General features: G+C 63.3%; 43 protein-coding genes and 9 pseudogenes (2 of these 52 only partly in view). 28 read left to right on the forward strand and 24 right to left on the reverse strand.

The genetic code is table 11. The annotated features are described in order from the left end of the window. On the forward strand, positions 1-31 hold the final stretch of the coding sequence (locus AC1DW9_RS24770) for a DUF2924 domain-containing protein (protein WP_441507970.1). 269 nt of this gene lie to the left of the window's left edge; only the last 31 of its 300 coding nucleotides appear in the window; the start codon falls outside the window, past its left edge; it ends in the stop codon at positions 29-31. Continuing rightward, positions 1-152: pseudogene (locus AC1DW9_RS24775) on the forward strand (recombinase family protein); its annotated part reaches 37 nt to the left of the window's first position; the annotation flags it as partial. The gene AC1DW9_RS24770 and the pseudogene AC1DW9_RS24775, both read left to right, overlap by 68 nt. 66 nt (positions 153-218) lie before the next feature. Here the strand turns inward: AC1DW9_RS24775 and AC1DW9_RS24780 are convergent. After that, complete coding sequence (locus tag AC1DW9_RS24780) at positions 219-989, reverse strand: MBL fold metallo-hydrolase (RefSeq protein WP_441507969.1); 771 nt, start codon at positions 987-989, stop codon at positions 219-221. A gap of 566 nt (positions 990-1,555) precedes the next feature. Here AC1DW9_RS24780 and AC1DW9_RS24785 point away from each other — a divergent pair. From AC1DW9_RS24785 to AC1DW9_RS24805, 5 genes are all read left to right on the forward strand, one after another. Beyond that, positions 1,556-1,768 carry a hypothetical protein gene (locus tag AC1DW9_RS24785; protein WP_441507968.1) on the forward strand — a complete coding sequence of 71 codons (213 nt, stop codon included), beginning with the start codon at positions 1,556-1,558 and terminating at the stop codon, positions 1,766-1,768. Further along, positions 1,765-2,157, forward strand: a complete 393-nt coding sequence (locus AC1DW9_RS24790; protein ID WP_441507967.1) for a hypothetical protein — start codon at positions 1,765-1,767, stop codon at positions 2,155-2,157. Before AC1DW9_RS24785 ends, AC1DW9_RS24790 begins: the two co-directional genes overlap by 4 nt. Before the next feature lie 25 nt (positions 2,158-2,182). Further along, positions 2,183-2,392, forward strand: coding sequence for a hypothetical protein (locus AC1DW9_RS24795; RefSeq protein ID WP_441507966.1), 210 nt, complete (start codon positions 2,183-2,185; stop codon positions 2,390-2,392). A gap of 32 nt (positions 2,393-2,424) precedes the next feature. Further along, positions 2,425-2,730: a hypothetical protein gene (locus tag AC1DW9_RS24800; RefSeq protein ID WP_441507965.1), complete on the forward strand. Its 306-nt coding sequence runs from the start codon at positions 2,425-2,427 to the stop codon at positions 2,728-2,730. A gap of 64 nt (positions 2,731-2,794) precedes the next feature. Then, complete coding sequence (locus tag AC1DW9_RS24805) at positions 2,795-3,094, forward strand: MmgE/PrpD family protein (protein WP_441507964.1); 300 nt, start codon at positions 2,795-2,797, stop codon at positions 3,092-3,094. A gap of 3 nt (positions 3,095-3,097) precedes the next feature. On the opposite strand, the pseudogene AC1DW9_RS24810 reads toward AC1DW9_RS24805, so the two are convergent. After that, a pseudogene (locus tag AC1DW9_RS24810) lies at positions 3,098-3,330 on the reverse strand (integrase core domain-containing protein); the annotation flags it as partial. 35 nt (positions 3,331-3,365) lie between these two features. Here AC1DW9_RS24810 and AC1DW9_RS24815 point away from each other — a divergent pair. The 3 genes and pseudogenes from AC1DW9_RS24815 to AC1DW9_RS24825 all read left to right on the forward strand — a co-directional run. Further along, complete coding sequence (locus AC1DW9_RS24815) at positions 3,366-3,695, forward strand: DUF6880 family protein (RefSeq protein ID WP_476776831.1); 330 nt, start codon at positions 3,366-3,368, stop codon at positions 3,693-3,695. 436 nt (positions 3,696-4,131) lie between these two features. Continuing rightward, entirely contained in the window at positions 4,132-6,276 is a 2,145-nt protein-coding gene (recD2, locus tag AC1DW9_RS24820) for an SF1B family DNA helicase RecD2 (RefSeq protein ID WP_441507963.1), read from the forward strand. A 381-nt stretch (positions 6,277-6,657) separates the two neighbouring features. After that, positions 6,658-6,921: pseudogene (locus AC1DW9_RS24825) on the forward strand (hypothetical protein); the annotation flags it as partial. 541 nt (positions 6,922-7,462) lie between these two features. Here the strand turns inward: AC1DW9_RS24825 and AC1DW9_RS24830 are convergent. Both AC1DW9_RS24830 and AC1DW9_RS24835 read right to left on the reverse strand, forming a co-directional pair. Continuing rightward, positions 7,463-7,679 (reverse strand): annotated as a pseudogene (locus AC1DW9_RS24830) (DDE-type integrase/transposase/recombinase); the annotation flags it as partial. 32 nt (positions 7,680-7,711) lie between these two features. Then, the gene (locus tag AC1DW9_RS24835) at positions 7,712-8,194 is read right to left on the reverse strand and encodes a hypothetical protein (RefSeq protein ID WP_441507962.1); all 483 of its coding nucleotides are present in this window, start codon (positions 8,192-8,194) and stop codon (positions 7,712-7,714) included. A 286-nt stretch (positions 8,195-8,480) separates the two neighbouring features. Between AC1DW9_RS24835 and AC1DW9_RS24840 the strand changes: the two genes are divergently transcribed. Next, positions 8,481-8,612 (forward strand): hypothetical protein, encoded by a 132-nt coding sequence (locus AC1DW9_RS24840; protein WP_441507961.1) that lies wholly within the window; start codon positions 8,481-8,483, stop codon positions 8,610-8,612. Positions 8,613-8,692: 80 nt separating this feature from the next. Here the strand turns inward: AC1DW9_RS24840 and AC1DW9_RS24845 are convergent, their stop codons facing one another. Continuing rightward, the gene (locus AC1DW9_RS24845; RefSeq protein ID WP_441507960.1) at positions 8,693-8,851 is read right to left on the reverse strand and encodes a hypothetical protein; all 159 of its coding nucleotides are present in this window, start codon (positions 8,849-8,851) and stop codon (positions 8,693-8,695) included. Between the two features lie 404 nt (positions 8,852-9,255). On the opposite strand from AC1DW9_RS24845, the gene AC1DW9_RS24850 reads away from it, so the two are divergent. Genes AC1DW9_RS24850 through AC1DW9_RS24860 form a run of 3 tightly spaced genes read left to right on the forward strand, consistent with a single transcriptional unit; the run spans position 9,256 to position 10,132 of the window. Beyond that, positions 9,256-9,675 (forward strand): hypothetical protein, encoded by a 420-nt coding sequence (locus AC1DW9_RS24850; RefSeq protein WP_441507959.1) that lies wholly within the window; start codon positions 9,256-9,258, stop codon positions 9,673-9,675. Next, positions 9,672-9,956: a hypothetical protein gene (locus AC1DW9_RS24855; RefSeq protein ID WP_441507958.1), complete on the forward strand. Its 285-nt coding sequence runs from the start codon at positions 9,672-9,674 to the stop codon at positions 9,954-9,956. Before AC1DW9_RS24850 ends, AC1DW9_RS24855 begins: the two co-directional genes overlap by 4 nt. Then, positions 9,956-10,132 (forward strand): helix-turn-helix domain-containing protein, encoded by a 177-nt coding sequence (locus AC1DW9_RS24860; protein ID WP_441507957.1) that lies wholly within the window; start codon positions 9,956-9,958, stop codon positions 10,130-10,132. The genes AC1DW9_RS24855 and AC1DW9_RS24860 overlap by 1 nt, the downstream gene beginning before the upstream one ends. A 422-nt stretch (positions 10,133-10,554) precedes the next feature. Here AC1DW9_RS24860 and AC1DW9_RS24865 read toward each other — a convergent pair. After that, positions 10,555-10,704 (reverse strand): annotated as a pseudogene (locus AC1DW9_RS24865) (IS6 family transposase); the annotation flags it as partial. A gap of 223 nt (positions 10,705-10,927) precedes the next feature. Then, a complete protein-coding gene (locus AC1DW9_RS24870) occupies positions 10,928-11,362 on the reverse strand; it encodes a MarR family winged helix-turn-helix transcriptional regulator (RefSeq protein ID WP_476777112.1) in 435 nt (144 codons plus the stop codon). An 89-nt stretch (positions 11,363-11,451) separates the two neighbouring features. Between AC1DW9_RS24870 and AC1DW9_RS24875 the strand changes: the two genes are divergently transcribed. Further along, positions 11,452-11,928, forward strand: coding sequence for a cupin domain-containing protein (locus tag AC1DW9_RS24875; protein WP_476777111.1), 477 nt, complete (start codon positions 11,452-11,454; stop codon positions 11,926-11,928). Between the two features lie 272 nt (positions 11,929-12,200). On the opposite strand, the gene AC1DW9_RS24880 is transcribed toward AC1DW9_RS24875, so the two are convergent. The 7 genes from AC1DW9_RS24880 to AC1DW9_RS24910 all read right to left on the reverse strand — a co-directional run bounded on the left by AC1DW9_RS24880 (position 12,201) and on the right by AC1DW9_RS24910 (position 19,768). Then, on the reverse strand, positions 12,201-12,500 hold the full coding sequence (locus AC1DW9_RS24880) for a DUF1236 domain-containing protein (protein WP_476777110.1): 300 nt from the start codon (positions 12,498-12,500) through the stop codon (positions 12,201-12,203). 911 nt (positions 12,501-13,411) lie between these two features. Continuing rightward, positions 13,412-14,167 (reverse strand): SDR family NAD(P)-dependent oxidoreductase, encoded by a 756-nt coding sequence (locus tag AC1DW9_RS24885; RefSeq protein WP_476777109.1) that lies wholly within the window; start codon positions 14,165-14,167, stop codon positions 13,412-13,414. Beyond that, entirely contained in the window at positions 14,167-15,444 is a 1,278-nt protein-coding gene (locus AC1DW9_RS24890; RefSeq protein ID WP_476855205.1) for an ABC transporter substrate-binding protein, read from the reverse strand. Before AC1DW9_RS24890 ends, AC1DW9_RS24885 begins: the two co-directional genes overlap by 1 nt. A 25-nt stretch (positions 15,445-15,469) precedes the next feature. Further along, a complete protein-coding gene (locus tag AC1DW9_RS24895; RefSeq protein ID WP_476777107.1) occupies positions 15,470-16,399 on the reverse strand; it encodes an NAD(P)-dependent oxidoreductase in 930 nt (309 codons plus the stop codon). Then, entirely contained in the window at positions 16,399-17,697 is a 1,299-nt protein-coding gene (locus AC1DW9_RS24900) for an extracellular solute-binding protein (protein WP_476777106.1), read from the reverse strand. The genes AC1DW9_RS24895 and AC1DW9_RS24900 overlap by 1 nt, the downstream gene beginning before the upstream one ends. Before the next feature lie 9 nt (positions 17,698-17,706). Continuing rightward, positions 17,707-19,005 (reverse strand): ABC transporter substrate-binding protein, encoded by a 1,299-nt coding sequence (locus tag AC1DW9_RS24905; RefSeq protein ID WP_476777105.1) that lies wholly within the window; start codon positions 19,003-19,005, stop codon positions 17,707-17,709. Further along, positions 18,977-19,768 carry a FadR/GntR family transcriptional regulator gene (locus AC1DW9_RS24910; protein ID WP_476777104.1) on the reverse strand — a complete coding sequence of 264 codons (792 nt, stop codon included), beginning with the start codon at positions 19,766-19,768 and terminating at the stop codon, positions 18,977-18,979. Before AC1DW9_RS24910 ends, AC1DW9_RS24905 begins: the two co-directional genes overlap by 29 nt. Before the next feature lie 95 nt (positions 19,769-19,863). Between AC1DW9_RS24910 and AC1DW9_RS24915 the strand changes: the two genes are divergently transcribed. Genes AC1DW9_RS24915 through AC1DW9_RS24935 form a run of 5 tightly spaced genes read left to right on the forward strand, consistent with a single transcriptional unit; the run spans position 19,864 to position 23,918 of the window. Continuing rightward, positions 19,864-20,988: a mandelate racemase/muconate lactonizing enzyme family protein gene (locus AC1DW9_RS24915; RefSeq protein WP_476777103.1), complete on the forward strand. Its 1,125-nt coding sequence runs from the start codon at positions 19,864-19,866 to the stop codon at positions 20,986-20,988. 3 nt (positions 20,989-20,991) lie between these two features. Then, positions 20,992-21,867: a carbohydrate ABC transporter permease gene (locus AC1DW9_RS24920; RefSeq protein ID WP_441509034.1), complete on the forward strand. Its 876-nt coding sequence runs from the start codon at positions 20,992-20,994 to the stop codon at positions 21,865-21,867. Further along, entirely contained in the window at positions 21,860-22,693 is an 834-nt protein-coding gene (locus tag AC1DW9_RS24925) for a carbohydrate ABC transporter permease (protein ID WP_441509035.1), read from the forward strand. The genes AC1DW9_RS24920 and AC1DW9_RS24925 overlap by 8 nt, the downstream gene beginning before the upstream one ends. A gap of 2 nt (positions 22,694-22,695) precedes the next feature. Next, the gene (locus AC1DW9_RS24930; protein ID WP_441509036.1) at positions 22,696-23,583 is read left to right on the forward strand and encodes a DUF6772 family protein; all 888 of its coding nucleotides are present in this window, start codon (positions 22,696-22,698) and stop codon (positions 23,581-23,583) included. Further along, complete coding sequence (locus AC1DW9_RS24935) at positions 23,583-23,918, forward strand: hypothetical protein (RefSeq protein WP_476777102.1); 336 nt, start codon at positions 23,583-23,585, stop codon at positions 23,916-23,918. The genes AC1DW9_RS24930 and AC1DW9_RS24935 overlap by 1 nt, the downstream gene beginning before the upstream one ends. 269 nt (positions 23,919-24,187) lie before the next feature. Here the strand turns inward: AC1DW9_RS24935 and AC1DW9_RS24940 are convergent. Further along, positions 24,188-24,301 (reverse strand): annotated as a pseudogene (locus tag AC1DW9_RS24940) (IS6 family transposase); the annotation flags it as partial. Between the two features lie 3 nt (positions 24,302-24,304). Here AC1DW9_RS24940 and AC1DW9_RS24945 point away from each other — a divergent pair. After that, positions 24,305-24,812, forward strand: a pseudogene (locus AC1DW9_RS24945) (IS6 family transposase); the annotation flags it as partial. Positions 24,813-25,091: 279 nt separating this feature from the next. On the opposite strand, the pseudogene AC1DW9_RS24950 reads toward AC1DW9_RS24945, so the two are convergent. The 6 genes and pseudogenes from AC1DW9_RS24950 to AC1DW9_RS24975 form a co-directional block, all read right to left on the reverse strand. Next, positions 25,092-25,786 (reverse strand): annotated as a pseudogene (locus tag AC1DW9_RS24950) (IS6 family transposase). 80 nt (positions 25,787-25,866) lie between these two features. After that, entirely contained in the window at positions 25,867-26,985 is a 1,119-nt protein-coding gene (locus AC1DW9_RS24955; RefSeq protein ID WP_476777101.1) for an amino acid ABC transporter permease, read from the reverse strand. A gap of 8 nt (positions 26,986-26,993) precedes the next feature. Further along, positions 26,994-28,100 (reverse strand): amino acid ABC transporter permease, encoded by a 1,107-nt coding sequence (locus AC1DW9_RS24960; protein WP_441509059.1) that lies wholly within the window; start codon positions 28,098-28,100, stop codon positions 26,994-26,996. Between the two features lie 58 nt (positions 28,101-28,158). Next, positions 28,159-29,172, reverse strand: a complete 1,014-nt coding sequence (locus tag AC1DW9_RS24965; protein ID WP_441509061.1) for an amino acid ABC transporter substrate-binding protein — start codon at positions 29,170-29,172, stop codon at positions 28,159-28,161. Positions 29,173-29,201: 29 nt separating this feature from the next. Further along, positions 29,202-30,170 carry an aminotransferase class IV gene (locus AC1DW9_RS24970; protein WP_441509058.1) on the reverse strand — a complete coding sequence of 323 codons (969 nt, stop codon included), beginning with the start codon at positions 30,168-30,170 and terminating at the stop codon, positions 29,202-29,204. Positions 30,171-30,295: 125 nt separating this feature from the next. Next, the gene (locus tag AC1DW9_RS24975) at positions 30,296-31,678 is read right to left on the reverse strand and encodes an aminotransferase class III-fold pyridoxal phosphate-dependent enzyme (protein ID WP_441509057.1); all 1,383 of its coding nucleotides are present in this window, start codon (positions 31,676-31,678) and stop codon (positions 30,296-30,298) included. 188 nt (positions 31,679-31,866) lie between these two features. Between AC1DW9_RS24975 and AC1DW9_RS24980 the strand changes: the two genes are divergently transcribed. From AC1DW9_RS24980 to istB, 5 genes and pseudogenes are all read left to right on the forward strand, one after another. Continuing rightward, positions 31,867-32,616, forward strand: a complete 750-nt coding sequence (locus AC1DW9_RS24980) for a GntR family transcriptional regulator (RefSeq protein ID WP_441509056.1) — start codon at positions 31,867-31,869, stop codon at positions 32,614-32,616. Between the two features lie 653 nt (positions 32,617-33,269). Further along, on the forward strand, positions 33,270-33,815 hold the full coding sequence (locus AC1DW9_RS24985) for a cupin domain-containing protein (protein ID WP_441509055.1): 546 nt from the start codon (positions 33,270-33,272) through the stop codon (positions 33,813-33,815). Between the two features lie 243 nt (positions 33,816-34,058). Beyond that, positions 34,059-34,760 (forward strand): IS6 family transposase, encoded by a 702-nt coding sequence (locus tag AC1DW9_RS24990; protein ID WP_476855206.1) that lies wholly within the window; start codon positions 34,059-34,061, stop codon positions 34,758-34,760. Between the two features lie 53 nt (positions 34,761-34,813). Next, positions 34,814-35,824 (forward strand): annotated as a pseudogene (locus tag AC1DW9_RS24995) (IS21/IS408/IS1162 family transposase); the annotation flags it as partial. Continuing rightward, a complete protein-coding gene (istB, locus tag AC1DW9_RS25000; RefSeq protein WP_054211923.1) occupies positions 35,824-36,552 on the forward strand; it encodes an IS21-like element helper ATPase IstB in 729 nt (242 codons plus the stop codon). The pseudogene AC1DW9_RS24995 and the gene istB, both read left to right, overlap by 1 nt. A 494-nt stretch (positions 36,553-37,046) precedes the next feature. Here the strand turns inward: istB and AC1DW9_RS25005 are convergent, their stop codons facing one another. Continuing rightward, the gene (locus tag AC1DW9_RS25005; RefSeq protein ID WP_476855207.1) at positions 37,047-38,090 is read right to left on the reverse strand and encodes an AraC family transcriptional regulator; all 1,044 of its coding nucleotides are present in this window, start codon (positions 38,088-38,090) and stop codon (positions 37,047-37,049) included. A gap of 468 nt (positions 38,091-38,558) precedes the next feature. On the opposite strand from AC1DW9_RS25005, the gene AC1DW9_RS25010 reads away from it, so the two are divergent. After that, positions 38,559-45,092, forward strand: a complete 6,534-nt coding sequence (locus AC1DW9_RS25010) for an autotransporter-associated beta strand repeat-containing protein (RefSeq protein ID WP_476777098.1) — start codon at positions 38,559-38,561, stop codon at positions 45,090-45,092. Between the two features lie 534 nt (positions 45,093-45,626). On the opposite strand, the gene AC1DW9_RS25015 is transcribed toward AC1DW9_RS25010, so the two are convergent. Further along, the gene (locus tag AC1DW9_RS25015) at positions 45,627-46,070 is read right to left on the reverse strand and encodes a twin-arginine translocation signal domain-containing protein (RefSeq protein ID WP_441508970.1); all 444 of its coding nucleotides are present in this window, start codon (positions 46,068-46,070) and stop codon (positions 45,627-45,629) included. A 23-nt stretch (positions 46,071-46,093) separates the two neighbouring features. Beyond that, positions 46,094-47,281 carry an MFS transporter gene (locus tag AC1DW9_RS25020; protein ID WP_441508971.1) on the reverse strand — a complete coding sequence of 396 codons (1,188 nt, stop codon included), beginning with the start codon at positions 47,279-47,281 and terminating at the stop codon, positions 46,094-46,096. A 131-nt stretch (positions 47,282-47,412) separates the two neighbouring features. On the opposite strand from AC1DW9_RS25020, the gene AC1DW9_RS25025 reads away from it, so the two are divergent. Next, a complete protein-coding gene (locus AC1DW9_RS25025) occupies positions 47,413-48,339 on the forward strand; it encodes a LysR family transcriptional regulator (RefSeq protein WP_441508972.1) in 927 nt (308 codons plus the stop codon). Positions 48,340-48,634: the final 295 nt, after the last annotated feature.

A 48,634-nucleotide genomic window follows, 5' to 3' on the forward strand; every position in this document is an offset into this window, starting at 1 on the left:
CGATCTACACGCGCAAATCGACCGAGCATAATCTCGATCTCGCCTTCAACCCGCTCGATGCCCAGTGGGAGGCCCGCGAGGCCTACATCAAGAGCCAGGCGCATGAGGGCTGGAGCCTCGTTGGCGATCGCTTTGTTGATGGCGGCTTGTCTGCGCGGCGTGAGCCGGAGACAACAGAACCGATTTGGGCCCACTCGCAAGCTCGCCAGACATCGCCACTATGGGTATTCCTCAATAGCTCGAAGCTTCGGTACATACATCAGATTTCCCAAACCGAGTTGATCGAGCTCCTTCTTGCCCTCTTTCAGAATGACTGCATCGGGCCGCATGTGGCTCGGGATGACTCGCTTGAGCTTCGGATTACCGTTCGTAAGGAGGCGAGCCACCTGAGCGAACTCCGGCGGATCGCCGGCGAGGCCGAGAATCGCAAGGTCGGGCTTGTAAAGTGCGGCATAGAGCGGCAAGTCACCCAGCAGCGTGGAGTGGCCATTGTAGAACACAGTGAAGCCGTTCTCGAACGTAATGAAGAAAGCCACCGAAGGGCCGCCGTCTGCCCCGGACGGCAGCGTGTTGTCATGGCCGCTGGGCGCGATCTTGAAGGTGATCCCCTTCAACGTGAACCGGTCACCGATGCCGGCACGGCGGAACTGCTCCTGCTTGAGGCCATTCGACACCAGCCAACGTCCGAGGGGGCCGGGAGTGATGACGGTTGCGTCGGACTGGGCAGCAATTTCGATCGGATTGCCCATGTCGTCGTTATGGGCGTTTGGCACGAGGATGAAATCAGTTGGCGTGAGGTCGGCGAGCGCGATCGGACCGTCCGGGTTGCCCAGCCAAGGGCTGGTGAGTACGACTATGCCCTTCGGCGAGGTCAGCCTGTAGAATTCATGGCCGAGCCACTCCACCTTCACCTTCCCGCCTTCCTGGGCTGACTGTGCCAGCGCGGCGGCGGACAAAACAACGCCGAAGGCCAGCGAAATGCTGGCCATGACGAATTCATGAATTTTCGTGCAAGTATGGCCTGTTGGCATTGGAGTTAGCCTCCACGAGATCTTGGACGAAGTCGTCCCACCGGGTCATGAGATACCCATTCAGCAACCCTGCCTGCAGCGTCATGTCAGTTGGACGGCTCGACGCAATGGATATTAAAGGGCTTGCGAACGCCGCAAAGCTTAAATTCCCCGCCCGCATACCGTCAACGGGCATCGTCACGGGAATGGTTCGATCTGAGCGTGGCACGATAGGGGTGTTGTCCATAATATCTATCGACCGCCAATCACCACCGATCCATAAAGTCCCAATTCACCATTCCCGAAAAATCAGCTGGGAACAGAGATGGCTAGACCAATGGCTATTGTCACGGTGAAACTAACTGCAAGGATGTAGGGGTAGTCAGCGCACGGGTAGCCAAGGAGTGCTGCCACCATGAAACCGATCACTACCTGCGCCTTGATAGGACGCGCTTTAGCCGCTCTCGGCAGCGCTCCCGCCCAGTTCCAGCCGATCAAAGACGGCAAATTCCGGCTACAGTTGCAACTTCCCGAAGGGCGGCGACGTGCTGATTCAGTACGGCACGAGCTCGCCCGACAGAAACTTCGTCGTCACGATCAACGGCAAGCAGCACGCCTACGGCTCGGGCAGCTACTTCATCGCCCCGGATGACGACAGCGCTCCGACCTTCTTCTTCCAAAGCAACATGACGCGCTGGACGGATGATAGTACGAAGGAAACGGTGACCTGCAAGGAATGGCGGGAGCCACGCTCGTGAGCAACGTCGTCGACCTGTTCAAGGTGAAGAAGACGCCTCCGACCCCGCCAAGTGAGCCGCCTCAGGGCTATCCCCGCTTCGTCTGCCAGGAGACCGAGCCGAAGAAGGGTGCCCATGTTCGCGGCACGCTCTGCGTCGGGGCGCTCTATCTCATCGCGATCCTGCCGGCGACTGAGCTGCATCCCTGGCTCGGCATCGCCTGCACGGCGGTGGCGGCGTGGACGATGGTCTCCACCTTGATCTCCGGCGTTCCCGGCTTCTACCGTGTGGCCGAGTGCCTCGATTGCGGTACGGAGATCAAGATTGCGACCCACGCTAAGGGCATGAATTGCGAAGGCTGCCAGCGCCGCGTCGTGCTGCAGAAGGATAAGAAGCTGCGCTACGTCTGAATGAACTGCACATGGGGGGAGTCCGATGTACGTGCTCGTGACGTCCGATGGCTGCTATGTCCGGAAGGACGACAGCATGATCAGCTTCGTATCCGATCCCCATGAGGCGACGCGCTTCCCGACCAGGGAGGCGGCCTCGGAAGTCCAACCCGGCGATGGCACCGGCTTCCAGGGCCGCGTCGTGATGCTCACCAGCGCCTGCCTCGTCCATGAGAGCCGCCTGGCGCGACGCTGACGACTTTTCCTGTCGCGGGTGGTTGCAAAACGATGAGGCGGTCAGAATTCAAGCACGGCCAGAAATGGCGCGTTGTCCACAACGGCTTCAGGCTCTACGGCATGAGGCTGAGCGGACCGAATTGCTATCAGAGCTGGAGCATGGTCCTTCCGGTCGGAACGGTACTGACCTGCGCCGGGATCGGGGCGAGCCTCGGCGGCGACGTACCGATGATTAAATGGCTCGGCGAGCACGGCGAGGCCCTGAATGGCTGTGGGTTCAAGACGACCGGCAGCATATGGTCGAACGTGCCCGTCGAAGACTTCCTGGAGCGGGTCGCGAAGCAGAAGGCCCACTGACTTTTCCTGTCGCGAATTGCTCTGGCCTGGAGTGATTCACGGCTTCAGCAATACGAATGGCGGCGTGATCAAACGGCTTCACACTGCCCGCGCCTCCGAAGGCGGCGTGATGGCCGCCCGCCTCGCGGCCGCCGGCTTCAGTGGGCCCGACGTTATTCTGGAAGGTAAGTTCGGCTTCTTCGAAGCCTTTACCCGCGCCCCGAAGCTGGACGAGCTGCTGCGCGGCCTGGGCGAAACTTGGGAAACCGAGCGAATCTGCACCAAGTGCTACCCCCTGCCATATCTTCGCCCATACGCCGGTCCGGACGCTCGTCGAACTCAAGCAGCAGCAGGTGATCCGCTCCCAACGAGAGGTCCGATTTGATTGTTAGTGGATGGTGGGTCTGGCGGCTAGCGCGGGCGGCGTCGCTGGTCTGGGTTGCGCAGCCGCCCGCGCGGTCATGGCTGGCGCGAAGACCTCCGGGGCCGGCGGTTTGTAGCCAAGTGAACCATGCGGGCGCAGCGTATTGAAGTGGCGTCGCCAGCTTTTGATGACGCTTCAGCCAAGGTATAGAAGATTTCGCCATCCAGAAGCTCATCCCGGAGCCTGGCATGCCGGGACGTTCGCTGATTTTCATCAGGGACTTGGTTGTCTGATCGAGTGGCCAGCGCCTGAGGTCGCAGCGAAATTGATCCTCGCTCGCCATTCCGAACTTGATGGCGATCACTACGGCTGTTTGACGGACGCGGCCGAAGCGCTTGAGGCCAAATACGCGTTAGCCGCGACATTGGCGCTAAGAGCGATGATCGATTTCGCGCTCGATAAGACCCGCGCCAAGCGTTATCCCCACGCGGCCCGGCACCCGCAAACCTGTGCTGAGCTTGCAAGACGGATCGGGGATTTCAAAGGGCATACCGATCACGATACCTACATTGCGACGCTCAAGGCGAAGCATGGCCGCAAGAGCGGTTTCTGGAACGCGTGATGATCCCTGCGCTGGGCGGCTGATGCCGAGCCGTCGCATTTCGCGCTAGATCGTGGAACGGCCCCGGCCGAGTTGGCGGGCAGCTTCTGCGGGGGAGGTTCTGGCTTCGATCAGCTTGATGACAGCATCGACCTTAGACGCGTCGGGCGGCTGCCACCTGCACGCTCTCCTTTCGCACTGTGCGATACCGGTCTTGGTCCGGCCATCAGCGCGGCGGAGATCGCACCATTCCCGTGACAATTCTGCCTACAATCTAATTCCGTCCATCGCAGCGGAGTTTGAGATTCTCGCCGCGGCGTGAAGGGCAGGAACTTTCAGATGCTATGGCGCCCAGGGATTTTCACAGAACCTTGCGTGTTTGGCTGACACAATCCGTTAATGTCAGCCGGCTCCCGGACGGAATGCATCCTTGCAAGCCCACCCCGCACCACCACCCTTGGACACGCTCGCTGGAACTGTGGAGCGGGTAACCTTCCACAACGCCGACAGCGGCTTTGCCGTGATCAGGGTGAAAGCGCGGGGCCGGCGCGATCTCGTGACCGTGGTGGGCCACGCCGCGACGATCGGAGCGGGCGAGTTCGTTACGGCCTCGGGCATCTGGATTACCGATCGAACCCACGGCCTCCAGTTCAAGGCGCAGGTCATGAAGACCACGCCGCCGACCGGGGCTGAGGGCATCGAAAGATACCTCGCATCCGGGCAGATGCGGGGGATCGGCCCCGCCATGGCCAAGCGCATCGTGGCGCTTTTCGGGGCGGCTACCTTCGACATCATCGAGGCTCATCCGGAGCGGCTGAAGGAGGTTACCGGCATCGGCCCGAAGCGCGCTGAGCGCATCGTGTCGGGATGGGCAGAGCAGAAGGCCGTCAGGGAGATCATGATATTCCTTCACGCCCACGGCGTCGGGACAGCCAGGGCTGTCCGCATCTTTAAGACGTATGGGCATGAGGCCATCGCTGTGATGACGGAAGATCCCTATCGGCTCGCCCGTGACATTCGCGGGATCGGCTTTCGCACAGCGGACTCGATCGCAGCAAAGCTCGGCATGAAGAAGACCGCGCCCCAGCGCTTGCGTGCTGGCGTTTCCTTTGCGCTTCAAGAGGCGACGGATGAAGGCCACTGCGGACTGCCTCAGGACGCCCTCGTGAAGTTGGCCGAAAAGCTCCTGGAGGTCGATGCCGCTCTGATCGCAACCGCGATCCGGACCGAATTGGAACGGGGTGACATTGTTTTGGACCGGATCGAAGACGCTCAGTGCGTTTTCCTGAAAGGTCTGCATGCTGCTGAACAGGCAATCGCGCGGCGCCTCGCTGATCTGGCTATTGGGCCGGCGCCATGGCCTGCGATCAATCACGACAAGGCTATGCCCTGGATCGAAAAGCGGACCGGCAAGGCATTGGCGTCCTCGCAGATCGAAGCAGTCCGTCTCGTGCTCGCCAGCAAGGTTGCCGTGGTCACTGGCGGCCCAGGCACAGGCAAGACGACACTTCTGGACGCCATCTTGCGGATTTTGGTCGCCAAGGGCGTGCGGGTGCTGCTGGCAGCCCCCACCGGACGCGCAGCCAAGCGGATGACGGAGCAGACCGGCATCGAGGCCAAAACCATCCACCGCCTGCTGGAGGTTGATCCGGCGAACGGCAGTTTCAAGAAGGGTCTGGAAAGTCCTCTCGACTGCCAGCTCCTGGTGGTCGATGAGACCAGCATGGTCGACGTACCACTGATGCACGCGCTACTGAAAGCCGTTCCACGCGGGGCAGGGCTTCTGCTGGTTGGCGATGTCGACCAGCTGCCATCAGTCGGGCCAGGACAGGTTTTAGGCGACATCATCTCGTCGCAGGCCCTGCCGACCGCTCGCCTGACGGAGGTGTTCCGGCAGGCCGCAACCAGCCGGATCATCGTCAATGCCCACCGCATCAACCAGGGGCAGATGCCGGAATCCGCCGCGCCGCGGCAAGACAGCGACTATTTCTTCGTCGAGATCGACACGCCCGAAAACGGTGTCGCGAAGATTCGAGAAATTGTGCGTGAACGGATTGCAAGACGCTTCGGGCTCGATCCGATCGCTGATATCCAGGTCCTATGCCCAATGAACCGGGGACTGCTGGGGGCGCGCAATCTCAATGTTGAACTCCAGCGGGTCCTCAACCCGAACCCCACGGCTTCGGTCGAGCGCTTCGGCTGGACCTTTGCGGTTGGCGATCGCGTTATGCAGACCGTAAATGACTACGACCGTGAGGTGTTCAACGGCGATCTCGGCATGGTCATAGGTATCGACGATGAGGAAGGCGAACTGACCGCCGAGTTCGACGGCCGGATCGTCAGCTATCCATTCGGTGAGCTCGATACGGTCGTGCTGGCCTACGCGACGACGATCCACAAATCACAGGGCTCGGAATACCCCGCCGTCGTCATTCCAGTGACGACCCAGCACTACATGATGTTGGCTCGCAATCTTCTCTACACGGGCGTCACGCGGGGAAAACGGCTGGTCGTCATCGTGGGGCAGAAGCGCGCGCTGGCCATGGCGATCAGGGCTGGCGGAAAACGTCGATGGACGAAATTGCGGGAGTGGATGGAGTAGCTAGCCCTGCACAGAGTAGTTTTGATCCCGCAGTGACAGCGCGCCGTGTGGGCGCTGCTGCGCTATGAGCGCGTTTACGACACGGCGGCTTGCGCCTGAATAGAATTGGTCGACCAGATGCAGGTTAGCTCATAATGTCTGCGAGTGGTGAGAGGAAGATGGCCTGCCAGTCGATCGCCGGCGCTTCAGCGCCGCCACGGTGTCGGGCTCATCTCCTTGCCAAAAGACCTTGCCGAGCTTGCTGCGGGTGATCGGCTGCAAGTAGGCGTTGCTGGACAGAAACGGCATCTCGGTCGGTAACAAGCCGGCGGCCGGTCGCGGCGCTCGGCGCCGTCGTCTTCCCCCAGGCGCCATGACGAGGCGCGGATCCACTGATCGCAATTCCTGTCGGTGTCCGGTTTCGCCAGCCTGCGCGACCTGCCCGATCTCGAAAAGCTCGAGGATGCCGGCCTGCTGAGCAAGGACACGCTCCTGGCTGAGGAGATCCCGATCGGCGGCGACGCGGGGAGGGCGCCTCAGAGCGCGACGACTTCTCGTTTGAGGACTCGGATCCGACCGGTGGAACTGAGCCTTGAGACGGCGCGCGCTAACAAGGCTATAGTTGGGACCACTAAGCGCGCGCCGTGGCACGCTGGTCTCAATTAGACAGACCCCTAGCCAACCACAATGGAGTTTGGGAAAGTCTTGACCGTGAAGTACCGCTTCCTCGCTGCTGTGTCGTTCATGCTGTCTCTTCTGGTCGCAGCGCCTTCGAGTGCGCAGTTTGCCGGGACGCCAGGGAATGGTCCGCGTGCGCCCGGTGGCGCCAGGCAGGGTCTCGGACCGCCCTCGCTCAGCGACAGCACCCCGGATATCCGGCTGCGTTCAGATGGAGGGCGTATTCCAGGTGCAGGGGCACCTATCAATTCCAGCGGAGGGAAACGGCGCGGACATACTGGCGTACATTCGCGGGGAAGTGCAGGCGCTGGGGTCGGGCATGCGAACCGAGCAGACGGTCGTCACCGATTGCCAAATGGCCATCACTCCCCAGGGCACGTCGTACGGTGACCCACCTTCTCAGGAGCATTCATTCGACGACGAGCACCAAGTTCGGTAGGCGGTCGGACGGTCGCTGCCATTGAAGGCGTTGTTCGGCATTGTCACGTTGTCGAACGATCGACGCGACAACACTGGTTGACGATCTCGATCAGGTGGCCGCGGCGGCCGCCCACCACGCCGCCATCGCCGAAGAGCGAAAAGCTCGGTGGGTCTTCGCGGAAATGTGAGATGGCGCTGGACATTGAAGGCGTTGGAGTGGCTGCGTGAGTGGAGAGAAATCTCTGGGCTGAACCCGGGCTCTTGAAACCCTGCATCTTGCGCTCTCGTCGTCGTATAGGCTGATGCGAATTCTCCACGCGATTGTTGCACCAGGCGGAAGCAGGAGCCCTGCCAGACCTCAACGCTTCGTCTTGCACATGTAATAGCCCGGGGTTTCCCGGCACATCTTTCCGTAGTGCTCAGTGAAGGCCGTCTCGTCCAACCACTTGTAGTAGCCCTTCAGCATCGGCAACTTCTGAGCCTTGCGGCAGAGGGCATCGATAGCTAGGCCGTTTTCGGCATCAAGGGCCGCCATGCCCTGGGCCTTGGCATCGTCTTGGCCCTTCTTCCAATGCGGCTCCAGTATAGGGTCATCGATGAAGGTGCCGTCCATGGCGTTTCTCAGGTCCTCGTCGAGGACCTTCAGAAATTGCTTGTTGAGGTGGTGATTGCAGACGTCGGTGGCCATGGCCGAGGCGTAGCCCTGGTTGTAAGCCGCCACCTTTTTGTTGGTGGTGACGTTCTTGTTGGAAATCCTCTTGCCGGGGAGTTCTTCGGCCTGTGCGGAAGCGCGCGCCAGAAGAGCGACGCAGATCATCAAGGTCCTGATCACGGTCTTCATTGTTCAGTGTTCCCAGCCGCGGCAGTCACAGGATGGGATCGATACCAGGAACATCGAAACTCAAGCGCGTGGCGGATTCAAGCCGACGCGGTTATCACGCCAGATCACGAGCTGGCTTCCAGAACGGCAGGGTGCAAAGCCCGAAGAGGGTCAGCAGGATGGCGATATACATTGATATTGCTCCGGTTGATGTGTTGATACCGGAAGATGTGACCCAGGCATGGCCGCAGAGTATACTTGGAGTCCCCGTACTTCGATGAGACATCGTGTGGTTGGAGGGGATGACATGGGCAACATCATCGATCTGGAAAAACACCTCGAAGCCAAGTTCCTCGCCGAAGAGCAGGCAGCGGTGGGCGCTCTGCTTGACCAGTTCGAGGGACGAATTTGTCGAGATCGGCCTGTCCAACCGGGATGACGACGATGTCCCGTGAGATGTACTCGATGTTCTCGGACGAGGGGGATCACGCCGTGTCCGTACTTGTTCAAAAGGTGCGGCTACTGCCGAAGGAACAGCAGGAAGAGTTCCTCGCCAAAGGGAACGAACAGATGCTCCGCCAGCTCCACGGAGACACGGCGCCGCGCAGGCACGGTCAGTTCATAGGCCTGGTCGACATAACGCAAATCGGCTGCATAGCGGAATTCGGCGCGTGACACCTCACGCCGCCCGGCGCAGCCGGTGGCAGCGATGTTCGGTTAATACGCGCCCCTCCATCCCGACGATGACGGCTCGCAATACATACGATTGCTTAAGCACTCCCGGCGCATGATTTGCGCCGCCGATTTGATACTGAGGATTCCAGCCGCCGCGCAAAGGACCAAAAGCAAAGAGGCCCGAGACTGCCGCTGGGACCGTCTCATCTACACGTTTTGTGGTCACTTGCGCTGCACAACTGATCTGGTTCGGGGCGCAAGCCTTGGACGAGGCGATCCAGGCACGGCGGGTCCGCCCACTCGCCGTGTCTGGAAACGCCCATCGCCCGCCTTGTGATACGAAAGATTGTCGTTATGCCTGGTGCGTCAGCAGACGGGTCGTTGACGAACGGAAAGAAGGAACGGGAATGACGCGCGAAGAATTCATCGCCACCCGCACCGAGTGCTCCGATATAGGTGCGGCCATCGCCGATGATCGGGCCGATGGCGCACCGGGATATCTCTATCTCGGCTCGCTCTATATCGAGCGCCTGCCGGGCGGAACCTTCGGCCTGGTCATCGGGAACCGCGAATACCAGTCGGCCGACCTCGCCGACCTTGAGCCGAAGCTATTCGACTTCGCCGTCGCGAAGGGCAGGACCGAGACCTACGAGACAGACGCCAAACGTCGGAGCCGTCTCGCCGCCGCCTATATCGAGCAGATCGGATACGACCCGTTCGAGGGCGACCCGACCATCTCGCCCGACGAGGTCGAGCAGGCGCTCAGGGACCATGCGCTTGAAATCGCCAAGGCTGATGCCATTGCGGCGAGGCACAACCAGCCATGAACATCGACGTCATCACTACGCGCGCCAACAATGCGCTGCGCAAACTCGACGTGGCGCTCTGGGTCAAGTTCGTGCGCGGAGAGGATCAGACCGTCGATGACGAGTTCCTAATCCTTTGCGGCGTCCGCGACACGGGCTGGTCGGTGCAGTGCGGCCACCGCTATGGCGTAATTAACCGCTGGATCGAGAAGGAAGGGACGCACCAGTCATGGGACTACCCGTCGCACGACGTGGCGTTCGCGCAGCTGTCGGAACTGCTGGGGCAGGAAGGCTGGACGTGATGACCGCAGACGAATACCGGCACGCGATCAAGCGTCTTGGCCTTAACCAGACCACGATCGCGCCCTTGCTCGGTATCACGGCGAGGACCAGCCAGCGGTACGCCGCCAATGGCGCTCCCGCCACGATCCGGCGACTACTGGCCTACATCGAACACTACGGAGACACGCTGGATTAGTTGGCCTGGACGCAGGCGGAAACTCCGCCATCAGTTTTCGGGCTCTTCTTAAATGACGGCTTCCCGCCAGCAAAGGCGGTGTTTCGATATCGATCATCGTTGGTGACTTTGATGCCGCTCCATGAAGGAAGGTCGATTGGGCCGGTCCAGCAGCGACGAGGTGGATAGGGAAAATGACGGCGTCGATCTGTGCAGCGAGAAGTCTATCCGACTGACGGATTGAACCCGCAACCATAACGGATTGGGCAAGTGTCACACCGACGCAAGTTGATGGGACAGTTTGTTCCTCAGCCGCGAGCTTGGCCAACCGTCGCATCATTAAAGCGTCGCCGTCCCCTCGTCGGCGTCGCCCACCCTCCGCAGCAATTGTTGGCTCCTCGGCCTCCGATGGCTGCCCTCGATCTAGTCAGAGTGTTTACGGTGCGAGGCGAAACGTAGGACACGGCAATTCCGCGCTCGGCCAGCAGATCCTCGACGTCGCGGAAGCTGAGGGTGAACCGGAGACACAGCCAGATTGCCTGCTGGATGATCGCGGGTGGAAAGCGATAACCGCTGTAACTGATCTTTGCCATGCTCAATGGCTACCAACCCGACCGAGGCGCAACAACGCCGCTACGCCGTGACAATGCCGCCAGGAGTGCTACGTCACTCTAGCGGGTGAACATGCGGGTGGCTCTGAGGGGGAGGCGGCCCGCACTACGACCTTTGTTCGTTTTCGCGTTGCTCAGCATGGTGTTGTCGGGGCGCTTGGAAACCGCGGCGTCGTCATCGGGAACGGTATCAGTACGCCCCGAGCTAGCGAGCCAATGGACTATCCCAGACGAGAAGCAGCAGCGCCTTGAGCTCGGTGAAACGCTCTGGCCCAAGTTCGATGCTCCACTCGCGCTCGATGTCGCGCAATATGWCGACCATCTTCCRGAATGCGGCGTGTCCACGTTCGGTAAAGCGGATCTCCCGGGCGTTGCCGTCGCCCGGAACATCCGACCGGACGATATAGCCGAAGCCCTCCAGRCTYCGGAGCAGTTGGTTGATGGCTTGCTTGCTCATGCCGGCTCGCTCGGCGAGYGTGGCCGGGCGAACGTGRTCAGGACCGGGAAATTGCAACACCGCCATATGCGGCAGGCGCAACTCGTCAAAGCCAGCGGCGTTGAGCTCCTTGATGAGCCGCCGCTGGATTGCCTGGGCTGGAACGCGCARCAAGGCGCCGATCAGCATGTCCTCGGTTCKCATCGGCAGGCCTTCTGAGATAGATCGTTGACTTTCGGTAAATGGCGTTTACCATCAAATGGTAAATGTAGTTTACCAAATGAGGTTTCGCAATGCCGCAGCCAGCCATAGGTCYCTGCATCAACCCTTCMGACGAAGCCATTGTGACCAGTGGGCTCGCGGTCCATTTCCTGCTGACCGGAGASMATTCGAACGGCAGCATTGCGGCCTTTGAACTACTGGTCCCAGCGTCTCAGCGATTACCAGCTCCCGCGCACAGCCACGACCACTATGAAGAGACGATCTATGGCATCGACGGYGTCCTGACCTGGACGGTCGACGGGAAGCAGATCGATGTTGGGCYAGGRCAGGCACTGTGCATTCCGCGAGGCGCCGTTCATCGGTTTGATAACAATGGGAATCAGGACGCGAAGACACTTTGTGTGATTACGCCGGCCGCGATTGGACCGGAGTATTTCCGCGAGGTCTTCGCAGTGGCCAACGCGGCACACGGTGGTCCACCGGACCGGGCCAAGATAGTCGAAATCATGCGCCGTCACGGCCTTACGCCAGCAGTGCCCCAGATTTAGAGGCCAGGAGGATCAGCAGGCGCTGATTTTTTCCCTGCGGCGTCAGCCAGGGTATCCGCACCACAACCCTGCTCAGTCATCCCGAGACAGGCGGGATCAAAAGCCTCTGGCAGGGTCGCAGCGGTGTGGCCGCGAGGGACGAGCTCCAGAGCTTCGTTCCCAAGTCGAGCCCGTTTCGTGCAATGCCGTCCGCGTCGAAGCAGCAACCACCACGCGCTTTCGTTGGACCGAGCCGCTGGAAAGGCCCGCCGTTTCCGGCGGGCCTTATGAGGTCACTCGATGATCTGAACGATCTTTCGGGTCTTGGGTTCGACCAGCACCGGTTGATCGTTGATGACGGTGTAGCGATACTCGGTTTTGCCGTAACGAGCCGGCACCTCGTGGTAGGTGACGGTTTCGGGAAGAGTGGCCCCGACGACAACCTTCTCCTTGTAGGCCACTGACGGCACCTTCTGTTCCCTGACATTCGTGCGGAATTCAGTGCGATGGTCGGCGGCGATGCCGCCAACGATCGCGCCGCCCACGGCGCCACCAACACCCTCCAACCGCCGCACCTGCAGGCCCGCCAACATTGGCGGCTCCGACCGCTCCGGCCCCGGCACCGGCCGCGGCGCCGCCTGCAGAACCAGAACTAGACTGCGCAAACACTGCGGCTGGCGTAATGGCGAGCGCTGCAACAAGCAGAATCTTCTTGATCATGTCGACCTCCCAATGGCCCCCGGCGACCTGTAGAATGGCCTTCTAAGGCAGTGGTTCCATGGACGTTTGTTCAGAATTAGACTCGACTGCCAATGATACTGTTTAGAGTTTCTCTAACGTCGGCGCATGGGATATTCTTTGGTAATGGCGAGCACAGGGTCCCCCACTAAGTTGACGATCCGGACAGGGGTCGAAGCGGCTTCTGCGCGAGAGCACTTGCGACGGCTTAGGGACGCTGAAAGCGGATCGAACCATCAATCCGGGTCGGTGCACGAGCGGGAGAGGATCGCCCTCGAAGAAGCTTTGCGAGCGTTCAAGGCCTCGCGGCACCCAACGAAATTGTAGGGCCGCAATACTACCCCGCAGCTAACTGCCGTTATTTTTTATCGCGGGCACGGGTAGACGACGCACACTTTTCTTGGGGAATGTGCAGGTGGCTCTACCGGATTGAGCGCGGCTTCCCGTGATGAGTTGGCGTTGCTAAAAGGCTGCGGTTAGGGACTAGTCCTGCGCACACATCGCGTCGTCAATCTCCTGCTCGATCTCAAGGGCTAGCACGCGGCATTCCTCCGCGCGTACGCGGCCCGCTTGCGAATAGATTTTCGACCAATGGGCCGCCGCCTCGCACGCCAGATCATACTCTTCGAGCAGGTCCGGCAGTACCGAGATGCGGCCGCATCTAACCCGCAACTCCGTCGGTGCAGACATTAGATCAGTAGAACGCTGCGCAAGATACCTTCGTCGAAAATCACGGTATGACGAATCGTCAGTGCAGTCGAAAAATCTAAAGTCGCATGCCTCCGTCCACTGCGATCTCCGCACCATTGATATAATTTCCATCTGGCAAGCAGAGCAGAAGGGCAATACCTACGCAATCTTCTGGAACGCCTATTCGTCCGAGCGGAATACGCGCGATGGCTTGTTTTTCGCGGCCTTGTTGTGCGAGTATCGCGCGATTGCGGTCGGTGCGGATGGCACCGGGCTGGATGACGTTGAAGGTAACGTCTGCAGCCCGCGTGGTGCGAGCCAAATTCAAAATTATGTTTGTCTGCGCGGCCTTGGTGGCTGCGTAGTAGAGACAATCGTCGTTCGCCCTCATCTCCTGGACAGATCCAATTGCGATGACACGGCCAAAGTTCTGGGCACGCATGCCCGGCAGGAAGGCCTTCAAGAGGCGTGCGGTCGCGTGCAGATTGACCTCACTCTGCATGGTCAAAGCGTCGTCGCTCAAATTGTCGAGCGTCTGGCGGATTTCAGTTGAGGCGCATAACACAAGAATGTCGGGCGCGAGCGCTTGCGCTCTCAGTTCAACGACCATTCGCTCAACGGCATTGGGCTCGGCAAGATCAGCGATAAGCGATACGGCCTTAACATCGCCATCACCATCGCCGAGCCGACGGGCAACCGCGAGCGCCTCGTCGTCGCGGTCGTGGACCACGAGGCGAGCGCCTGCACCGGCGAGCGCCGTCGCGATCGCAAGTCCGATGCCGCGWGCCGCGCCGGTGACCAGCGCGACACGTCCTGAAAGCGCCCCTGCCATCAGCCGAGAAGAGGCTTCACGCGCTTGACCGCGTCGTCCATCGCCTGCTGCGGCGGCTTGATGCCTAGCACGGCGGCTTGCGTCTCCTCGATGAAGATGTCGTGGGCGCGGGCCTGCTCGTCGAAGGCCGGGAGATGGATGCGCGACGCCTTCAACGCCGCTGCCTCGTCGGCCGCATAAGGCATCGCGGCCTTCAGCGTCGGCTCGGCATAGGTCGAGATCCGCGTCGGTCCGTTGCCGTTCAGGGCCATCGCCATTGTGCCGGCCTTGGACGACAGGGCGCGGATCAACTCCCAGCTCAGCGGTTTCTGTTTGGCGTTCTTCGGGATCATCAGCGCCCAGAACTCGACCGTCGGAGCGAAGGCGACCTTGCCGGCGAGGTCCGCGGCCATTGGCGGCAGCAGCGATTTGAAGCGCCCGCCATATTTGCCCTTGCTCGGGTCGTTATAGGTCACCAGCCGCGCGAAGGGGTTGATCGTGATCGCGGCACGGCCCTGCTGCATCCAGCTGGTGATCTCCTCATTGTTCACCGTGGCGAAGTTCCGCGGCAGCACGCCGGCCTTGTAGAGCTCGGCCAGCACTGTCAGCGCCTTGACCATGCCGGGCTCGGCGGCGACCAGCTTGCCGTCCGGCGTCATGTAGTCGCCGCCGAGGCAGCGGGCGAGCGTCAGGAAGTTCGAGGCGAAGGCGGCGGTGAAGGCGAGGCCATAGACCTGCGTGCCGTCATCGCGCTTGAAGGTGAGCTTGCGCGCCGCCTCGATCAGCTCCTCGAACGTGGTCGGCAGCTTGACGCCACGCTCTTCCAGCAGCGCCTCGTTGTAGATCAGTGCGTTGGTGGCGTGGCGGACCGGGATGCCGTGCAGGGCGCCGTCCAGCTTCAGCGGCGCGACCAGGCCGGGCGCGAAGTCCTCCGGTGCCTCCAGCGCCGCCTCCTTCATCAACCCGTCCAGTGGCTCGAAGAGCCTGAGGTTGCGCGGCACCGCGCGGCCGTTGAGCAGGTAGCCGACGTCAATCGAGGTCTCGCCCAGCGTGACCTCGCGCAACAGCCGCTCATGGATGGCGTTGTTGTCGCCGAAGGTGACCCAGTTGACGCCGGCGCCGGCCTGATTGCGCCAGGCCTCCGTTGCGTCGCCGCCGGGACCGGTGGTGGCGCAGGTCTGGTGGACCCGGTGACCGAGCGCGGTCACCGTCTTGGCCTGGGCCCGGGATGGAAGGGCCGCGAGCGCAGCGGCGCCGGCGGTTCCGGTGAGCAGGGTACGTCGGGAAATGGCGTGCATGGTGTCTACCTCGGAACGTTCGGTTTCAGGCAGCGGCGGTCTGTTCGCTCAGGCGGATCTCGACGCCGGCGCGCTCACTGACCAGGCGCAGGATGCTCGTGAAGTCGTCGCGCGGGTATTGCTCGGTCGTCTCGTCGAGCAATTGGAGAACCGCAGCGCCGAGCGTAAGCGGCACGCCGATCTCTTCAGCGAGCTTGGTGGCGAGGCGCTGGTCCTTGCGCGCCAGGCGCGACATGAAGCCCGGCGAGAAATCACCCAGAAAGGCCTTGCCCGGCATCAGCTTGTGCAGCCAGGCGTTGTTGGTGCCAGTGCCGCCGCTGATCCTGACCATGAGGTCGAGCGGCAGGCCCGCCTTGAGGCCGATTGTCATAGCCTCGGCGATGGCGCTGACGATGCCGGCCGAGAGGAAGTTGTTGACGAGCTTCATCGCGGTGCCGTTGCCGAGCTCGCCGCAATGGGTGATCGTGTCGGCCATCCGGCGCAGCAGCGGCTCGACCTCCTGGAAGACGGCGAGATCGCCGCCGATCATCAGAGCGAGCGTGCCGGCACGGGCGTTCTCAACGCCACGCGCCACGGGGCTGTCGATCATCCGGATGCCACATGCCGCGAGGCGGGCACCGACGCGCCGGCTGGTGACCGGATCGATCGTGCTCATGTCGACATAGATCAAGCCGGGGCCAGCATTCGCCTCGATGCCGCCAGGACCCAGCGCCGTCTCCTCGACATCGGGAGCATCGGGCAGCATGGTGATGACCACGTCGCTCTGGCGCACGAGTTCGGCGATGGTCGCAGCGCGGTGGGCGCCGGCCTTTTCCGCTTCGGCGAGCGCGGCCTCGCTGAGATCGAAGACCGTCAGCGGATAGCCGCCACGCAGTACGTTGAGCGCCATCGGCAGGCCCATCGTGCCGATGCCGATGAAGCCGATTCTGGCGTTGGGAGACAAAGTGGCAGCCATCAGGATTTCACCATGGGTTCGACGCGGCGCTTGAGATCGGCAACGCCCTGCTCGGGCGTGACCTGGCCAAGGGCGACCGCCTGGACGGCCTGCGCGAGCGCATCGCCGGCCTCGACGGCGCGATCGAAAGCGGGCAGCGGCGGGCGGGCAACGGCCAGGACCTTTGCCTCGGCGGCGGCGTAGGGCACCGCATCCTTGACGCGCTGGTCGTCATAGGCGGAGGCCCGAACCGGGCCGTTGCCATTGAGGGCGCCCCGGATCACCGCCTCCTTCGCGGTCATCGCCTTGACAAGCGACCAGGCGAGCTCCTTGTTGCGCGAGTTCTTCGGGATGACGAACGACCAGAACTCTGTCGTGCCAACGATGGCCCCAGTGCCGAAATCGCGCGAGGCCGGCGGTGCGATCGCGCTGATCTTGCCGGGAAACTGGCTCTTCTGCGGGTCGTTGAAGGCGAAGTACCGGCCGAAGGCGAAATGGCACATCGCCGCCCGCCCGGCCTGCATCTGGGTGATGACCTCGTCCTGCTTGAGAGTTGCGAAATTGCGCGGCAGGGCGCGTGCGGCGTAGAGGTCGCGGAAGACCTCGAAGGTCTTCAGCATGCCGGCCTCGTTGGGAATGACCTTGAGGTCCTCGCTGATGAACGGCGCGTCCCAGGCGAGCGACAGCGTCACCATGTTGACGTAGCTGACGCCCTCCATCGCAAAGCCGCTGACCGGCACGCCGGCGGCGTTGGTGAACGTCGCCGCCTTGGCGATCTCGATCATCTCCTCGATCGTCTTCGGCGCCGCCGCGAGCTTGCGCTCTGCGAGGATGGCCTCGTTGACGTGCAGCCCGGTCGTGGCATGGCGGAACGGGATGCCGCGGATCGAACCGCCGACGCTCAGGGCCTTGACCATGCCGGGCGCGACTCCAGCGAAATCCTCGATCGGATCGGCCTTCTGGAGCGCATCCAGCGGCTCCATCAAACTGAGCACGCGAGGAACGGCGAGGGTGTTGACGACGAAGCCCAGATCGAAGCTCGTCTCGACCAGGCTGGCCTCGCGCAGCAGGCGCTCATGCAACGGCGCGACGTCGAAGGTCGACCAGTTGACGCCGGCGCCGGTCGCCCTCGACCAATCGCCGATGATGTCGCCGCCCTTGCCGCCTTCACCGGTCAGGACGTTACGGTGGACCCGGTGGCTGATGATGTTGAGCGACTTGGCCTGCGCCCGAACGAGGGCGGGCATGGCCAGAACAGGGAGCGCGAGCGCGGTCCCGGCAAGAAGCGCGCGGCGCGATGGCTGGTAAAGCTTGGTCATGGCGCCCCCCTAAGCCGGAAGCAGCGGCTGGACGCGCTTGACCAGTGAGGCCATCGCCTCCTCCGGCGTCTTCATGCCGAGCACGGCGGCCTCGGCCTCCTCCTTGAACAAGTCGCCGGCGCGGGCCGCCTCGTCGAAGGCCGGCAGCGGGATGCGCGCCACCTTGAGCACCTTCAGCTCCTCGGCGGCATAGGGCACGGTCGCGGCGAAGCTCGCGTCGGCATAGGTCGAGGCGCGGACCGGGCCGTTGCCGTTGAGGGCTGCGCCAAGCGTCGCCTGCTTCGAGGCCATCGCCTTGATGAAGCTCCAGGCCAGGTCCTTGCGCTTGGAGTTCTTGGGAATGCAGAGGCCCCAGAATTCGACCTTGGCGGGGGCGGCATCGTACTTGCCGGCCAGCGCCTTCGAGGCGGGCACGGCAATGGTCTTGATCTTGCCGGGGAATTTCGACTTCTGTGGATCGTTGTAGATGCGGTTGCGGCCCATGCTCTGCAGGCTCATCGCGGCCCGGCCGGTCTGCATCCAGACATTGACGTCCTCGGTGGAGAGCGTCGCGAAATTGCGCGGGAAGGCGCCGGCCTGGAAGAGCTCGCGCAGCAGCTTGATAGCGTTCAACATCGGCGGCTGGTCGGCGACGCATTTGTAGTTCGGCGTGATGAAGTCGCCATCCCAGGCGCGGGCGATGTCGATGACGTTTGGGTAGGTCACGCCGGGCATGCACAGGCCGACGACGGCAGTCCCGTCGGCCCTGCGATAGGTGCAGGCGCGGGCCATCTCGACCATTTCCTCGATCGTGGCCGGCGGTTTGGTGAAGCCCTTCTCGGCCAACAGTTCCTCGTTGTAGTGCAGCCCGGAGGAGGCGTGCCGGAAGGGGATGGCAACCTGCTTGCCCCCGACCTTCATGCCCTCCATCAGACCCGGGAAGATGTCGGAGGCGTCATCGAGCGGGTCGCGCTTCATGAAGTCGTCGAGCGGTTCGAACAGGCTCGCGGCGCGCGGCACGGCCTGGGTGTTGAGCAGGAACCCAACATCGACCGAGGTCTCGCCCAGACTAGCCTCGCGGAATAGGCGCTCTTGCAGGGGGCCGGTATCGAAGGTGGTCCATTGCACCGTGGTGCCGTTCTTGTCGCACCAGGGCTTGGTGATGTCGCCGCCCTGCGCGCCCGTCGCGACCGTCTGCATGACGCGATGCGCGAAGAGGTTGAGCGGCGCCGTCTGCGCCAGCGCGGCTGCGCTGTCGAGCCCGACGAAACTCAGCCCGATGAAGCCTCCGAGGACCTGCCTACGGTCCAGCCCTGTCCCTGTTGTCACTGTTGTCTTCCTCCCGGATTGTCGCGATTTCCGCGATGGCGGCTTCAGCCGCTTCGAAATGCTTGCTCATGGCTCGCTCAGCCCATTCGCCGTCACCAGCGCGAATGGCCTCGACGACCTCAACATGGCGCTCGTAGGTCTCGCGCCAGTCACCGGTGTTGCGGGTGCTGCGCGAGTTGAACAGCTCCATGATCTCCCGGTTCAACGGGCGCAGCGCCCGGATCTGCAGGTCGAGCAGGGTGTTGCAGGCCGAGGCGGCGATGGCCTCGTGGAAGTCGAGATCGGCCTCGATCCAGCGCGGCACGTCGGCCCAGGAGGTCTCGAGCCGCTTCAGGATCTCGGTCAGCTTGACGACATCGGCCTCGGAGCGACGCTCGGCGCTGTAACGGGCGATTGGCGGCTCGAGCACGCGGCGCAATTCGACGGCCTCCGTGAGGCCGGTCTTGCTGCCGCGTACGGCAAACCGGAAGAAGCGGTCGAGAGGGGCGGCGTCGAGCGCCTGCACGCGCGTCGGCTTGCCCTGCTGGATATGGACGACGCCCATGGCCGCGAGCTGGCGGATGGCTTCGCGCGCGATTGGCTTGCTGACGCCGAAGGAGGCGGCCATGCGCGCCTCCGAGGGCAGCACGTCGCCGGGCTTGAGGCGGCCGTCGTGGATCGCTTGCGTGATGCGCTGGATCAGGGCGTCGCCGAGCCGCGTCGGCACGACGTCGACGTCGGCGAACGGATCATCCTCGATAAGGGCCGCGGCGGGATCGGTCATTCACAAGCTCCAAGGACATGATTGACAGATGCCAGCCAAGTTGGCAACTGTGCAGCCTATATGATAAGTTACCGTCCTGGGGAGGACGCATCGTTATGCCGGCTCGCAGCATCTCGCAGATCGTTGCCTATCCGCTGCGCGCCGTGCTGGCCAAGGCCCAGCGCACCTCGCAGGGCGACTATCCCGCCATCGAGGTCGTCGTCGTCGAAGTCACGACCAGCGACGGCATCACGGGCTTCGGCGAGGGGCTGTGCAGGCGCGGCGCAGCCGGCTATGCGCGCTTTATCGAGGAGGCGTTCATCCCCCGCCTGATCGGCAAGGACCCGGCCGACCGGCGCGCCCTGTGGAAGCTGATGCGCGGCGCGCTCTCGGGCCAGCCCGGCGGGCAGATCGTCGAGGCCATCTCGGCCATCGACATCGCGCTCTGGGACATCGCCGGCAAAGCGGCGGGGGTACCGATCCACAAGCTGCTCGGCGGCATGGGCCGAACCCACGTTCCAGCCTATGCGTCCTCGATCAACTGGCTCGACGACGCCACGGTCGAGGGCGAGGTGGCGGCTGCATTCAAGGCGGGGTTCCGCGAGATCAAGGTCAAGCTCGGCCACCCCATCAAGGACGCGATCGCGCGGGCCAAGTTCATCCGCAAGCTCGCCGGCGACGAGATCGCGCTCTATGTCGATGCCAACTGGGCCTATGACGTCGACGACGCGCTGGTCGTCGGGCGGGCGCTGGCAGATCTAGGCTATGGTTTCTTCGAGGAGCCGATCGCACCGCATGACCGTGCCGGCTATCGCCGCCTCGCCCAGCACCTGCCGATCCGCCTTGCGGCCGGCGAGAGCGACTACGTCGCCTCCGAGGCGTTGGCGATGCTGCAGGAGCGCTCGCTCGGGCTGATCCAGCCCGACGTCTCGCGCTCGGGCGGCATCACCGAGACCTGGCGCATCGCTGAACTCGCCGCGAGTTTCAACACGGCCTATGCCCCCCATGTCGGCTGGTCCGGTGCGATCTGCGTCGCCGCCAGCCTTCAACTGGCCGCGGCGGCCGAGACGCTGCGTACCTTCGAGTGCATGGTATACGCCAACCCACTGCGCGATTCCTTCACGCATCCGGTCGTCGGCGAAGGCAGCCAGCTCGTCGACGGACAGCTCCTCGTTCCACAGGGGCCGGGCCTGGGTATCGAAATCGACCGCGACATGCTCGCGCGGCATCGGATCGCTTGAGCGATGCAGCAGCGCTCGCGCCTTACCGCCTTCGCATTGGTCTCGCCGGTCCAGATGATGGTCGGCGGCATCATCTTCCTGCCGGCGATCTATGTGTTCTGGCTCAGCCTGAACCAGTCCTCCTTCGGGCAGGCGGCCACCTTCGTCGGCCTCGCCAACTACGCCAAGGTGCTGAGCGACCTCTATTTCTGGCGGGCGCTGGTCAACACGGTGATCGTCGTTGCCGTCGTCGTCCATGTCGAGCTGCTACTCGGCCTGCTAATGGCCCTGTTCTTCGCCTCCGGCATCCCCTTGCGCGCGCTGATGCTGGCTGTGGTGCTCGCGCCCTATGCCGTCTCCGAGGTCTCGGCGGTGGTGATGTGGCGCTACCTGTTCGAGCCCGATGTCGGGATGATGAGCCAGCTTCTCGGCGCCATCGGCCTGCCGCCAATCGAATGGTCGGTGAATCCGAGCCACGGCCTGCTGATGGTCTGCCTCCTCTCGATCTGGCTGCACCTGCCCTTCAGCTTCGTCATCCTGTACGCCGCCCGCCTCGCCATCCCCGGCGAGCTCTACGAGGCCGGCGCGATCGATGGCGCCTCGGGCTGGATGGCATTCCGCCGCATCACATTGCCGCTGCTGATGCCAGCGTTGCTGATCGCCGCGCTGTTTCGCTACATCTTCGCCTTCCGGCTGTTCTCGGAGGTCTGGCTGATGACCGGCGGCGGGCCTGCCCGCACCACCGAGGTGATGGCCGTCTACCTCTATCTCGAGGCCTTCCGGTACAACTCCTTCGGCGCCGCAGCCGCCACCGGCTGGCTGCTCGTGCTCGCGTCGCTCCTGCTCGCGCTGGTTTACCTGCGCGGGCTCTACAGGGAGATGTTCGGCAAGCATGCGTAAGCGCTCCCCCCTCATCACACTGTTGAAATTCCTCGGCGTCCTCATCATCGCGGCCTGGTCGCTGGTGCCGATCACACTGATCGTGATATCGTCCTTCAAGGCCGACCGCGACATCTTCTCGGCCGCCTCGCGCTTCAAGTTCGAGCCGACGCTGGCGAACTACGCCATGCTGTGGAGCCGCTGGGGCGACTTCTTCACCGGGCTGTGGAACAGCTTCATCGTGACCACGGGGGCCACCGTGCTCGCCGTCTCGGTCTCGCTGCTCGCCGGCTACGCCTACTCGCGCCATGCCAGCAGGACGCTGCAAGCGAGCGCCTTCTTCCTGATCTTCATCAGGTTGATACCGCCGATCGTGATCACGCTGCCGCTATTCCCGGTGGTGAACTGGCTCAAGCTCAACGACACGCATTTCATCCTGATCCTGCTCTACGCGACCTTCTTCGTCTCGCTCGGCACGATCGTGATGCGGACCTTCATCGACCAGATCCCGCGCGAGCTCGACGAATCCGCGATGATCGACGGCGCCTCGCAATTCCAGATCATCCGGCGAGTGATCTTCCCGCTGGCGGCCCAGGGCATGCTCGCGGTCGCGGTCTTCGTCATCGTCTACGCGTGGAACGAATTCCTCTTCGCTTTCATCTTCACCACCACCAGGGCCAAGACCGCGCCTCTGGTCGTTGCGGAGATGATCGGCGCGGTCGAGGGCGTGGAATGGGGGGTGCTCTTCGCCGCCTCCGCCATCCAACTCCTGCCCGTGCTCGCCTTCGTCATCCTCATGCAGAAACATCTCGTCGCCGGGCTTACGGCCGGCGCGGTGAAAGGATAGTCATGACCCAACTCGACGATATGCGCCGCGCCATCCGCGAGGCCGACCCGCAGCTCAGTCGTTTCGACCCCCTGCCGCGCATCATCTGCCTCGACGATTTCGATCGCGGCATGTGCGGCTGGACTCAGCTCGTCGGCAATTACGAGATCTCGCTCGACCAGATGCTCCCCGGCTACGCCCAGCACTCGCATGCGATGCTTTCGACACTGCCCAATTGGGACTTTGGCTCGCATGGCGGCGTCGATGGCTCCTATGCGCTGAAGCTCGCGACAAGGGCTAGGGCGGGCGCGCAGAACGTCACACTGAAGCGCCTGACCTTCCGCAAGGCCGGCCCGATCCGGATGGAGTGTTATTTCACCTTCAAGCCCGAGGCTAACGAGCTGCAGCTGATGGAGACAGATGTCCGCTCCTTCGGCTTCCTTTACGACCTCCAGGTGGGCGATCAGGCCGGAGCAGGCGGTCAGCGCGTAATGCCGCACTTACGTTTCCTCAACGCACAAGACGGCAAGCACCTCCAGAAATGGCAGTTCAAGCGCAAGACCACTGAAATCTTACCGATCGGCAATGTCGGCAAAACGATCTCGCACTACCACCTCGCGCCAACCGATTGGGAAGACCTGCCCGGCGGCGAGCAGAAGCTTTGCTACAACGAGATTCCGACAAAGATTAACTGGCACTATTTACGATTTGATTTCGATCTCGCCACGATGCAGGCGACCGGATTCCAAGTGAACGACCGTAAATTTGATCTCTCGACTTTCGAGCCAATCCGCATTCCGGCCATGAAGAATCTTTGGTGCATGCTCAACCTCTGCTTCTTCGCTGAGACGGACACCGACAAGCGCGCTTTCGCATATCTCGACTCCGTCTGCCTTTCGGGAGATTTCTAATGCTGCCTGAAAACCTCACTGCCGTCGTCGCCCGCAACGAGATCTGGACCGGAGACAGCGCGACGGAGCCTTACGAAGCCGGCTGGGCCAAGGAGGTTGTCGTCTTCGTTCGGGCGTTGAAAGAGCCTATCGGAGCGCTGCCGAAAGCGCGCATCGAGATTTCGGCGGACGGGATGCATTGGGCGCCGGAAGGCTCGGAATTCAAGCTGCCGGCGGCGAAAGATGCGGTGACATTCCAGCGAGTCGCCCATTTCGGGAATTTCCTACGCGTGGCCGTGACGCTACAGGAAGGCGTCGAGATTGCAGTGTTGGTGACATTTCATTTGAAAGCTTAAAGATACAATTGCGCAGCAAGCAATATTGTGATTGATGAGAAACGCGTGAATTGGGTTACTACCTAATGCTTTATAGAATAGAACGCCATCTAGCAAAGTCGCCAAATCACAGGCGGCTTTGCTAACCATCTGTGAAACACCCACTGTCAGGCGCGATGGGTGCGAGCATGGCGTCGAAATTGGCCTGCGCTGGTTTCGCGCGCGACGGACTTGCAGGGGTTCTGTTGCAAATTCCCGCGGCGCCATAGAATTTGGTCGTTCGTGCCATTTCACGCCGCTGCGATAATCTCAAACTGCTCTGCGATGGACGGGTTTGGATTGTAGGCGTATCTGGCCTGTCGCCTGCGCATCATGTGAACCATCTCGATACCGGCCAGGGTTGCAGGCTTCTGGAGCGCGGCATCGCCGTCTCCTACGAGACGGTGCGGCGCTGGGCCTTGAAGTTCGGGCGGGATTACGCCCACCGCCTGAAGCGCAAGAGGCCGAGCCGCCGCGACCTTTGGCATCTCGACGAGATCGTCGTCACCATCGCCGGAAAGAAGCATTGGCTCTGGCGGGCGGTCGATCAGGACGGCTATACCCTAGATGAGATCGTGCAGACCCGGCGTGACACCAAGGCAGCGCGGCGGTTGCTGAGGCGTCTTTTGAAGAAGCAGAGCTGTGCGCCCCGGCGGATGATCACCGACAAGCTCGGCTCCTATGCCGCTCCGAAAGCGCGAGCGGACGATGCAAGGCTTTCGATCTCCAGGCAGCCTGCAGCGCTTCGTCGCCGTCTTCTCCGCCGTCCGCAATCTGTTCGTCCCGCCCCGGTCCCGTCGCTCCGCCCTCGCCATCCATCTGCATCGTCTGTGCGCCATGGCACAATGGAAAGCCGTCGCTGGCCTCGCAGCGTGAGCCCGTCACCCGGTTGAGTTCGCTTCAATGGTCCGCGGTTAACGTGACAACGCCCGTCTAAGTCCAAGGTGATCTTTGTCACGATCGTGCTGGCCGACATGGCGAGCTACGACGCTGTAAATGCCCTTTGGGACCAGTGGATCGATCCGAAGGCCCCCCGTCGCGTGCCTGCATATCAGCCGCGCTTGCGACCTCGGCCATGAAGGTCGAGTTTATCGTCCAAGCTGCTGTTGATGGCTGAGAGCGTGAACCATCGGCTGACCCCGCTTGATGGCTGGATCAGGCGGCCGCGGCGGCCGCGCACCACGCCGCCATCGCCGAAGAGCGAAAAGCTCGGTGGGTCTTCGCGGAAATGAGATGGCGCTGGACGTTGTAGGTGTTGGAGGTGGCTGCGTGAGTGGAGAGAAATCTCTGGGCTGAACCCGGGCTCTTGACCCCCCGCATCGTGCGCTCTCGTTGTCGTGTCGGCTGATGCGAATTTTCCACGCGATTGTTGCACCAGCGACCGCGTCGATGCCGATCCGAGATCCCAAGATCCCGGACTGCCGCTCCATATGAACGCAGGTCATCCGTGATCAAGCGCTCCGGTATGAAGCCATGCTTCTTGAGTAGTCTGCGCAGCAATTTCAGCGCGGCGCGCTTGTTTCTTTTTGCCTGAAGCAGGACGTCCAGGACCTCGCCTTCGGAGTCAACGGCCCGCCAAAGATAGACTAGGCGACCGTCGATCTTGAGATAGACCTCGTCCAGGTGCCATGTGGCGCGAGGCTTTGGTTGGCGTTGGCGGAGATTGGCGGCGATCTTGGGTCCGAAATGGTTCACCCAGCGGCGCACCGTCTCGTCGGACACGGCAATTCCGCGCGCGGCCAGCAGATCCTCGACGTCGCGGAAGCTGAGGTGAACGGGAGATACAGCCAGATTGCCTGCTGGATGATCGCGGGTGGAAAGCGATAACCGCTGTAACTGATCTTTGCCATTCTCAATGGCTACCAACCCGACCGAGGCGCAACAACTCCGCTACGCCGTGACAATGCCGATGGTTCAGTCAGGCCTCGGGTCAATGCCGTGCCTGTGCGATCCGACGCTCGACGCTGCGGCTGTAAAGGGACATGGCGTAGCAGCAGATGAAGAAGACCCCGGCAGCAAAGACGTAGCCCTCGCGGCCGAGGCCCAGCCAGTTCGGGTCCTTTAGCGCCTGCCCGATGATGCCGAGCAGGTCAAACAGGCCAATGATCGAGACGAGTGTGGTGTCCTTGAACAGGTCGATCACCGTATTGACGATGCCCGGGACGGTCAGCCGGAAGGCCTGCGGCAACACGATGAGACGATGCGCGTTCCAGTAGCTAAGGCCGAGCGAGGCGGAGGCCTCGTATTGCCCCTTATCGATGCCCTGCAGCCCGCCCCGGACGACCTCGGCAAGATAGGCGGCGACGAAGAGCGAGAGTCCAACGATGGCGCGCAGCAGCCGGTCAAAGCTGGTGCCCTCCGGCAAGAACATCGGCAGCATCACCATGGCCATGAACAGCACGGCGAGAAGCGGCACGCCACGCAGCAGCTCGATAAAGCCGGTGCAGAGCCAGCTGATCGCCGGCAGGCTTGAGCGCCGGCCGAGCGCCAGAACGATGCCGATCGGGAGCGCGATCACGACCGTCGCATAGGTCAGCAGCACGTTGAGTGAGAGGCCGCCCCATTGGTCGGTGGGAACGACTGGCAGGCCCAAGACGCCACCGAGCAGTAGCGTGCCGGCGATGAGAGGGCAGAGCGTGACAAGAAGCAGTACGGAAAGCACCGGGCGCGGATTGCGTGGCCAGGCGGCCGCGACAGCAAAAACGAGCAGGACAAGCCCAGCAAGCTTGACGCGCCAGCGCTCCGGCGCCGGATAGCGACCGAAGAGGAACATGTCGATGCGGTCGGTGACGAAGGCCCAGCAGGCGCCGGTGCCGCAGACCGAGCGGCTCCGACCTTGGAACACGGCATCGGTGACGAACCAGTGCAGGAGTGGCGGCACCAGCACGACGAGCAGCGCAACGGTGAGGAGCGTCACCAGCCCCCCGCGAAACGAGCCGAAGAGATTCGTCCGGATCCAGCGGCGAATGATCGCCGTTGCCGAAGCAAGCTGCGGGCTGGGGTGCCTTGGGACGACAGTGACGATGGAGGTCGTTTCGGCGCTCGGCATCGTGCTTCCTAACGTTCCTTAAGCGCGAACCGGGCGTTCAGCCGCGCGAGCCCCGCCGAGACCAAGAGATTGACAGCGAGGAAGACGCCCATGAGGATCACCATCACCTCGATCGCACGGCCCGACTGGTTGAGCACCGTGCCGGCGAAGATCTGAACGATCTCCGGATAGGCAATGGCCGCGCCGAGCGAGGAGCTTTTGATCAGGTTGAGATACTGGTTGGTCATCTGCGGAATCATGACTCTGAGCGCCTGCGGCAGAATGACCAGCCGGAGCGTCGGCCAAGGCTTCAGCCCCAGGCTGTAGGCCGCCTCGCGCTGGCCCTTGGCGACGCCCTCGACCGAACCCCTGACGATCTCAGCGATGAAGGCGGCACTGTAGAGCGAAAGCCCGGCCCAGAGCGCGACGAACTCCGGTGGCATCACCATTCCGCCCGTGAAGTTGAAACCTTTGAGCGTCGGAGCGCTCCAGCCCGACAAGCTCGCCACCAGTGCGGCAAAGAGGGTGGGCGGTACCAGCCAGAGCCAGCGCGTGCCCTTGCGCCGCATTGGCAGGAAGTGACGCAGCAGCGGTACGAGGACGAGGCTCAGCACCAGCAGGGCAGCGATCAGGGGTGTCCTGTCGCCCGCCAGCGGATAGGGCAGGAACAGACCGCGGATATTGAGATAGAACAGGCCTCCCAAGGACAGGCTCTGGCGGGCCTGCGGCAAGAGCTGGAGCACGCCGACATACCAAAAGACGATCTGGAGGAGCTGCGGGGTGTTGCGGATCAGCTCGACGATGGCGCCCGAGGCGCTGCGCATCAACCAGCTCGTAGAGAGACGCATCACGCCGAGCGCGAGGCCCAGGACAGTGGTGGTGACGACGCCGAGCGCGGAAACGAGCAGCGTATTTGAGAAGGCCGCGACCAACGCCATGGCGTAGCTGTCCGTCGGCCTGAAGTTCGTGATTTGGAACGGCATGGCGAAGCCGGCCGGGCGCCATAAAAAACTGAAGTCCAACTCCATGTTGCGGCGCGCGAGATGGCTCGCCGCATTGTGCCCGAACCAGATCAGGACGAGCAGGGCGATACCGAGGACCACGCCCTGCCAGAGCAGGGCGTGGGATGATTTCATGGGCCACAGCGCGGCGTTGCTGCCGGATGTGGATTTGGTCCGAGCCATGCCGGCGATCTCACCGGAACGGAAGAGGATAGTGCAGGCCACCCTGCGACCAGAGATTGTTCAAGCCGCGCGGCAGGCCGAGCGCCTTGGGGCCGAAATGGACGTCGTAGATCTCGCCGTAATTGCCGACCGCCTTGATGGCCCTGTAAAAGCCCTCGTTGTCGATGCCCAGTTGTTTGCCGAAATCGCCCTCGAGCCCGAGCAGGCGGCGCACGAAGGGGTCCTCGGACTTCTTCTTCTCATCGACATTGGCCTTGGTGATTCCAAACTCCTCGGCGGTCTTCAGCGCCGTGTCGACCCAGAAGACGATGTCGGACCAGCGATAGTCGCCGTCGCGCGTATGGAGGCCGAGCGGTTCCTTGGAGATGACCTCGGGCATGATTATCCAGTCGTCCGGCACCTTCATGGTGGAGCGGGCGGCGGCGAGCGAGCCGGTATCGTCCGAATAGCCGTCGCAGCGACCGGCCTCTGCGGCGGCGAAGGCTTCCTCCGACTTCTCGAAGAGCAGCGAGTTGATCGTCGTGCCTTTGGAGCGGGCGAAGTCGGCGATGTTGAGTTCGAGCGTTGCGCCGGTGATCATGCAGATTGTGGAGCCGTTCAGCTCCCCTGCAGTCTTAACCCCAAGGCTCTTGCGCACCATGAAGCCCTGGCCGGCGTAGAAATTGACTGCGACCTCGGTCAGGCCGAGGCCGATGTCACGGGCGAAGGTCATGGTCGAGTCGCGGATCAACACGTCGATCTCGCCGGACTGTAACACTGTGAAGCGGACCTTGGCGGTGGTGCCAACATACTTTACCTTCTTCGGGTCGCCCAGAACCGCAGCGGCGAGCGCTTGGCAGTAGTCGACGTCGAAGCCTTTCCAGGCGCCCCCGGAATCCTGGTAGGCGAAGCCGGGAATGCCGCTGTCGACGCCGCAGACCAACTCGCCGCGCTTCTTGATGGCTTCGGCCGTCGGCCCCGGGGCCGGCAGCGTCTGGGCGGAGGCGGCCGTGCTCAGCAGCGCGGCGCCGAGGGCGGACAGCATCGTCTTGAAGATGGTCCGATCTGCTTTATTCACGGTGACGATCCTTCTTCTTCGGGGCGGGCGGCTTCGTATCGAACCGGCTCGGCATGCCAGCCGTCCTTGCGCTTGGCCCAGTAGGTCTCGCGCAGCTTCTGGCTGATGGGGCCGGGACGATCGTTGTTGAGGATGCGACCGTCGAGGCGGCTCACCCCGATCGGGCCGCCGGCGGTCGAGGAGACGAGGATCTCGTCGGCGTTGCGCAGCTCCTCGACGGGCACGTCCCGAACCTCGCAGGGGAGACCGAGTTGGGCGCAGAGCTCGATGACGGAGAGGCGCGTGATGCCGCCGAGAACGTTGCGGTCTGGCGTTACGACGACGCCCTCGGTGATGCAGAAGACGTTGTAGCCCGGCCCTTCCGTGACGTTGCCGGCGGCGTCGAGCAGGATCGGATTGTCCGCTCCCCTCTCGTCCGCCTCGAACAGGGCGGCCGTCATGTCGGCCCAGTGGAAGTTCTTCGCCCGGGCGTTGACGGAAGCCTCGGGGATGCGCGGGGTCGAGGCGACGATCATATGGGCGCCGCGCTCGATCACCTCCGGTTTCATCAGCCAGACAAAGGGAATGGCGTAGGCGCAGAGATACGGGCGCGCGTTCTTGGGGTGATAATGCGTGCCGGGGAGGGGGCGTCCACGCAGGCAATCCATGGCGACATAGGCCTCCCGGAGACCAGCCAGCGCCACGAGCTTGTGCAGGATGCGGCGAATCTCGTCGTCGCTCTCGCGCGGGATGAGCCGCATCGCTTCCATCGAGGTGCGGAAGCGCTTGAGATGGTCGTCAAGCCGAAAGAAATTCCCGTCCCAGACGCTAACCACGTCGTAGGTCACGTCCGAGCGGCGAAAGCCCCAGTCGGTGATCGGGATGCGGGCTTCGGCGATCGGCATATAGGCGCCGTCGATGAAGGCTGCGCCACTCGCCCAGCGGGCGGCGTCGGTTGATGCGAAGGTGGAAGCGGTGACGTTCATCCTGGACCTCTTCGTCGCGGTTTCGGATCACGGGCAGCGAGCGGAATCCTCCGTCATGTGCCGGAGGGCCGCTGAAAAGTTTGGCAAAATTCGCGCTGCGCCCGGCTCCGGGCGCGACGGCGATTTCAGGCGGTCGGCAGCTCGGCAAGCACGGCGTCGAGGCCAATCCTTATCCGGCGGTACATCTCATCGAGTTCTGCCTCGGTGATGATCAGCGGCGGCGACAGCACGAGGCAGCCTTGCAGCGGGCGCAGGACTACACCTGCGGCCAGCGCCGCGTCGTAGATCTGAGTTGCGATGCCGCCCGGTACCAGCGAGGGCGCGGCATCCGCACCACTCCCGGAGCCCGGCAGTGCGACCTGAATGGCCCCGGCGAGGCCGAGGGCCCGGGTGGACGTAACGAGAGGGTGATCTTCAAGCGCCGCGAGCCCCTTGGCGAAGACGGGCGCGACGGAGCCGATATGCCCGAGAATGTCGCGCCGCTCGAAGATGTCGAGAACCTTAAGCGCAACGGCCGCAGCGACCGGATGAGCGCCATAGGTCGATCCGTGGTTGAAGATGCCCGCTGTTTCCGAACCGGCCTCCAACTCGTTGTAAAATTCGTCCGACATCACCACGGCCGAGATCGGCTGATAGGCACCGGAAAGCTGCTTGGCCGTGCTGAGGCAGTCGGGCTGGAAATCGAAGTTCTGGCAGCCCCACATCGTGCCGGTACGGCCGAAACCGGTCACGACCTCGTCGGAATACATCCGGATGCCGTAGTCACCGAGCAGAGCCTTGATCTTGGGGAAATAGCCGCGCGGCGGCGGGAACATGCCTGCCGAGACCGAGAGCGGTTCGGCGATGAAGGCCGCGACGGTCTCGGGCCCCGCCGCCTCGATGGCGTCGCGGATCTCAACGACGAGGCGATCCGCATATTGGTCTTCCGTCTCACCGGGCAGTGCGCCGCGCGGCCAAGTCGGGTGCGTGACGTGGATTACGTCGTCGGTGGGAACGCCGAAGGCCTCCTGCACCGCGGCGCCGCCGCCAAGTGCCGTCGTAAAGATAGTGCCGCCATGATAGCTCGCGCGACGCGAGATGACTTTGCGCCGCTTGGGCTCGCCGGCCACGCGATTGGCGTACCAAGTGAACTTGACGAGCTGGTCGTTTGCCTCTGATCCCGTCGTGGCGAACATGACATGGGCGTTCGGAATAGGCGCTGCGCGCGTCAGGCGCTCGGCGAGCTGCATCACGACGGGAACGGTCCTGTGGATGCCTGACGGGTACATCGGCAGCGCACGGAGCTGAGCGATAGCGGCCTCGATCAGCTCTTCGTCGCTGAAACCCAAGCCCACGCAATAGAAGGTCGAGACGGCCTCGATATAGTCCTTGCCATCCTCGTCATAGGTGAAAACGCCCTTGCCATTCGTAAAGACCAGCGGCCGTTCCTCGCGCAGTTTTTTGAGGTTCGAGAAGGGCAGCAGCAGCATGTCGGAGTGATGATTGGAAAGGCGTGCGGCGATGTTCATGACATGCAGCTTCCTGTGATCACAGTTGACAATCGAGGACTATATGGCAATGACGATCCGCGTCAATCTCGCTCAAGATGATAAAGTATGCGGTGATTGGGCATGAAATGTGCAGCGTCCGTCTATGCTCTCGAGTGTGCATATGCATGCTGTGATCACGCCGTTGAAGCAAGAATGGGGTGATTTCCGTGGCCGCTCGCCTGCCGCATTCCCAGGTTGAGACGTCTCCGGAGCCCGAGCAGGCGAGCGGGTACATGATCGAGCGCGATGGCGCAAAGAACGCCAACACGCTCTCGATCCAGGTCTATGAGGGCTTGCGGCAGAGATTGCTCTCGGGTGGACTCTATCCCGGCGCCAAACTCTCGCTGCGGTCGCTTGCGACCGGCTTCGGCACCAGCATGCAACCCGTTCGCGATGCAGTGTCTTCGCTGGTGGCCGAGGAGGCGCTCGAGATAACGCCGGCGCGCGGGATCCAGGTCCCGGCGCTCGACCGGACCGTCTGCGACGACATCTGGCTGCTGCGCTCACTGACCGAGGGCGAGGCGGCGGCGCGTTTCGCCCAGCGCGCGCAAGAGGCGGATTTCCAGGCGTTGCAGGGGCTGACCGAGGCTGTACGCAGCGCCTACCGCGGGGGAAGTGTGGGCGAGCACATGCTCGCTTTCCACGATTGGTCCTTTTTCATCGCCGAGCGCTGCGGTTCGGCGATGCTGGCGGCGCTGATCCGGCGGCTGCGCGTCCGCAATGCGCCGATCATCGCGTTCTGCCTCAGCGTGAAAGTCCACGAGGAGCCCGACTTCATGGAGTTCTCGACGCATGTCATGGAAGAACTGGCGCTGGCGGTCCATACGCGCGATCCCGGTCGCATCCGCGACCTGCGCCGCGTCGATATCCTGACCTATCAGCGCTACCTGTACGCCCGCCTCGGCTGGACGCTGTAGCAAACGAGTTCCGAACCGGATCGAACCTATTCCTATTTGCCGGTCCACGTCGCCGCAAGCCTCGCCGCCGCGGCAAGTCCTCCGTGACGAACTCGGTCCGCTCGGCAAGGGGTGCCTGATACGCGTCTGTGGTCCGATTGCCCTCAACAACGCCTTCGATGCGGGGAGGCACGGACAGATCAGCGGCGCTCAGGCCCGACTTCTCGTCGAACTCTGCGCGAGAGAGGGGAGGTCTCGATCGGTATCGCGGAAGTAGCTTCTGATGGGGCCAATTCCCCGTCTATAAGTGGCGCCTGATTATCGAGCTTTGGGCCGAACCAAGCGAACAACAGGTCCAGAAAATTGACATTGCGACAAGCCAGATTCGATGCGCGAATTTCCCGTTGGCCAGACGGGTTCTCTCGTTGTGAGAAGAACTGAATTGGCAGCCGCCAGGACTCAGGCGAAGCACTGACCGGCATGCGAGGGCCGGCCGCGGTTCGAAGCAAAACCACGGACATGGCGCATGACCTCGCTCGCCAGGTTCGCGAGCAGGCCATATTCGTTGAGCGGGATCCGCTGAAAGCTTCTCCACAGCTCAAGTCGGCGCATAGCTCTGTTGATGATACTCACCGAATGCGCTTTGATATCCCGTACGCAATGACGGGGCTGACATGAAGATCGGCGATCGTTTGAGAGAACTCCGCCAGAGCCGAAAGTTGACCGTCCGAGCCGTCGCCTTGCGCTCGGGCGTCTCCCACTCCTCGATCTCGCTGATCGAGCGGGATTTGATCAGCCCCTCCCTCAACACGCTGCATGCGGTCCTCGACGCACTAGGGACGACCCTCTCGGGGTTCTTTCTCGATTTTCATGCGGTTTCGCCGCCGGATCCGTTTTGCCGCGCAGCGGATATGGCTGAAATCGGCCGGGCGGATGCCATTTCCTATCGCGTGATCGGAGCAGGTTACCCTAACCGCTTAATGCTGATGCTCCATGAAACCTATCCTCGGGGAGCCGATACCGGCGAAGCCTTCGTTCATTCGGCCCAGGAAGGCGGCCTCGTCATCCGCGGCGCGGTTGAGGTCACGGTGTCGGGCCGGACAGCGCTTCTGCAGCCAGGCGATGGTTATTATTTCGATAGCCGCGAGCCGCATCGTTTCCGCAACGCCGCGGACGAGCCGAGCGAGATCGTGAGCGCCATCACGCCCCCAACATATTAGACGTGTTCCTGAAAGGCGTTTACCAGAGAAGCACTCCGGACCTGATGGAAATATCGTCGATCGTGGGAGCAATACCCGAGCGTGATGATGACCCAGACGAGAGTGTTCAGGTGTCTGTGGCGGCGTTTGTCTGCAGGGCGGGCGGGCATGATCCAGCGCGCCCTCAGCTACCGGTTCTGTTGCAAACTCTTCAGTTACGGAGGTTAGGGCATCACCTTCCAGCCATTGGCGGGGGGATTCCAGATGTTCAAGGGCCGTCATTTCGACCGATCGGTGATCCTGCTGTGTGTTCGCTGGTATCTGGCCTACGGCCTGAGCCTGCGCGACCTGAAGGAGATGATGGCCGAGCGCGGCATCAGCATTGACCATTTCACGATCCACCGCTGGGTCGTCTACTTCTCGCCATTGCTGCTTGAGCGCTTCAACCKGCGCAAACGCGCCGTGACCGCCAAGTGGCATGCGGACGAGACGTACATCAAGGTCCGCGGACGGTGGATGTATCTYTATCGCGCCATCGACAGCGTTGGCGACACGGTCGAGTTYTGGTTCAGCGAACATCGGGATCTGTCGGCGGCCAAGCGGTTCTTCCGCARAGCGCTTGAACGCCACGGCCGGCCCGAGCGCATCGTCATTGACGGCAGCCAGACYAACCGGGAAGCCATCGTCTCATGTGATGCGACAAGCCGTCTTCAAGATCGSTCACGCCGCMAGCTGAAGCCGATCCGAATCCGGCAAAGCCAATACCTGAACAATCGGATCGAGCAGGATCATCGGCGGATCAAACGGCGAATCCGATCGATGCTTGGCTTCACATCATTCAAAAGCGCCGCTGCAACCCTGGCCGGTATCGAGATGGTTCACATGATGCGCAAGCGACAGGCCAGATACGCCTACAATCCAAATCCGTCCATCGCAGCGCAGTTTGAGATTATCGCAGCGGCGTGAAAGGGCACGAACCACCAAATTCTATGGCGCCGCGGGAATTTGCAACAGAACCGTTCGTGCGAGCCTATCCCCGCGAGAGCCAGGAGATGGTCTTCGACGCCCACGACCGGGGTTTCGCCTTCTTCAAGGGTGCCTGCACGCGCGGCATCTACGACAACATGAAGACGGCGGTGGAGACCATCTTCGTCGGCAAGGAGCGCGCCTATAACCGGCGCTTCCTGCAGATGTGCAGTCACTACCTGGTCGATCCCGTCGCCTGCACGCCGGCCTCGGGCTGGGAGAAGGGTCAGGTCGAGAACCAGGTCGGCCTCGTGCGCGAGCGCTTCTTCGCGCCCCGGCTCAGGGTCAAGAACTATGACGAGCTGAATGCCTGGCTGATGGATCAGGTGCTCAGCTATGCCAAGGCGCATCGCCATCCCGAGCGCCGCGACGTGACGATCTGGGAGGCATTCGAAGCCGAACGGCCAAGCCTCGTGCCTTATGCCGGCAGCTTCGACGGCTTCCATGCGCTGCCGGCCGCGGTGTCGAAGACCTGCTTGGTCCGCTTCGACAACAACAAGTACTCGGTCGCGGCGAGCGCGATCGGCCGACCCGTCGAGATCCGCGCCTATGCCGATCGCGTCGAACTCCGCCAGGACGGGCGCATCGTCGGCGAGCACGCCCGCTGCTACGGCCGCGATCAGACGACCTTCGATCCCTGGCACTATGTGCCGGTGCTGGCCCGCAAGCCGGGCGCTCTGCGCAACGGAGCACCCTTCAAGGATTGGGTTCTTCCGGCCGCGCTGGATCGGGTGCGCCGGAAGCTGGCGGCGGCGCAGGATGGTGACCGGCAGATGGTCGATATCCTGACCACGGTGCTGAGCGATGGCTTGCCGGCGGTCGAAGCCGCCTGCGCCGAGGCGCTGAAGCAAGGCGTGCATTCGGCTGACGTCATTCTCAACATCCTGGCCCGGCGCCGGGAACCGGCTGCTGCGATCACCATCATGACGCCCGCTGCCCTGCGCCTGCGCCATGAGCCTGCCGCCGATTGTGCCCGGTACGACAGCCTCAGGAGGGCCGTGTGATGGAACGCTCGGAGATTCTCGCCACCATGGGCGAGCTCAAGCTCTACGGCATGAAGGCCGCCTTCGACGAGATCATCACGACAGCGGTGAAGCGCCAGCACGAACCCCAGCGCATCGTCGGCGATCTGCTATCGGCGGAGATTGCCGAGAAGCAGGCGCGCTCGATCAAGTACCAGATCACCATCGCCAAGCTGCCCCTCGCCAAGGATGTCGGCGACTTCGTCTTCGACGGCACTCCGCTCAACGAGACGCTCGTCCACGACCTGGCTGGCGGCAACTTCATCGCCCATCAGCGCAATGTCGTCCTCGTGGGCGGCACCGGGACCGGCAAGACCCATCTCGCCATTGCGATCGCCCGGGCGTGCATCCGCGCCGGCGCGCGCGGACGCTTCTTTAACGTCGTTGATCTCGTCAACAAGCTCGAGGCCGAGGCCCGCGCCGGCAGGCAGGGCCGCATGGCCGACTATCTCTCGCGCATGGACTTCATCGTCCTCGACGAACTCGGCTATCTGCCCTTCGCCCAGTCCGGCGGCCAGTTGCTGTTCCACCTGATCAGCAGGCTCTACGAACAGAGCTCCGTCATCGTCACAACCAACCTCGCCTTCGGCGAATGGCCTTCCGTCTTCGGCGACGCCAAAATGACGACCGCGCTCCTCGACCGGCTGACCCACCACTGCGATATCGTCGAGACCGGCAACGAGAGCTGGCGCTTCAAAAACAGGCTCTGAGCCAAGCGCTCTTGCGACCCGGAGCCGGCGCGGCTGCGCAACCCCGACCAGCTGCACCGCGCCGCCTCCTGACCGCCTCAGCTCATCAAGGGGTCAATATTGGACGCCGATCGGGGGGCAACATTGCGCGCCGTTTGACATCCGAAAATTTCGGTGACGCGTTGAAGGCGCGGTCCTTCGGCTCCTGGGCTCGCCGGGACATTGCCCATTACCAGACGTTCCGAAAGTCGCGGGCGGGTGGCTTGCTGACGTTCCTCCATGCCGATCGAAGAAGGTTGGGTCGCGCCAGAAGCGGAAGTTGGCGTGTTGCCCAGAATGGGCGGCGCTGGACGACGGTGCCCCAGTCCATCGTCTGCACATCGACATTCAGGCCGGAGATGACACTCGACACCTCACCAAAGGCGGACGCCGACGGAGATCTTTCAAGCGGCGCCGAACGGACGCAAGCCGCATTTGCGCCAAGCACGCTCAGGCCCGCGTGGCCTTTGCAGCGCTCAACGGGAAGAGCGCGATGAGCGACGCGCGACCTCAGACGGTGTCTCGCCGAAACGGCGGCGAAAGGCGGCGGCGAAGCGCGCCGAATTGGTGAAACCGTAGCGGCGTGCGACCGCGATCACCGAGACGCCGGATACGCCAAGAGTGAGCTCGTCACGCGCAAGCTCAAGCCGGATGGCGTGCAGCACGCCAAGGGGCGTATTGCCGCGGAAATGCTTGAACACCGCCGTCAGGGTTCGCGAGCTGCAGCCGGCGGCCGCGGCGACATGCGACATCCGGATCGGCTGCTCACCATGAGCGCGCATGAAATCCTCCGCTCGCCGAACATAGGCGGGAATTGCCGCATCGGCTGGGCGGTCTAACCTATTGGTGTAGTTGTGCGCGGCGCCGCGCAGGACCAGCGAGATGAGAAAGTCGGTCAGAGACGCCATGGCGACCGCGCTGGTGGTAACGCCGTCCTCCCGCTGAAACTCCTGCATGACGAAATCGAGCTGGTGCTTCAGGCTAGAACCCAGCCCTCTCGTCCAATCGAGGCTGGGCTCGAATTCGAGGGGCGCGCGCAATTGCTCATCCAGCATGTGCTCAAGCGCACTTTCTACATCCAATACCTTGAGAAAGATGTTCGTGCGCGCATTGTGGTCGCTCATCGAGAGGCGTACGCTTGGACCGGGCCTCCAGGCGAGCCCGGACCGAACTGTGGCCGTCGCAGACTTTCCCTGATGCTCCAGGGTCGTCTGGCCCGCCAGCATCGTCGTTAAGCAGAACAGCCCCCCCTCGTCGCCATCGACGAAAGTGTCGGTAGCGAAGCTGCTGTCGGCGTAACTTGCCAGGATCGAGCCAGCGCCGCGCGTCGCGATCGTGAAGATCGGCCGTTCGAAACGCAGCCGCCACAGTGAGCGATCCCGCAATTGATAGGCGAAGATCCGGCTTGACTGAGCGGCCCGTTCCGTGACGCGAAACGTGCCGCAAAAAAGCTCGGGATTGCTCGCCCGAACAACATCGAATCCCGCCGGCAGGGCAGAAGCAGGAACGGCCATGGTCATCCCCCCGCCGGCCTTGGCTGCCCGGCGTCGACCACCTTAGACGAATTCGGCAGCGGGTCGACAAATTCGGCGATGAAAACCGTGTCGTCACCGAAAACCCTATCGCCCGAGCTGCAGAATATGGAACGTCAGCGAAATACAAGCCAGTGACGGTGGGCTCAGGGGCGACAAACGCGGGGAGACCGGATCGGCCATGACCGGCGTTGAGCCTCGTCTCCGGCGCCAAGCTGTTCCGCGGAAGACAAGCACGCAGACATTTCTTCCATTCGGCATGACCTATCTGGCGTTCTCGGCCAGCCCGGGTCCGAGCAAGATGACCATCATGTCCAGTACGATGCCAGGCGGCGCGGCCCCCCGCCGTAACCGAGGGGGCGACCGCGCAATCCGGGCCAGCTACGTCGCCCGCGCCGGCGCCAAGGCCAACCGTCCACGAACAACCGCCCTGGACCAATCGACGGGGGCGGATCGATGAGCGCGAGGCGATACTGCCGTTGGCTCCGGGTTGCGCTGCATGCAGGCATCCTGCTCTTCTCCGTCACCGCGGTTTTGACTGTTGGTTCGGCACCTGCGGCAGCCGAGGCCGGCACCGGCGGCGTTGCTAACAACATCACAGATAATCCCGCGTACCCGTTCGTTATTTCCGGCGGCAAGGGCGGCGACGGAGGCGCAGCCGGCCAAGCCGGTAGCGCGGGCTCCGCCGGCGAGGAAAACAGCCTGAGCCCCGGTGGCCTGGGTGGCGCCGGTGGCGCTGCTGGCGCCGCGGGCGCCTCTGCTGGGGTCATCAACGAGAATGTCGGAGGCGGTGGTGGTGGCGGCGGCGGCGGCGGTAGTATCGGTCAAGTCAGCGCGGGCTCTGTGACGATCAGCACACCGGTGTCCGCGGGATCCGGCGGCAATGGCGGGAATGGCGCTCCGGTGATGCCTTCTCCCGGCCCAGTAGCGATCGCCGCGGGGGGGAGTGGTGGCGGCGGCGGCGAAGGCGGCACTGCACTTCTGGTCACCGGCGGCGGCGCGGTCCTCACCAACACCTCGTCCATCACTGGCGGTAACGGCGGCGTCGGCGGCAATGGCATATCTGGGGGGGTCGGCGGCAATGGCGGTGATGGTGGGGGCGGCATCGCGTTCGCGGTGCCGGGCGCGGTTCTCACCAACAGCGGCACGATTAGGGCCGGAAATGGTGGGGCGGGCGGGAGCGGCTCTGCCGGGGGGATCTATATCGGCGGTGCGATTTTCGGCCAGGTCGTTGGTGATGCCGGCCCCGCCGGGAGAAATGGGGACGGGGTTCGCGGCGCCGATCTGACTGTCATCAACAGCGGAACGATCGCCGGCCGGAATGCCATAAATTTTACAGGCGGCAACAACACGCTGACGCTTCTGCCCGGGTGGGCGCTGACCGGTAACATCAGTGTCACCGGCAGTGTGACGTTCAATCAATCTGTCGACGTCACCCTGTCCAATCCCATCGTCGGCTCGGGCGCGGTCATTCAGAGTGGATCGGGCATTCTGACGCTGAGTGGCAGCAATACCTATTCGGGCGACACAACGATCGCATCTGGCAGCGCGCTCGCGCTCAGCGGCGCCGGCAGCATCGCGGCCTCGAGCGGTGTGAACCTGACGACGGGGGCGACGTTCGCCATTTTCGGTTCGACAGGTCCGGGCGCCGCCATCAAGTCGCTGGCCGGTACCGGAGGAATCGTCGCACTCGGCACTAACACGCTGACTCTGTCGAATGCCTCAGGCTCTTTTGGCGGCAACATCCACGGCACCGGCGGGCTGACGCTGACGGCCGGCACCGAAATCCTGACCGGGACCAGCAATAATTATTCGGGTGCGACCACCATCAATGGCGGCAGCCTGGTCGGCGGTGCCGCAAATGCCTTCAGCGCGGCCAGTGCGACGAGGATCAACAGCGGCGGCACGCTGAATCTCGGCGGCCACACCCAGACGATCAATTCCGTGTTGCTCGCGGGCGGCACGTTGACGAACGGGTCGCTGAGCGGTGCGGTGACGTCAACGGGCGGCGCCATCGACGGCCTCGGTGGATCAGCCACCGTGACGACGACCACCGGCACCACGACGGTTTCAGGCACCAACACTTATACCGGCGCCACCACCATTAACGGCGGCAGCACCCTCGCGCTCAGCGGCACCGGCAGCATCGAAGCTTCGAGCGGCGTCAACGTGGCAACGGGCGGGACGTTCAATATTTCCGGTTCGACGGCGCCTGGCGCAACCATCCAGTCGTTGGCCGGTACGGGAGGAAGCGTCGCGCTCGGCAGCAATACGCTGACGTTGTCGAATGCGTCAGGCTCCTTTGGCGGCGTGATCAACGGCGCCGGCGGACTGACGCTGACGGCCGGCACCGAAACCCTGACCGGGACCAATGGCTATACAGGCGCAACCACCATTAATGGCGGCACGCTTGCGCTGAGCGGCACCGGCGGCAGCATCGCAGCTTCGAGCGGCGTCAACCTGGCACCGGGCGGGACGTTCGACATTTCCAGTGCATATGATCCTTCCAGATCTTTCTTTGGCGCAACGATCAAGTCGCTCGCGGGCTCCGGTGGAACGGTCGTGCTCGGCTCCGTCTTTAGCATGCTGACGCTGTCGGACGCATCGGGAACATTCGGTGGTGCCATCAATGGAGCCGGCGCAGTGGTGCTGACCACCGGCACCGAAACCCTCAGCGGAATCAATGGTTACACCGGTCCGACCTTCATCGAGGACGGCACGCTTGCTCTGAACGGCATCGGCAGCATCGCAGCTTCGAACGCGGTCAGCACACGTGGGAGCGGAACCTTCGACATTTCCGCCTCGGCCGGTGGCGCGACCATCCAAACGCTGGTTGGCGACACCGGAACCGTGGCGCTCGGCAGCAACACGCTGACGATCTCCAACGCTGCCAACGCGGGCCCTTCCTCTGGCACCTTTGGCGGCGCCATCAATGGGGCCGGTGGCCTGAAGCTGACGGGCGGTACCGAAACCCTGACGGGGACTAATGGCTATACCGGCGCAACCACCATCGAAGGGGGCACCCTTGCGCTCAGTGGCGCCGGCAGCATCGCGGCATCGAGTGGCGTGAACCTGACAGCAGGCGCGTTTGACGTTTCCGCTTTGACGGGTCCGGGCGCCGCCATCAAGTCGCTGGCGGGTACAGGCGGAAATGTGACGCTCGGCACCCATACCCTGACGCTGTCGAACGCCTCCGGCACATTCGGCGGTGCGATTGCTGGAAGCGGCGGGCTGACGCTCACGGCGGGGACCGAGACCCTAGCCGCAAGCAATGGTTACACCGGCGCGACCACGATCAATGGCGGTACGCTGGCGCTGAGCGGCGCCGGCAGTATTGCGGCCTCGAGCGGCGTGAATCTGGCAGCGGGCGTGTTTGACATTTCAGCCTCGACGGGGGCGGGCGCTACCATCTGGTCGCTGGCCGGTACTGGGGGAACCGTGACCCTCGGCGCCAGGACGCTGACGCTGGCGAACGCGTCGGGCACATTTGGGGGCGCGATCACTGGAAGCGGCGGGCTGACGCTGATGGCCGGCACCGAGACCCTGACGGGGAACAGCTCGGCGTTCAGCGGCACAGTCAATGTCAATTCCGGCAGACTGCTGATAGGCGCGGGCGGCACGCTCGGCAACGGCGCGGCCACCTTCAACATCCACAACGGCGGCACGCTTGGAGGGACAGGCAGGGTCGGCGGCAACGTCGCGATCGATGCAGGCGGCATCCTGTCCGCGGGCTTCAGCCCGGGGACACTGACCATCACCGGCAATCTCGTCCAGAACATTGGATCGATCAGCAATTTCGAGCTTGGCCAGTCCGGTATCGTTGGCGGCGCAAGCAATGATCTCGTGAATGTTGGCGGTAATCTTTCGATGGCCGGCACGCTCAACCTCACACCGCCCTCAGCAGGCTGGTATCGCCTTTACAATGTCACGGGGACGATCTCCGGCTCCTACGACACCGTCAATTCCGGCGCGTTAAGCAATACGATCTACACGACGATTCCGAACCAGGTGAACGTGCTGCTGGCCGGGGCCGGTCAGGTCGTCCAATTCTGGGATGGTGCCGATGCGACCGGCAACGGGGCTGTCAACGGCGGAACCGCGACGTGGAATGCCGGTAACACGAACTGGACTTCGCTGCCCGGCGCGCAAATCAACGACCAATGGCGCGCAGGCGTCGGCATTTTAGGGGGCGTGGCGGGAACGGTCACGGTCGCAGACCCGCAGTACATTCAAGGTCTGCAATTCACGGTTGGCGGCTATACGCTGACCGGCGGGACTTTGAACATGACCGGCGATCCCTTCAGCGATCCGGCCAAGAGCTTTATCACCACCGATGCCGGCGTCACGGCGACCATCGACTCGACCATCGCCGGCGCTGGCATTGGCCTGACCAAGCAGGGCGCCGGCACGCTCGTCCTCACCGGCACCAACATTTATACCGGCGGCACCACGATCAACGCCGGCACCCTGCAGCTCGGCAATGGCGAAACCACCGGCTCGATTGCGGGCGATGTCACCAACAACGCGATCCTTGCGGTCGACCGCTCCGACACGGTGACCTTTGACAATGTTGTTTCGGGCACCGGCGCACTGCAGCAAAACGGCACCGGCACGCTCGTCCTCACCGGCACCAACACCTTTACGGGCGGCACCACCATCAACGCCGGCACCTTACAGATCGGCAATGGTGCAACCACGGGCTCGATCGTCGGCGACGTCATCAACAACAGTGTTCTTGCGGTCGACCGCTCGGACGCGCCGGTGCTATCCGGCGCCATCTCGGGTACCGGCGCACTGCGGCAAAACGGCACCGGTACGTTCGTCCTCACCGGCACCAACACGTATACCGGCGGCACCACGATCAGCGCCGGCACCTTGCAGATCGGCAACGGTGGCACCACCGGCTCGATCGTCGGTGCTGTCATCAACAACAGCATCCTTGCGATCAACCGCTCCGACGCGCTGACGCTGCCAGGTGACATCTCGGGCACCGGCGCGCTGCAGCAGAACGGAGCCGGGGTCACCACGCTGGCGGGCGCGGCAAGCTATGTCGGGGCCACGGCGGTGAATGCCGGCGCGCTGCTGGCGAATGCGGCGAACCGGTTCAGCGCCAGAAGCGCGGTCACGGTCGCGGCAGGAGCCGTCCTCGACGCCAACGGCTTCAATCAGACCATCGCCTCACTCGCCGGCGCGGGCACTGTGGCTCTCGGCGCCGGGCGACTGACGCTCGCCAATGCCGCATCCACCACATTTTCCGGTGCCGTCGCCGGCAGTGGCGGACTGACGCTCGCCGCCGGCACGCAGACTTTGTCAGGCGTCAGCACCTATACCGGCGCGACCGCCATCAATGGCGGCACGCTCATCGTCACCGGCTCGATCGCCGCGTCCTCCGGCGTCACCGTGGCAGCCGGCGCTACGGTCGGCGGCTCGGGCCGGCTGCCCTCGATGACCGTACACGGCACGCTATCCCCGGGAAATTCGCCGGGTACGCTGACGGTGAATGGCAATCTCGTGCTGGGGCCGGGCTCGCTCTATCTCGCCGAGGTGCAGGGCGCGGTTTCTGACCGGATCAACGTCACCGGCACGGCAGCACTGGCCGGCACGCTGCGGCTTGTGCCGCTCGGCGGGGCCTATCTCTTTTCCGCGTCCTACACCTTGCTCTCGGCGGCGGGTGGGCTCGGCAGCACGACCTTCGGGACCGTGGATGCGACGGGCCTCTTCGGAGACGGCGTGACGACCAACATCGGCTATACCGGCACCGAGGTCCTCCTGAGCCTTGCGCCGAAGGCGCTCGTCCCAATCGTGACGCCGTCACTGGGTGTGCCGGCGCCGCGCAATGCTGCGTCCGTCGCTTCTGGCATCGATGCCGCCGTGGCTAGGGGCGCCGACCCGTCCGCAATGTTTGCGATCTTCAACCTGCCGGCCGCCGCCATTCCCGGTGCCTTGAACCAGCTCTCGGGCGAGGTCCACACCGCTGCGCTCTCCATGGCCAACAGCGCGGCGGGCCAGTTCCTGCGCACCATGCTCGACGGTTCAGGCGCAGGCAGGCTCTCGGGCCAGCCTGGAGGTCCCGGCGGCGCCGCCGGTTTCACCGCCGACCTGCCTTCCAGGCAAGATGGTCCCGGTCGCGCGACCTTCGACCCCTCGCGCTTCTCGCTCTGGGGCGCGACCTTCGGCTTGACCGGGCGCACCGACGGCGACAAGGCCGCAGGCTCCGCCAATCGCAACCTCTCCGACGGCCATGTCGCAGTTGGAGCCGACATCAGGCTTGGCTCGAACACGGTCGCGGGTCTCGCTGTCGCGAGCGGCCAGTCGCGCGCCTCGCTCTCGGGGGGGCTCGGCAAAGCCGACGCCGATGTTTTCCAGGCCGGACTCCATGGCCGCACCACGCTCGGCAGCGTCAACCTCGCGGCGGCGCTGGCCTATGGCCGGCTCGAGACCGATACGAGGCGCGCGATCCCGGCGCTCGGCCTGACCGGCGTGACATCCTCCTACACCACGCAGGCTTGGAGCGGCCGAATCGAGGCGAGCCTGCCGGTCATCATCTGGAGCGACATCACGCTCTCGCCGTTCGCCGCCTTCCAGGCCGTGCGCGCGAGCAGGCCGGCCGCCCTCGAGCGCGACGGGACTGGCGTGACCGCCGGCACCCTGGCGCCGGCGCGGCGATCCGACATCACCAGCCGCAGCGAACTCGGCCTGCAGCTCGATGCCAACCTGATCGCCGGCGCGACGCCGGTCACCGGCTTCGTGCGCGCCTCCTGGGCGCAGTATTACCAGCGCGACGCGGATCTCACGGCCTCGATCAACGGCCTGCCCGGCGCCAGTTTTGGCGTCACGGGCGCAAGGCCCGACCGCAACGCAGCCCTGCTCGCGATGGGAGCCAACATCAAGCTCAGCCCCAGCGTGAGCCTCGGAATGCGCGTCGACTCCGAGTTCGCGGCAAACACGCGCAGCATTGGCGGTACTGCCCAGTTGCTCGTCAGCTTCTGAGCCAGGCGCCAGCGTTTGGACCGCTGCCGGCTGGCATCATGCCGGTGGGAGCATAGCCCGCCTTCGCGGCTCGGCTTCGCAGGGCGCTCCACGGGCTGACCTGCCTGAACCCAGACATTCCACATGTCGGGAATGGGCCACTTTTGCTCGTCGACTAGTGCGCCAACCAAGACTGCCCGAAAGCAGACACCCTGGATGTCGGGAACGGGCCAGCTCCGGAAGCTCAGGTTCCCAGAAATGAACGTGCTCATCGCTGCTCGCCCGGCCATTGAGAGCGGTAGATTGGTCGTCGCAACTGTCGGAGTTCCGCTCGCGAAGCCGATAGACGGGACGCCGGGAGGGGCGCGGGCACCGGGCAATCAACAATAGTCCGACAGGAGGCCACTCGATTTTCGAACGAGCTTTGCCGAAGGCGCCCTTGCAGAGGGCGGACTGGATTGCCAGCTGGCAGGAAAACCGAGCTTCTCGGCCTGTTTGAAAACGAAGTGACGCCCGGCAGGGCCGGGCGTCAAAAATCATATTGCGGAACTTCTCCTACAATCGCGGCAACACTATGCCTCGTTTTTCATTAACCTCGCTCTTCGGGCGATTGGGCATTCGTTCGTCTTCCCCCACGTGTCGCCTGTTGAACAGGCGCCGATCCGCGCCAGTGACAGATTGAATGCCCCGCGGTGACAAAATACGCATGATGGTGACAGGCGCTGTGCGCCTTGAGAGATCGCCTTGGCGCTTGGGCAAATAGAGATCGCCCGCCAGGGTGATGCCGTATCGGTTCTTGAAGGTGACCTTCCGATGATCGACCTTCTCGCTCTTCGGGAAAGTCTTGTCCCAGTCCGCTGTCATGCCTTGAGCCTTTGCTTTGGAGAGGTTGAAGAGTGATGCGGCTGCCAAGGCTGCGACGCCCGCACCGGTCAGCTTCATCAAGTCGCGACGGTCCAGGCGTGCGGACGACGCTGTGATCGTGTTGGAGGTGTCCATCGTTATCTCCCCGTTCTCTGTGACTATTCGGGCTTCAGCAGACGTTTTCCGTTGCCGATCAGCGCGATGCCGATGGCGGCCAGGGCGACGCTCCCCAGGAAGGTCGCGAAGATCGACAGACCATCGAGCAGCATCCCGCCGACCACGGCCCCGAGCAGGATCGAGGCTTGGATCGCGGCCACCATCAGGCTTCCGGCGGCCTCCGGCGCATCGTCGACGTTCTGCGACATCCAGGTCATCCAGATCACCGACATGGCGGTGTTCATCGCACCCCAGAGAGCCAGGAAGAGGCCCACTGCGGCGACCGAGCCGCCGAGCAGCAGGAGACCAATCGTGCAGCCGCCCATCAGCAGCGCGGGCAGCTTCAGGAGAGGAGCGACGCTGCCATGCAGGAAGCGGCCGGAGCCCCAGGTTCCAACGAAGCCAGCGCAGCCGAGCACCAGCAGCAGGATCGACAGCGTCGTCACGTCGGCTCCCGTCACCTGTTCGAGGAACGGGCGCAGGTAGGTGAACATCGTGAAGGCCGAGCCCCAGGACAGCATCGACGCGATCAGGCCGCGCAGGAAATACGGGCGCTTCAGCAGGCCGAACATGGTCCGGAAATCCTGCGGCTGGCGCGCGGGCAGCGACGGCAGGGCGATCACATGCCAGACGAGGTTGACGGCGACGATCGGCGTCAGCGCCCAGAACACCGCGCGCCAGCCGAACAGACCGCCGAGATAGCTGCCGACGGGCGCGGCGAAGGCTGCCGCGATCGCTTGCCCGCCATACATCAGGGCCAGCGCGCGAGGCACCTCGCTATCGGGAACCAGGCGCATGATCACGGCCGTCGCGAGCGCCCAGAAGCCACCGATGCAGATCCCGAGCAGGGCGCGACCGAGCATCAGCACCGCGAAGTTCGGGGCGGCCGCGACCAGGACCAGCGAGACCAGCATGAAGGCCGTCATCGCGACCAGGACCCATTTCCGGTTCAGCGTCCCGGCGGCCGTGGTGATGACCATGCTCGCCGCCACCGCGAAGAGACCGCTGATCGAGATCGCTTGACCCGTCTGGCCCTCGGTCGCGCGCAACCCCTCGGCCATCGGCGTCAGCAGGCTGACCGGCATGAACTCGGAAGCGATCAGCATCGCCACGCAAAGCGCCATCGAGAGGACGGCGCCCCAGGCGGCGGTCGGCTTGGTTCCTTCCTCCGATACGGCGGTAGCCGCCATGTTGGGTCGCTCCTGCATCTGTTGATGCCGTGCAAAATAGTGGTTCAGGCTCGGAACGATTACCCGCCGAAATTGGAATGCACTGATCGATGTGATCGATTAATCTCGGCGGGCAGACACCGAGGGTTCTCATGGACAAGACCGATCTCAACCAGCTCCGGTGGTTTCAGATCGTGGCCGAGGAGCACAGCTTCACCCGGGCGGCGGCGAAGATCGGCGTCGCGCAATCGACTCTCAGCTACGCGATCAAGCAGCTCGAAGATCGCATGGGCGTTCGCCTTCTGACCCGGACCACGCGCAATGTCGCGACCACGACCGCGGGCGAGCGCCTGCTCCAGACGATCACGCCGCGGATCGCGGAGATCGAGGACGAGATCGCGGCGCTGACGGCGTTGCGCGACAAGCCGTCGGGCTCGGTCAGGCTGACACTATCCGACCATGCGCTTGAAAGCGTGGTCTGGCCGAAGCTCAGGCCGGTCCTGCGGGATTATCCCGACATCAATGTCGAACTGATCCTCGACAGCACCTTCCGCAACATCGTCGAGGAGGGTTTCGACGCAGGGGTCCGTCTGGGTGAGAGCGTCGAGAAGGACATGATCGCGGTCCGCATCGGCCCGGACTGGCGGCTGGTAGCGGTCGCTTCGCCCGGATATCTCGCTGCGCACGGAGTGCCGGACCATCCTCAGGACCTAGTCGGGCATGTCTGCATCAACATGCGCCACGAAACAGCCGGCGGGCTTTATGCTTGGGAGTTCGAAAAAGCCGGAAAGGAATTGCGTGTCCGGGTGAGCGGCCAGCTCACCTTCAACAACTCCTACGCCATGATCGATGCGGCGGTGAACGGCTATGGCATCGCCTACGTCCCCGACGACATAGTGGAGCGGCAGATCGCGTCGGGCGAACTGGTCCTGGTGCTGGACGACTGGTCGCCCTTTTTCGACGGCTATTTCCTTTACTATCCCAGCCGCCGCCAGAACCTTCCCGCCTTCAAGGTCGTTGTCGACGCTTTGCGCTACCGAAGCCAGGCAGGATCAGGACGGTCTTCTGGCCTGGGCTGAAAGTCCGCTTTCCGGCAGGCCTCGAATGTCCGGAGTTGGCGCATCCGGACCGGTGCATTGGCACATGTAAGAGGTCGGCTTCCCACCGAGGCCGTGTGCAAACGCGCTATTGGGATGCCTGAGGTGTGCGCCGCGTCGTCTGCGGGTGAAGTTGGACGAGAGTCGCGGCGACCCTTTCAGGTCCGCATCGCCAGAATGAGCGGCCCAGCGCCAAGGATGGCGATCACTCTCTTCAGATTGTAGGCCAGGACGTGGAGGCTCATCTCCGTACTGACGTTTTTGAGGGACTTGGTCT

The sequence above is a fragment of the Allobosea sp. P4_E12 genome (genome assembly GCF_056401655.1).

Excerpts from the sequence above, each read along its gene's own strand:
- AC1DW9_RS24930 (WP_441509036.1), top strand. The coding sequence starts at position 22,696 with ATGACCCAACTCGACGATATGCGCCGCGCCATCCGCGAGGCCGACCCG.
- AC1DW9_RS24970 (WP_441509058.1), bottom strand. The coding sequence starts at position 30,170 with ATGAACGTCACCGCTTCCACCTTCGCATCAACCGACGCCGCCCGCTGG.
- AC1DW9_RS24910 (WP_476777104.1), bottom strand. The coding sequence starts at position 19,768 with ATGACCGATCCCGCCGCGGCCCTTATCGAGGATGATCCGTTCGCCGAC.
- AC1DW9_RS24880 (WP_476777110.1), bottom strand. The coding sequence starts at position 12,500 with ATGTTGGCGGGCCTGCAGGTGCGGCGGTTGGAGGGTGTTGGTGGCGCC.
- AC1DW9_RS24935 (WP_476777102.1), top strand. The coding sequence starts at position 23,583 with ATGCTGCCTGAAAACCTCACTGCCGTCGTCGCCCGCAACGAGATCTGG.
- AC1DW9_RS24795 (WP_441507966.1), top strand. The coding sequence starts at position 2,183 with ATGTACGTGCTCGTGACGTCCGATGGCTGCTATGTCCGGAAGGACGAC.
- AC1DW9_RS24920 (WP_441509034.1), top strand. The coding sequence starts at position 20,992 with ATGCAGCAGCGCTCGCGCCTTACCGCCTTCGCATTGGTCTCGCCGGTC.
- AC1DW9_RS24900 (WP_476777106.1), bottom strand. The coding sequence starts at position 17,697 with ATGACCAAGCTTTACCAGCCATCGCGCCGCGCGCTTCTTGCCGGGACC.
- AC1DW9_RS24835 (WP_441507962.1), bottom strand. The coding sequence starts at position 8,194 with ATGAAGACCGTGATCAGGACCTTGATGATCTGCGTCGCTCTTCTGGCG.
- AC1DW9_RS25015 (WP_441508970.1), bottom strand. The coding sequence starts at position 46,070 with ATGGACACCTCCAACACGATCACAGCGTCGTCCGCACGCCTGGACCGT.
- AC1DW9_RS25010 (WP_476777098.1), top strand. The coding sequence starts at position 38,559 with ATGAGCGCGAGGCGATACTGCCGTTGGCTCCGGGTTGCGCTGCATGCA.
- AC1DW9_RS24985 (WP_441509055.1), top strand. The coding sequence starts at position 33,270 with ATGAAGATCGGCGATCGTTTGAGAGAACTCCGCCAGAGCCGAAAGTTG.
- AC1DW9_RS24840 (WP_441507961.1), top strand. The coding sequence starts at position 8,481 with ATGGGCAACATCATCGATCTGGAAAAACACCTCGAAGCCAAGTTCCTC.
- AC1DW9_RS25005 (WP_476855207.1), bottom strand. The coding sequence starts at position 38,090 with ATGACCATGGCCGTTCCTGCTTCTGCCCTGCCGGCGGGATTCGATGTT.
- AC1DW9_RS24975 (WP_441509057.1), bottom strand. The coding sequence starts at position 31,678 with ATGAACATCGCCGCACGCCTTTCCAATCATCACTCCGACATGCTGCTG.
- AC1DW9_RS24915 (WP_476777103.1), top strand. The coding sequence starts at position 19,864 with ATGCCGGCTCGCAGCATCTCGCAGATCGTTGCCTATCCGCTGCGCGCC.
- AC1DW9_RS24850 (WP_441507959.1), top strand. The coding sequence starts at position 9,256 with ATGACGCGCGAAGAATTCATCGCCACCCGCACCGAGTGCTCCGATATA.
- AC1DW9_RS24895 (WP_476777107.1), bottom strand. The coding sequence starts at position 16,399 with ATGGCTGCCACTTTGTCTCCCAACGCCAGAATCGGCTTCATCGGCATC.
- AC1DW9_RS24780 (WP_441507969.1), bottom strand. The coding sequence starts at position 989 with ATGGCCAGCATTTCGCTGGCCTTCGGCGTTGTTTTGTCCGCCGCCGCG.
- AC1DW9_RS24855 (WP_441507958.1), top strand. The coding sequence starts at position 9,672 with ATGAACATCGACGTCATCACTACGCGCGCCAACAATGCGCTGCGCAAA.
- AC1DW9_RS24965 (WP_441509061.1), bottom strand. The coding sequence starts at position 29,172 with ATGCTGTCCGCCCTCGGCGCCGCGCTGCTGAGCACGGCCGCCTCCGCC.
- AC1DW9_RS24890 (WP_476855205.1), bottom strand. The coding sequence starts at position 15,444 with ATGCACGCCATTTCCCGACGTACCCTGCTCACCGGAACCGCCGGCGCC.
- AC1DW9_RS25020 (WP_441508971.1), bottom strand. The coding sequence starts at position 47,281 with ATGGCGGCTACCGCCGTATCGGAGGAAGGAACCAAGCCGACCGCCGCC.
- istB (WP_054211923.1), top strand. The coding sequence starts at position 35,824 with ATGGAACGCTCGGAGATTCTCGCCACCATGGGCGAGCTCAAGCTCTAC.
- AC1DW9_RS24960 (WP_441509059.1), bottom strand. The coding sequence starts at position 28,100 with ATGAAATCATCCCACGCCCTGCTCTGGCAGGGCGTGGTCCTCGGTATC.
- AC1DW9_RS25025 (WP_441508972.1), top strand. The coding sequence starts at position 47,413 with ATGGACAAGACCGATCTCAACCAGCTCCGGTGGTTTCAGATCGTGGCC.
- AC1DW9_RS24925 (WP_441509035.1), top strand. The coding sequence starts at position 21,860 with ATGCGTAAGCGCTCCCCCCTCATCACACTGTTGAAATTCCTCGGCGTC.
- AC1DW9_RS24800 (WP_441507965.1), top strand. The coding sequence starts at position 2,425 with ATGAGGCGGTCAGAATTCAAGCACGGCCAGAAATGGCGCGTTGTCCAC.
- AC1DW9_RS24860 (WP_441507957.1), top strand. The coding sequence starts at position 9,956 with ATGACCGCAGACGAATACCGGCACGCGATCAAGCGTCTTGGCCTTAAC.
- AC1DW9_RS24955 (WP_476777101.1), bottom strand. The coding sequence starts at position 26,985 with ATGCCGAGCGCCGAAACGACCTCCATCGTCACTGTCGTCCCAAGGCAC.